We start from the raw sequence: 57,671 nt of genomic DNA on the forward strand, positions 1-57,671 counted from the left end.
TGTGGGACCACCTCTATCGATGGTTTTCCATTTAGTACCATGCAATGGATCCGCAGCCAAAGCTAAGCTAGACACCAGTGACAAACCGATTAGGCTAAGAGTTGTTTTTATCATTTTAGAACCTCTATTGAACATAGTAAGAGATGTGCATTCCTGATCTTCCAAAAGGTGGATACACAAGACTTGGAAAATTACAAAGCATCAGCCTTGCTGTCTTCAAAGGCTATATTCACAAAAAAATAAGTATATATTGTGGATTTTATATACTGATTTTGAATATCTAGAATCTGGATCGTGTAGAAAAATAGAATAAATGTTGAGCTTTGTTTATAACATTTGGGGTTTGTATCACTTTTATAAATATCAAACGCAGTTTGAATTAAAAGAATGGGAGCTACAATCCGTAAAAAAGTAGGAGCTAATAGGCTCATTTAAGCTTTCATTTTTTATTGTAATCATGGTGAATTAGATTAATTTGATTTGAAGAAATACCGCTTAAGAGCTATGTATAGTATTCATATTTTAGAATTAAATAAAATCATTTCATTCATAGATTAGAACTCGTTAAGCTTGTGCTATGAATAATACGAAAATGCGGCTTGATCACTGAAATTGATTAAGTGTGTATAGGAATAACGATGAAAAATTTTAACAACAAAGTCGCAGCCATTACTGGAGCAGGTTCAGGTATTGGGCAGCAGTTAGCCATTCAACTGGCTCAATCAGGTGCGAATCTAGCATTAAGTGATCGGAACCTTGACGGTCTTGCACAAACGTCTGAAATGATTAAGCACACCGGTGTGAAAATAACTCAGACCCAGTTAGATGTATCTGATCGTGCCGCTGTCGAGCAATGGGCGACTGCAACCCAAGCTGAATTTGGTCAGGTCAATTTGATCTTTAATAATGCGGGTGTCGCGCTAGCCAGTACAGTAGAAGGTATGCATTATGATGAAATTGAGTGGATTATGAATATCAATTTCTGGGGGGTGGTATATGGGACAAAAGCATTTTTACCGTATTTAAAACAAAGTGGTGATGGACATATTGTGAATATTTCCAGCTTATTTGGTTTGACAGCTCAACCGACTCAAAGTGCCTATAATGCAACTAAGTTTGCAGTCCGTGGTTTTACAGAATCTTTACGTCAAGAATTAGATTTGGAAAATGTCGGAGTGAGCGCTACCTGCGTGCATCCGGGTGGAATTCGAACCAATATTGCAAATAGCGCACGTATGAGTGACAGTATTCGCGCGTTGGGTATGAATCCAGATAGAGCCACGAAAGCCTTTAATAAAGTGCTGAAAACACCGCCTGAAGTTGCAGCAAAAGTGATTTTAGATGCAGTGAAACAGAATAAACGTCGTGTTTTAATCGGCAATGACGCCAAAATCATTGATTTAATTCAGCGGATTGCACCTACACGCTATGCCCAAGCCATAGATCTGCTCAGTGGTAAGAAAAAACGTAAATAATTCAAAGATAAGTAAAAAAGGGATGATGCAACATGATCCTTTTTTTTGATTCTGTATTGTCAAAATATTTATTTGAAAATGTATTTCTAATATGAATTTAGCAGTATTAAAGAAGATGCACTTTTGAAATCACAAAAATTTAGCATGAGTTCAATTGATTAAAAATTTTGAACTATTTAGAAGTAAAATATGAGAAAAAATGATATTTAAATAAAAAATGAACACTTCACCACAAAATATAAGACTATTTTAGCTTGCTAACGGAATTGTATTAAAAACGTCCTAAGGATTGGACTACACAGGTGACTTAAATGGAATTAAGACATTTAAAATATTTTGTCATGGTTGCACAAGAACTTAATTTTAGCCAAGCGGCCTTAAAACTTTATACGGCTCAGCCTTCTCTTAGCCAACAAATCAAAGACCTCGAAGAGTTTATTGGCGTACAGTTATTTATTCGCTCTAAACGTAAAGTTGAACTGACCGATGAAGGAATTGTTTTTTTGGAACATGCCAAAAATATTTTGGAATGTGCCGATAAAGCAGTAGCGATGACGCGCCAAGTCAAAAAAGCCAAAGACCAAAAAATCACCATAGGCTTTGTACCAGTTGCAGAAATGAAAATTTTCCCTTTTATTATTCCGAAACTCACAGAGATGTTTCCTGACTTAAAGGTTGAACTTTTAAGCTTAAATGACACTCAAATCATCAGTGATTTACATAATGGACGTATTGATATCGCCATTTCTAGGGCAGATGTTAATAACCATGAAATTTCGAGCCAGTTGATATTTGAAGAGCCTTTGATTTTCTTGATGAATAATCAGCATCCATTTGCAAATCAAAATAAAATATCAGTCAAATCTTTAGAAGAAATAGATTTTATTATTCCGGCTGAGGAAGTGTCGTCAGTTTTGCATCATAAGATTTTAAAATTTGCAGAAGACAAAAAGATCAACTTAAAAATCATCCAACGCGCCAGTAATATTTTATTCAACATTAATTCAATCAATATCACACAGTCGTGTACGATTTTACCGAGTTATATTGCAGATATTGCTTATGAAAATATTATTGTCAAAAAGTTAGATACGGATCTTCCAACAATCAACTTATATATGAGTAAGCGCAGTACAAATACATCACCTAGTGTGCAAGCATTTATAAATTTAATTAACGATTTTTTTCATTTGAAGTTTGATTGAAGTATATCATTTAGTTAATTGATTCTGTTTAATAAATGATCTTCTTAGGGGGGTAAAAACCTTTAGATTTACGCTGATGATAAAGTTTATGTTGGTTCAAATTAGATGGTTTTTTTAAACTAAGGCTAGGTGGCGATTACTTCATCATAAAAATTGAATCTGTGCGTTGCTATGCTTATTTGCCTAAAGGGTTCACTGGATTGCCAAAGTTGCAGAGCTTTTATTGACTGCTGTGGGATTAGATGCGCAAGAAGCTTTTGAAATCGCTCATCGAGAGTTGCCTGAATTAATCTACAACTAAATGAAAGCATTTAGTTGTAGATTAAACAAAGAAGATGTAACTTTCCATCTTCTTTGTAGTAGTAATGCTTTTGGATATTATGAACTTTTAGAATCTTGAGCCGTTGTCATCGGCGCTTGTGTAGTTACACGTTTGGTCAAAATGACATGTGCCGCGACACCGATACAAATCCCCCAAAATACTGAGCTTAGCCCTAAAAAATGCATACCTGAGGCTGTCGCTAAAAAAGTGATCAGCGCTGCATCACGGTTGGCCTCATTTTTCATCGCAACCGACATATTTGTCCCAATCGCACCTAATAACGCTAAACCTGCAAGTGCAGCGACCAACTCTTTAGGTAATAGGCTAAATAACATGACAATGCTGCCTGCAAATAAGCCGCCTAAAATATAAAAAATACCATTGGCAATACCGGCTATATAGCGTTTTTCTTTAAGTTCATGTGCATCTTTGCCCATACACATGGCTGCGGTGATAGACGCTAAAACAATAGTAATGCCTCCGACACATGCGACAACGAGCGAGGCAATACTGGTCGCTGTGATAATGGGTTTAGCTGGTGTGTCATATCCACTGAGTTTCATGATCGCCATCCCCGGAAGGAATTGACCACTCAGACTGACTAAGATTAAGGGAATCGCCAAATTTAAAGTTGAGTTCCAAGTCCAAATTGGGGCAATAAACTGTGGTATAGCGAGTTGAAAATTCACATCAACAGGATTAATTTTTCCTAATGAAAAACTCAAAACGACTCCAGTCAGTAAGACCCAAATCATCGCGTAGCGTGGCGATAGTCTTTTCGAAAAAAGAAAGACCAATAACATGCCAAAGACAATGATCGGCATACTATCTGTAGCAGTGAACAGTCCAAGCCCAAACTGAAATAAAATACCTGCCATCATTCCCGCAGCGACATCTTGAGGAATCCATTTTAGGAGTTTGTCAAAATAGCCGGTGATTCCAATCAAAAAAATAACAATAGCAGACGTGATATAAGCCGCTATGGCTTCATTTAGCGAAATATTCGGAAAGAGGGTGACTAAAAGAGCCGTACCGGGCGCTGACCACGCGGTAATCACCGGGGTTTTATATTTAATAGAGAGATAAATACCCGCCAGTGCTGCGCCAATAGAAATCCCCCAAATCCATGAAATCATCATGGCTGGGGAGACTTGGGCTTTTTGTGCGGCTTGGAAAAAAATAATCAGTGGACCTGAATAGGAGATCAGCACGGCTAAAAATCCTGCAACCGTCGCTGAGATCGACCAATCTTCTTTTAATGTTTTTAACAGGGGTGCCATCGCTTTTGCCTCCATGCGACTATGTCAATGAGCCTGTTGAATTTAACCAATGATTTTTAGAGATTAACCTTGATCTCCACCACCAACAGGGACGACTGTTCCTGTCATATAAGATGAATCATCGGATGCCAAAAATAAGATGGCATTGACTTGTTCCTGAATTGTGCCATAGCGGCCTAAGAATGTGCGGTCAATGGTTTGATCGACCACGTCTTGCATCCATTGTTTTTCATGATCTGACAATGGGTTGGCGTTTCTAGGTACTTTTCGTGGTGGTGCTTCTGTGCCACCTGTGGCTACGGCATTGACTCGAATACCATCTTTTGCATGCTCAAAAGCGAGTGCAGCGGTTAAGCCATTGACCCCACCTTTTGACGCTGAATATGGCACACGGTTAATACCACGGGTTGCAATAGAAGATACATTCACAATCGTCCCTTGCTGATTTTTAATCATTTCAGGTAACACGGCTCGGCAGCACCACATAGTTGGAAATAATGAACGATTAACTTCCTTAATGATTTCTTCTTCTGAAAACTCTTGGAAGGGCTTCATCCAAATCGCACCTCCGACGTTATTGATCAAGATATCAATTCGGCCATATTTTTTAATGGCTTGGGTAGCAACTAATTGAGCGCCTGAATATGTTTCAAGATTGGCTTTAATAATAATGGCATCGCCATTATGGGCTTGAATATCGTTCAGCGTATCTTCAACAAAATCTGAAAGATCTGCCAATACCACTTGAGCGCCTTCTCGGGCCACTTGTAGTGCGACTCCACGACCGATACCTTGAGCGGCACCGGTTACAATCACAACTTTATTGCTAAATCTGGCTTGTTCTGACATTAAACTATTCTCCCTTAATTCGCTGAGAATTTTTCAAACAAGAAGTTTGCAGGTTTAACGCCTTCTGTATCTAACCAGCCACGTACAGCTTCAACCATCGGCACAGGACCACAGAGATAAATATCTACATCGCCGTTGTTTAACCAATCTTTTTCAACATGACTGGTCACATAGCCTTTACGTTCATGCTGTGACTCAGGGTGAGCGACCACAGTACGGTATTCGAACCAAGGGAGTTTGCTTTGTAATTCATCGAGCTTGTCTTTTGCCACGATGTCAAAGTCATTGGTTACGCCAAATACAAGACGAACAGGTTGTTCAGAACCTTTTTCTTCAAGCACTTGTAACATGGACATAAACGGCGCAATACCTGTACCACCTGCAAGCATGACCACAGGGCGGACGACATTACGCAGATAAAAACTACCAAAAGGACCTTTGAAGGTCATTTTGTCGCCGGCTTTCGCATCGGCACTCAGGAAGGTACTCATTTTTCCTTCAGGGACATTACGAACCACGAAGCCTGTTAAACGATTGCCCGGCTTTGAACTAAACGAATACGAACGAGTTTCTTCAGTCCCCGGAATGCCGACATTGACGTATTGACCTGCCAAGAAGTTAATGTCAGGTTGATCTTCGTCCAGTTGAATATCAAAGGTAATCGTAGAATCCGACATATTTTCAACACGAGACAATGTGCCTTGAAACTCATGAATTTCAGTTTTACACACGTCAGATGATGCACTGATTTGGAAAACAGCATCTGAACTTGGACGACATTGGCAAGCTAAAATATAACCTTGCTCAGCTTCTTCGGGGGTTAAAGCGTCTTCGATATAAGATTCTTCAGGCATGTCGTAAGTTCCCGACTCACAAAATGCACGGCATGTCCCACATGCGCCATCACGGCAATCTAGAGGGATATTGATTTTTTGACGATAGGCTGCGTCGGATAGGGTTTCACCTTGAGCAACACTAATAAAACGAGTAACGCCATCTTCAAATTGAAGTGCAACATTATGGTTTGACATGGCTGAATATCCTTTTGAAAATCTGGTATAACGTGTCCTTTCAGCCAAATATCCTTCTGGCTGAAAGTAAAACCTTGCTTAGTGAAATAAGCTTTTAGAGGTGATAAATATCAATAACTTGGTTGATATAATCGTTTTTCAGAACAACATATTTGCTGAGGATTTTTGGCTGCTCACCTGAAAAATCAATTTCATAACGTGACATGCCAAAGTAGCTATAGTTGGTTTTGTAGCGGAAACTTAAGGTGTTCCAGTTAAAACGCACCGTCACTTTGTCGCCATCACGTTCAATAATCTCGACGTTATTAATGTTGTGGCTGGTTCGGGTATCTGGCATCGTGGCAGATGAACGCTCAGTTTTAATGCGGAAGACACGGTCTTCTAAACCTTGACGGTCTGGATAATAAATCAAAGAAATCTCAGACAGAGGATCTTCCGTTAGGCGGTCATCGTCATCCCAAGCAGGCATCCAAAATGATGCAGATGGGGCATAGCACGCTAGCCATTCATCCCACTTTTCATCATCTAAAAAACGCGCTTCGCGGTAGAGGAACTGAGATACAGCTTCAATGCTTACGCTGTCTAAATGTGCAGTTGCATTCATGCGACATCTCCTTGTTCATTTGCGACTTGTTCTGCCAATTCTTTTTCTTCAGCGATGGCATGTTTCATGGTTTTTAACCAATATTGATGCTGAGCAAGGTAAAGACCTTCATCTTCGGTTTTGATGCCACTTAATAGTGGTTTTAAACCAATTTCATTGGCTGCATCATCCGGTCCATGAATCCAGTGTTTTGAACCACGGCACATGTCGTTCCATTCCAGCTCAATCCCTGCATAACCTGCTTGGCAGGCACGGAATTCTTCTAAGTCGTCAGGTGTTGCCATGCCTGAAGCATTAAAGAAGTCTTCATATTGACGAATACGACGTGTACGTGCTTCTGGCTCTTCACCAACAGGGGCGATACAGTAAATGGTGACTTCAGTTTTATTGACAGAAATCGGGCGTAAAACTCGAATTTGTGAACCGAATTGATCCATTAAATAAACGTTTGGATAAAGACATAGGTTACGTGAACGTTCAATCATCCATTTCGACATCGGCGCGCCAAATTTTTCGGTATATTCATCGGCTTTGCTAAAGTTTGGACGATCTTCTGGGTTTGCCCATTGGGTCCATAACAACATGTGACCACTGTCAAAACCATAAGAACCACCACCTTGTTTGCCCCAAGAACCCGCACTCATGGCACGAATATTATCTGCCGCTTGTGCTTCTTTACGGTGCTGTGTGGTTGCTGCATAGTTCCAATGCACGGCTGAAACGTGATAGCCATCTGCGCCATTTTCAGCTGTCAGTTTCCAGTTACCTTCATAGGTATAGGTAGATGAACCACGTAAAACTTCCAAACCGTTTTCCGACTGACCTTCGATCATGTCGATAATTTTGGTGGTTTCACCTAAGAATTCTTCAAGGCTTGGCACATCAGGATTTAAGCTACCAAATAAAAAGCCTTTATAACTTTCAAAGCGCGCGACTTTTTTCAAGTCATGTGAACCATCTTGGTTAAAGCAATCTGAATAACCAGCTTCAGCAGGGTCTTTAACTTTGAGCAATTTACCTGAGTTATTAAAAGTCCAACCATGGAATGGACAGGTGTAGGTTGCTTTGTTGCCTTTTTTATAACGACATAACTGTGCGCCACGGTGTGAGCAGGCATTGATCATGGCATTCAGTTCACCATTACGGTTACGTGCAATGATGATCGGCTGGCGACCGATATGAGTCGTGTAATAATCATTGTTATTTGGAATTTGGCTTTCATGTGCCAAATACACCCAGTTACCTTCAAAAATGTATTTCATTTCAAGATCAAATAAAGCTTGATCAGTAAATACTGAGCGGTGCAGTTTAAATTCACCAGTGTCAAAATTATCGACAAGAAGTTCATCAATACGATCTAGATGGCTGGTGTTAATTACAGGAATACGTGGCATGTCCATTCTCCGACTGTCCAATGAGGGGATAGTCACCGAGTTGTCAAACTTGGATGAGACAGCTCGGCTTCCTTAGATTGAGTAATTAAGCGCTAGCGCGTCGACGATCTACTTCAGTATTTGGTGCAGCAGCTTGTTCTTTAACTAACTCAACATTAAAGCTAATGTGTTTAAACGGCTGGTTTAGACCACGACGTGCAATTTCAGCTTCGTCTGTGACATCAACAGCAGTTGCCACCAGACCATCACGAGTTGCAAAGGCAAAGTCGTCCCAAAGGTATTTATCACCTTCGATGTTGAATTGAGTGGTTAGCTTGCGGTAACCCGGTGCAGAGATAAAATAATGAACATGTGATGGACGGTTACCATGACGGCCTAATTTGTCTAAAACAAATTGAGTTGTGCCTTCTGGAGGACAGCCATAACCAACTGGCATCGTGGTTTGTGCAACATATTTACCGTCTTGGTCAGAAAGAATTGTACGGCGAAGGTTAAAGTCTGATTGAGACTTATCAAAGAAAGAATAGTTACCCAGGCTGTTGGCATGCCAAATTTCAACTTTAGCGCCTTCAATGATGTTGCCTTCGGTATCTGTCACTGTACCTTCAATAAACAGAGTTGGAATTTTATCGGTTTCCGTACCATCGTCCATACGAGCAAAGCCCACTGATTCAGGTGCGCCAGCCACATATAAAGGGCCTTCAATGGTACGTGGTGTACCACCTGTAATACCTGCTTTCGCATCAGCTTCATCCGCACGTAAATCAAGATAGTGCTCTAAACCTAAACCTGCGGCTAAAAGACCTAATTCGTTTGCTTGACCCGCGTCTGTAAAATATTCTAGACCTTTCCATAGTTCAGTTTGAGTAATATCCAGATCTTCAATCGCTTGGAATAAATCACCCAATAAACGTACCACAACTTGCTGTACACGTTGGTCAACAGGCCCTGTCGCTGTATCTACGTTCATTTGTTTAACCAGAACATCAATCTCTTGACGGTTCATACTATATCTCCTTAAGTATGCATTTAAGTATGGGTGGCTATCACTCGATAAAAGAGGTCTTTGGCTGCCACGTTCCTTGTTTGGTTGTCTAACAATACTTTTTAAGTTGTTTCGTGTAGCGGCTGAAGCTTCTTTCAGGGAATGCACTGCACGATGTTTTTGATCTGTTGGATGGGATTAAATTTGCTTAATCCTGTCTATGTGATATACCTTAAAAGAATAAAATCTTCACGTCGAAGATCAAATTTGCATTTTATTATACTTAATAGGTATCGATAACCATGGAACTAAGACACTTAAGATACTTTGTCGCGGTGGTTGAAGAGCAGAGTTTTACTAAAGCGGCAGAAAAACTATATATAGCTCAACCACCTTTGAGTCGGCAGATTCAAAATTTGGAACATGAGCTTGGAATTCAGTTATTTGAACGCGGTAGCCGTCCGCTTAAGACTACAGAAGCAGGTCAATTTTTTTATCATCATGCTTTAAAACTTTTGTCTAATGCAGAAGAAATTAAATCAATGACGAAACGAATCGGTTTGACAGAACGGACCGTGACAATCGGTTTTGTGAGCTCTTTATTGTTTGGTTTACTTTCGAATATTTTGTATTTATTTAAACAACAACATCCACATTTAAAAATAGAAATGGAGGAAATGGCCACCACAGAACAAATCAAAGCATTAAAAGAAGGCCGTATAGATGTCGGCTTTGGTCGATTGCGTATTTCAGACCCCGCGATCAAACGGGTTTTACTGCGCGAAGAACGTTTAGTGGTAGCCTTACATGCAAGTCATCCTTTCGCACAAAAAAAGGAAGGAGTCTATCTTGCAGATCTGATCGATCAGCAATTGATTTTTTATCCAAATCACAATAAACCGAATTTTTCGACCCAAGTGCGTGGCATATTTTCAGAGTATGGTTTGGAACCTAAAAAAGTACGTGAAGTTCGTGAATTACAACTGGCATTGGGCTTTGTTGCGGCGAACGAAGGGGTTTGTATCACCCCAATGAGTGCCCAAAGTGTGCAATTAACACATTTAACCTTTGTTCCTATCTTAGATGAAGCCGCGATTAGCCCTGTATTTATGGCTGTACGTAATATGGATGAGAGCGAAGATATTCGTGGTTTATTTGATAGCGTTTATCAAGTATATGATTTAGAAGCGATTCCATATGATCGTGCTGTGTTTTGAGTATTGTGTTGATAGACGTTCAGATGAACTGCAGTTATGAAATGATCTATTTAAATAAAGCGGAATCAAGGGATTAATTTGTATTCAACTTTTTAGGTATACAAACATGCCTAATCGGTTTTGGACATTAAGCACCGACTTATTCATTGTGAAAAGCGAATTTTACAAGCTTCACAATTAGGAGGTGGGCTATGCAAAACCAGAAAATTAATATTAATACCTTGGTTGATGAAGCCAAATTTACGCCATTTCATTGGGGTGTTTTGATTTGGTGTCTTTTGATTATTATTTTTGACGGTTATGACTTGGTGATCTATGGCGTTGCCTTACCGTTGTTGATGCAAGAATGGTCATTATCTGCGGTACAAGCCGGCTTATTGGCAAGTACGGCTTTATTTGGCATGATGTTTGGTGCCATGTGTTTTGGCACACTGTCCGATAAAATTGGTCGTAAAAAAACCATTATGATCTGCGTCGGTATTTTTAGTGGTTTTACCTTCTGCGGCGCTTTTGCAAGTACTCCAGTTGAGTTTGGTATTTTACGCTTTCTTGCCGGTCTAGGCATCGGTGGCGTTATGCCGAACGTTGTGGCATTAATGACAGAATACGCGCCAAAACGTATACGCAGCACCTTGGTTGCACTAATGTTTAGTGGTTATGCCATTGGTGGTATGGCTTCAGCATTATTGGGAGCTTGGTTAGTGCCAGTATATGGCTGGAAAATCATGTTTTATATTGCGATTATTCCATGTCTTGCACTGCCTTTAATTTGGAAATTCCTCCCTGAGTCATTGATGTATTTAACCTCGAAGCATCAAACAGATACGACTCGAACGATTGTCTCAAAAATTGCCCCTGAACATGTCCTCACAACGGATACTCAATTTGTACTCAATGAAATTTCTGAAGAAGATAACGCTCCGTTAAAAGCATTATTTCAACAAGGCCGTAGTTTCTGTACGTTTATGTTCTGGATTGCATTTTTCATGTGCTTACTGATGGTTTATGCACTTGGAAGTTGGTTACCAAAATTGATGATCCAAGCTGGCTATTCGCTTGGTGCAAGTATGATTTTCCTCTTTGCACTGAATATTGGTGGAATGGTAGGTGCTATTGGTGGTGGTGCTTTGGCAGACCGATTCCATATCAAAAAAGTTCTGAGCATCATGTTCATGTGTGGCGCATTGGCTTTAATCTTACTGGGCTTTAACAGTCCGCAAATGGTTCTGTATACCTTAATTGCTGTTGCAGGTGCAGCTACCATCGGTTCACAAATCTTACTTTATACCTTTGTCGCACAATACTACCCAACCACGGTACGTTCTACAGGTATGGGCTGGGCATCGGGCATTGGACGAATTGGTGCAATCATTGGACCGGTACTTACTGGTGCGCTGTTAACCATGAATTTGCCGCATCAAATGAACTTCTTGGTGATAGCCATTCCCGGTGTCATTGCTTCTTTAGCAATATTTATGGTGAATTTGCAAGCGTCTGTAGAGGCATCTACTCAAGGTCAATCGCCAAAACCCAATACGCAAGCTATCAAAAATCCAGCGAATTAAGCCGATATTTAAAGATTTAACATTACCCCAAAATTTTAAGTTTCTAGGCCCTGATGCACAGCATGAGGGCTAGTGGGAAATTGTGACAAAAAATAAGGAAAGGGCATCGCCCAAATCGAGGTCAGGATGAAAACTCAAAAGCTAAATTTAGTCAAAAAAACCTTTAAAATTAAACTTATGATACTAGCTTGTGCAGCCGCGTTCCCCATGTGGACACATGCGGCAGTCAGCGAGGCTGAAGTTGAACAGTTGCGTGAAGAAGTCAAAGCGTTAAAAGCCATGATGCAGCAATATGTTCAACAGCAAAACACTTTGTCGAGTGAAATCAAAGATGTAAAACAACGACCTGTAGTTGCTGCACAGACTCAAACACCGAGCCTGAGTTTAAATACCAAATCGGGCGCTGAGTTTAGCTTGTATGGCAATGTGCGTGCAGATGCATCTTATCAGGCAGAAGGCGGCAGCTTATCTCGCCTGTATAACCAAATGAATAGTGTTCCGCTAGAAGGGAATGCTGAAAGTTCAGATCGTTTAAAAGCAACACTTGCTGCCACACGTTTAGGACTAGACTTTAAAACGCCGACTCAAGTGGGAGATGTAGGCGGTAAAATTGAAGTCGACTTTTTGGGCGCAAATGATGGACTGCGGATTCGTCATGCCTATTTGACCTATGGTGATTGGTTGGTGGGGCAAACATGGTCTAACTTTGCTGTACCTGATTATATGCCTGAAACCATTGATGCATTGGGCTATGTCGGTGGTGCTGTTAAGCGTACACCGCAAGTTCGCTATAGTCACAAATTTAGTCCTGAGACAAATCTAGTATTTGCCGCAGAAGATTCTAAGGATGACAGCTCAAATATGCGTTTGCCTGCATTAACAGCGCGGTTAAACCATAAAATGACAGATACACTCATGTTGAGCACACGTGCGATGGGTGCTGAAAAGAAAACGGATACGGATACAGAAACTGCATGGGGGCTTGGTCTAGGCGCAAAACTAGATTTGACGGATAAAACAGTGCTCAAAGCGGATTATTACCATGTCAAAGGCGACAGTAGTTTTGTGTCATGGACCAACCAAGGTTTTGTGACCAATGCAGATAAAGACATCATCGCCACCAATGAATTTGACTCGATTACAGTAGGTTTAACTCAACAAATTTCAGCACAATGGCGCGGAACATTGGGCTATGGTTATATGAAAGCAGATAACAATGCAGATTATGTCAACTCATTAGTCGATAAAACCAAGGCCAATAAAAACTTGTGGCAAGCATGGGCAAATGTATTTTACAGCCCTGTTAAGCCGATTAGTTTAGGTCTGGAATATGTCTATGGTGAACGTGAAGCTTTTGGCGCTGCACCAAATGGCAGTACTAAAGGTGAAGATAATCGAATCAATGCAGTCGCGATGTACAACTTCTAATGCTGTTACAGAGAATTGTTTAATTTAAATTGCCTTAGAAATTTCAATATCAATTTAACGAGAGCGTGATTGAAAGTATGTTCAGGATTTGGCATCTAACTTTCCGACAATCTTTCAATGCGTACTCTCAATCCATACACGCCCTTGATCTTTATCGATTGAGGGCTTTTATCTTATTTAGAAAATTTTATTTTTTGACTAAAAAATATAATTATCTGTTTTATTTCATTTAACAAATCATTTGAATATAAAAATACGAAGAAGAATATTGATAAAAATCATGAATTTTGAAATATTTTGATACATACATGATGATAAAACACACTACAATCCTTGCCGTCAAATTCGTTTCACTTAGAAGACGCAATCATGGATGTCCCTCAATTTTCCAAATATAGCAACACGTCACTTAAGCTTTTAAGCCTGATGATGCTTACTGCAATGGCACAATATAGTGTTGCAGATAGCAATGTATTACCTGAAATCACCATTAACGTTGAACAAAGTTCAATGGATGATCAAATAAAAAAAGCACTGACTAAAGTAAATGGTGCAACCAATGCGATCGTTGCAGCAGACATTCAAGATGTACCCAAGCGAACAAATGCTGATTTATTTAAAAATCAACCGGGGATTTACGCAGCATCTTCAGGAAATGAAGGGGTAAAACTGTCGATACGTGGCTCGGGGATCAATCGTGCACCGGGGGCGCATGCTTCAGGGTTGTATGTAACCTTAGATGATTTGCCATTTACAGGGCCAGGAGGAACACCTTATGAACTGCTTGAGCCGCTGTGGGTAGACCATATAGAGGTTTTACGAGGGGCGAATGGTTTAACACGTGGTGCATTAAGCTTGGGTGGTCTAATTAACTATGCTAGCCCAACTGGAAAAAATGCAGCAAAACTGTCAGTGCATCACGAAATCGGCAGCCACGGTTATCAAAAAAGTGAAATCAGCTCAGGACAACAAATTGGCGACTTAGACTATTATCTTTCCTTAACGCAAAGTGATGATGACGGTTTTCAAGATCATGCTTCAAGCCAGAGCAAAGGTTTATCGGCCAATGTGGGATATAAAATAAACCCTAACCTAGATACACGTTTTTATCTGCGTTACCGAGAGACTGAACACCAAACACCGGGACGACTAACCCAACAACAGATTGAACAAGATCCAAAACAAGCAGTAGCCCTAAATATCTCGCTAAATAACAATCGCCCGCAGCCGGGAAGTCTTTGGTTGGCGAATAAAACCAATATGACTTTGGACTCGGGCGATCGTTTACAGTTGGGTCTGGCCTATCATCATTATCCGATGGATTTGCAAGAAGGTTTGTATAGTACCGATGTTGACTATGACGATATCATTACCTTATTTAACTACCAATTTGACCGAACGCTATGGGGGCATGAAAGCCAAAATACTTTAGGTTTTCGTAGTACCACGCATTTGCCAGATGGTCAGGTCGTTGAACGCTTGCGTGTAGCGCAAGGCGCCTATGCTGCGGGTACAGAAACGCGGCATTATACCTACCAAGGTGGTGACTATGTTTTACATTATGCCAATGCCTTGGCACTACACCCACAGTTTTGGCTCGATAGTCGAATTGCATTGGCGTACACCCATCGTGAAAGTGAAGTGACATGGCCTGTGCAAAGTCATAAAGAAAATATTCGTGAATGGAATGTCCTGCCATCGCTAGGTTTTCGATATCAAATCCAACCTGAAACACAGCTCTTTGCCAATGTCAGTCGAAGCTTAGAATCACCACATCCTTGGGCTTTAATTTGGGGTTCGGATCAAAAGTTCCCCGACGAAAGTGGCGCAGCGACGGGACGCCAAAATGCTCCGATTCATTTGAATAGTCAGACAGCGAATACTCTTGAACTAGGTGGGCGTGGTCAACATGCACTGGGTGAGTGGAATATTGCATATTACTATTCACAGGTTAAAAATGAACTGTTGGCTGTTGAAATCCAACCAGAGCCTAAAAAGATTATTGCCGAATCGAATGCTTCAGACACCATCCATCAAGGGATTGAAGTCGGTTTAAACAGTTCACTTTGGCAAAATGATACATATGGACAGGTTCAACTAAAACAAGCCTATACCTTGAATGATTTTCACTATAAAAATGATGCGGTATTTGGAAAAAATGAGCTTGCAGGTATACCAAAACACATCTATCAGGCTGAACTCAAATACGAACATCCTTTAGGCTTTTATGCTGCGGTGAATACACTTTATGCCGCAAAGGTCGCAACCGACTATGCCAATAGTTTCTACGCAAAAGATTGGCAAATTTGGGGAGCATCGTTCGGCTATATACAACCGCAAAAACAGTATATGGCTTGGTTGGATTTCAGAAATATAGCCAATAAAAAATATGCATCTACCATCACACCGGGCTATAACGATGCCGGCAAAGATCCTGCTCGTTTAACACCGGGTGAAGGTCGGGCGGTATATGCAGGACTGACGTATCATTTTAATTAAGCATCTTATATTCAAATACAGCGAACAATTGAAAAGCCTTATGCTGCGGATTTGAAAATAAAAAAGGGAGCCAATCAGCTCCCTTTTTTTAAATCTTTGATTGAGTTGTTAAGCAGTACGAGGCATATCTTGAATACGTCGCCATGGCTGAGCTTCTTCAATTTCATATGCCAGTTCGATCAAGGTTTTTTCATCACCGACATCGGCTGATATTTGCATACTGATCGGTAGTCCGTCGTTTTGCGTTTCTCCCATAGGAATCGACATACCCGGCGCACCCACCACATTTTGGATAGGGGTAAAAGTCACATAGTTCTGTATACGCTCAAATAATTGGTCAAACGGTAATTGAGGTGACAAATAGCCGATTTTAGGTGTGGTATGTGCAAGTACAGGCGATAGCAACACATCGTAATGCTTAAAGATTTCACGATATTGCTGCTGCATTTTCTTTAATCGATACAGAAATAGCGGGGTTTTATAAAAGTTCTTTTTATACAACTTCGATAAACCAACAGTTAAGTGATCTAACTCTTTTGGATTAAAGTCAGCGCCAAAAATTTTCTTACCAAAGGTACTCAGTAAAAAGGACAACATCCCCCAATATTCACTGAAATCTTCAACAAAGCTTAAGGAAAAAGGTAACTGAAGTTCTTCAACAGGATGGCCTAATTTTTCCAATAGTGCTGCGCTATGCATTAACGTTGCAGTTGTTTCGTTATCTATTTGCCCTGTAATCGATTGCGGGACTAAGCCTATGCGTAGTCGACGTTTAGAAGGGCCATGAATCATGCCTATTCGTGGCAGCTTTTTATTGTAATAACTTGACTCCATTCCTGCATAGAAATGCGCAGTATCTCGTATGCTACGGGTTAAGACACCTTCACTGATGATATTAATCGGAAGAGAGCCTGCTGCTTCACTGTCATAAGTACGACCACGACTAGGCTTTAATCCAATCAAACCGCAGCATGCAGCAGGGATACGAATCGAACCACCGCCATCATTGGCATGGGCAATCGGCACTACACCGGCTGCAACGAGTGCTGCAGAACCGCCAGAAGACGCGCCGCAGGAATAACTTAGATTCCAAGGGTTATAGGTGGCTGAGCCATCTTTATATTCGGTACTGGCATTTAGACCAAATTCAGGGAGCTTAGATTTTCCTAATACGACAAAACCTTGATCTAAGATTTGTTGGCTAATTTGAGGATTACGATCGGCTGGTTTTAAACCTATGGCCTTTGAACCATGGCGTGAGGGCAATCCTTGATAATCTAGATTATCTTTAAAGAAAAAAGGGACACCCGCAAAAAGACCATGTTCAACATATTGATTTTGCTCTAAAGCACGTTGAAAACAGTCCAGTTCAATGGCATTTAGATGCGGGTTCACTTGTTCCGCACGTGCAATGGCCGCTTGAGTTATTTCTTGCACGGAGGCTTCTTTAGATTTGATGAGCTGTGCAATCCCCACAGCATCCAGATCTGTGAGTACATCCGAACTAAAGGCATGTATGCGTTGACTGTGTTTTTGATCTTCCATGAACGAACCTATTTGTTTTTTGAATTTTGGGAAATATTGAATGAATTCATTGTGATCTCAACAACAAATATATGTATTTGAACAATATCTGTTTGAGCATAATAATGACAATAAAAATTGTCAAATATTCGTCTGATCTGAGGAAAGTGCAGAGATTGTACTAAGGAGGGCATTTAAAGCCTGTTGAATCTCATCCTTCCATGCAAAGGAACAATTTAAACGGATATATTGAGTTTTGGCTTCTGATACGTTAAATAAACGGCCTGGAGCAACACCGATCTGCTGTTGAATTAAGGCTTCATAGACCGCCATGCTTTCAATATTTTCTGGTAGTTTTAACCAAAGAAAATAACCACTTGGATGATATTGTAATTTGCATCCAGTCGGTAGGCGGCTTTCTAAATAACGGTAAAACTGTAATTTATGTTGCTGTAGACTTTTTCTTAAGACCCGTAAATGTTTTTCATAATGATAATTTGAAATAAATTCCACCAAGGCATTTTGCAATAAGGTATTGACGGAAATAGTACTCATGAGTTGTAAGTGTTGAATCGCTTGAGAGTATTTACCGGCGTGCACCCAACCGACCCGAAATGCAGCGCCCAACGTTTTAGAAAAAGAAGAGCAATGTAAGACCATATTATTTTGATCAAAGTATTTCATTGAAACAGGTTTCTTAGACGCATAATGCATTTCTTCATACACATCGTCCTCAATTAAATGCACATGATATTGGTGTAAGAGCACGGCAATTTTTTGCTTGATTTCATCACTCACTGTGAAGCCCACAGGATTATGTGAATTCAGCATCAACCAACAGATCTTGACGGGATAAGTTTTTAAAATATGTTCAAACGCGGTTAAATCAAAACCGTCTTGTGGATGTTCAGGTAAGGTCACCACTTTAAGGCCTAAGCGCTCTGCAGCTTGCAAGGCGCCATAGAAAATATTTTGCTGTAACACAATATAATCACCCGGTGAGGCAATGGCTTGTAAGGAAAGATTTAGTGCATCCATACAGCCTGAGGTAATCACAATATCCTCTAGATCTGTGGCAATGCCTTGCATGCAATAACGCTGTGCAATCAACTTACGAAGGGCTAAATTACCGGGTGGAAGATTATCAATGGCATCGTAACTTTTGGGATTTCGGGAAATTTGCCCCATGATTTGGGTTAACTTTTTAGAAAAAACAATGTCTTGAGATGGAAAGGCTGAACCCAATGGAATGATTTTTTCATCTTGTATTGATTTTAAATACTTAAAGACCAGAGAGTTAATTTCAACCGGCGTGTTTAAGGACACGATTTGAGCGTGTTCAGCCTCTATTTCGACTAAGCCTTGCGCCACATAGTAGCCTGATTTTTCACGTGCATAGATTAAGCCACGCGATTCTAACTCCTGATAAGCATTCATGACCGTGATTAAACTAAAGCCGGACAACTGCACTTGTTCACGCAAAGACGGGAGCTTTTGGTGCGCTTTTAAAGTGCCATTTTCAATCAGTTGACGTAGGTGCTGAGCAAGCTGTTCCGATTTATACATAGTCATTAACAAGACAAGATTCTGTTATAAATATATCAGTAAAATTAGTTGTACATTATATTTTTATAACAGATGAGTCTGTACTGTTATAAGTTTTTTCAAAATCACTGTATCTAGTTTTAAGTTTGAATTTTTTATAAGGTGCATTGACCATAACACTTGTGGCGTCAAATGGTATGGAAGTTAGGGAGTTGAATATGTTTAAAGCCAGTGAATTAGAACTGTTACAACATTTACTGGTGGATGTTCCATTGACAGATTCAACGCTGCATCTGTTGCAACAACAACATACAAATTTAGAAGCGGTGCTGTTACGCAGTCGAATTTTGCGCCAAGTACAGCAAGTGGGCTATGTCAGTATTTGTCAGGAGCATATGCAAGCCAAGGCTGAAAATGCGGCTTTTTTATTTGCACCATTTATCCTGGCGAATTTGAATCAGAAGGTGATCTACGCTACACCGCAAAGCCCTGAAAATGTTGCAATATTAAACCGTTATTATCATGCTGAGGCTAAACTTAGCGCATTTAAAGTTGATGATGTTTTATCGAGACTCAATGTCTACATTGAGCTAAATAATGAACAACTATCGCCAGCAGAATACTTCTATTTTAGTTTGATCAATAGCTTATGTAATCCGAAAGTTTCCCAAATCATTTGTATTACACATCTATATATCGACTTAGAAAAATTAAAACAGCTCGCTGAATTTTTAGATGTTGAAATCCATGTCTTGGCGGATAAAACGGAAGAGATTGATTTTGATCTAAATAAAATCAATATGTTAAAGCTGCTATTTAAAGACAAAGATCAGCAATATATCGATTTATGCCAAAAGTTTTCGTTTATCAATGCGAAAATTTTACAACGATTAGGTTTATATGAATTTGACCGTGCACAAGTCTTGGTAGAAGACATGTTTTATTCAGAACACATCTTTGAAAAAATGTCGGTATACGGTGAATATATTCAAACACATCTACAGCACCAAGTGAAAAAGCAGAGTCCTGCATAAGCGATTCAGATGGGCAAGTAATTTTATAGCTGTAATTTGATCACTTTAAAAATGCAAAAAAGCTTGTAAATGTAGACTTACAAGCTTTTTTTAAACAAATTTAAGACCAAATTATTTGGCCTAATGATCAATTCAATATGATCTGATCACTAGCAAACATGAAATGTAAGATATACATGCAAAAGCGAGTTGCAATAAGCGAATAGATTATCGCTTAAGGTAGATAAGAATTATCTGCACCAACGACAAACGCTACACCAATACAGAATAAAAGCACATAGATTGAGAACCAAATAATGGCACGTTTAAAGGCCTTATCTGAAATTTCACTGTCTGCATATTTTTGCGGTTTTTTAGGCTCTTGATTGCTCATAAGATGTACTCTAAATCCCTAGTGGTTATAGGTGATTATTGGGGTATATCGCCTGAAAGCATAGATACAACATTCATCTAAATTTCTATAACAGTTATAGTTTGGAAGGTAGCTTCATTTCTTAATCCATTAATAAACTATGATATTGGTCAGTTCTTTTTCTCAAAAAGTCCCAAACAAGTTTAATGCGTGGCTCATGTTGTAAATCGACTAAGGTCAACATCCAAAAGGTATGTACAAAACGAACATCTTGCGCCAAAACTTGTTCTAATTCGGGTTTTTCCTCAGCCAAAAATTTGGGCAATATTGCCAATCCAGCACCCGCACTCACGGCAATTTGTTGCGCCAAAATACTACTACTTCTAAAGTTTGCATTGAGCTGAATAGGTAAACGTTCTAAACAATACAGTTCAGGGCTATAGACAAGATCATCTATATAGTTCACAAAAGTATGTGATTTTAAATCTTCTAATGTATGAATGGGTTGCGTGTTTTTTAAGTATTCTTTACTGCCATAAATCTTTAAACAATAGTCTGCCAATCGAGTAATGATATAGGGGCCTGATTTTGGTCGATCGATGGAAATAACAATATCTGCTTCACGATGTGAAAGCTTGATCATTTTCGGCACAGGAATAAGGTCGATTGTCAGCAAGGGGTATTTTTTGGACAATTCTGCCAAGAGCTGTGTCAAAAATGCTGTTCCAAACCCTTCGGGTGTGCCAATTCGCACACGACCTTGCATAGGTTGGTTAGGTTTTTCGATTTGTAAAAAAGCCTGTTCCATTTGTTCAACGCGAGGAACCAGTGCCAAACCGTCTAAAGTGAGCTCATAACCTGTGGCTTCACGTTTAAATAATGACGTGCCTAAAGCCAGTTCTAGCGCATGTATACGTCGAGAAACCGTACTGTGCTCAACACCGATAATACGGGCGGTATTGGTTAGGGTTTTCGCACGAGCCAAAACCAAAAAATACTGTAAATGATCCCAGTCTACTTTCATTGTTATTGTCATCCCTGTGCATATTTGCACATCAATCGTGCGTGAATCTCTATTGGTAGTCAAAATTTTCTTTGCTAGTTTGAAGTGAATTGGAAAATATAAATATAAGGCTTTTGGATATTTTCTAAGTCAGTACAAAACAATAAGTGCCTATGGAGAGGTCATGAACACAATGTCAAATATTCAGTCAGCGACGGCTAAATTATTAATTAACGGTAAATTTGTAGAGTCAAACACTACAGAGTGGCAAGACATTCTAAATCCTGCAACACAAGAGGTTTTGGGTCGTGTTCCAATGGCGACTATGGAAGAAGTGGATGCAGCGATTGCTTCAGCGCAAGAGGCTTTTAAAACTTGGCGCTTAACACCTGTGCAAGCACGTATGCGCATTATGCTGAAACTACAAGATCTGATCCGTAGCAATATGAAAGAGATTGCCCGTGTACTGACTGCTGAGCAAGGAAAGACGCTTGCAGATGCTGAAGGTGATATTCAACGTGGTTTAGAAGTCGTTGAGCATGCGTGTTCGGTTGGCACACTTCAAATGGGCGAATATATAGAAGGTGTGGCACGTGGTGTGGATACCTATACCTTGCAGCAACCTTTGGGTGTATGTGCAGGAATTACGCCATTTAACTTTCCTGCGATGATTCCACTGTGGATGTTCCCAATGGCCATCGTCAGTGGAAATACCTTTGTTCTAAAGCCATCTGAACAAGATCCATTGTCGACCATGATGCTTGTCGAACTTGCGATTGAAGCCGGTATTCCAGCAGGTGTATTAAACGTAGTGCATGGTGGTAAAGACGTTGTTGATCGTTTATGCACACATCAAGCTATTAAGGCCATTTCATTTGTAGGCTCTACAGCCGTTGGTACACATGTATATAACCTTGCAGGACAGCATGGAAAACGTGTGCAGTCGATGATGGGGGCCAAAAACCATGTGGTGGTAATGCCGGATGCCAATAAAGAACAAACTTTAAATGCCCTCGTTGGTGCAGCATTCGGTGCGGCAGGTCAGCGTTGTATGGCTTTGTCGGTTGCTGTCATGGTTGGTGAAAGTAAAGAATGGGTTAATGAACTGGTTGAAAAAGCCAAAACGCTGAAGGTCAATGCAGGGCATGAGCCGAATACCGATATTGGCCCAGTTATTTCACCTCGCGCAAAATCACGTGTACTGGATTTAATTCAAAGCGGTGTAGAGCAAGGTGCAGAGTTGCTGCTGGATGGTCGTGATGTTCAAGTCATTGGCTATGAGCAAGGAAACTTTGTCGGAGCAACGATTTTTAATCAAGTTTCAACTGATATGCGCATCTATACCGAAGAGATCTTTGGGCCCGTGTTAGCCATTATTCATGTCGATACTCTAGAGCAGGCGATTGAATTAATTAATGCCAATCCATTTGGCAACGGTGTTGGACTATTTACACAAAGCGGTGCAGTCGCTCGTACATTCCAAAGCGATATCGATATTGGTCAAGTGGGTATCAACATTCCAATTCCTGTACCTGTACCTTTCTTTAGCTTTACAGGATCGCGTGGTTCAAAACTGGGTGACTTAGGTCCATATGGTAAGCAAGCAGTTCAGTTCTATACACAAACCAAAACCATCACCAGTCGTTGGTTCGAAGATACACAAGAAAAAGGTGAAGTGAATACCACCATTAACCTACGTTAATTTAGGAGTTCAAGGATGAATATTGCCTTTATCGGTTTAGGAAACATGGGCGGAAAAATGGCCCAAAACCTACTCAAAGCAGGTTTTACGGTTTACGGTTTTGACTTAAGCGAAATTGCGATTCAGCATTTTACTGAAGCAGGTGGCATTGTTTGCCAAAGCCCACAAGATGCCGCGAAACAAGCAGATGTCGTGATTAGCATGTTGCCTGCTGCCAAGCATGTCAAAGAGGTGTACTTGGGAGAAAATGGTGTATTGGCGGTAATGAAAGCAGGAAGCTTATGTATCGATAGCAGTACCATTGATCCGCAAACCATTAAGGACATAGCCGAGGCAGGTGCTGCACATCAGATAAAAATCTGTGATGCACCTGTTTCAGGCGGAACTATTGGTGCTCAGGCAGGTACATTAACCTTTATGGTCGGTTCAGATGATCAAACCTTTGAAAGAACCAAAGCGGTATTGGGCCACATGGGTAAAAACATTGTGCATTGTGGTGATGTGGGTGCAGGTCAAATTGCGAAAATTTGCAATAACTTGATTCTTGGTATTTCCATGGCAGCCGTTGCTGAAGGTATGGCGCTCGGTGCGCGTCTAGGGATTGATCCTCAAGCCTTAGCAGGTGTGGTGAATAGTTCTAGCGGACGTTGCTGGAGTTCGGATGTATGTAATCCATGGCCAGGTATCTCAGCAAATGCACCTGCGGGACGTGGCTATACCGATGGTTTTGCAACTCAGTTGATGTTGAAAGATCTAGGATTGGCTGTAGAAGCCGCAGGACAAGTCAAACAGCCGATTATTTTAGGTGGACTGGTTCAGCAGATGTATCAACAGCTGTGTTTACAAGGTAATGCACACTTAGATTTTTCAAGCATCGTGCAGCAATATTTACCTAAGGATGCTGAATCACATTGAACACCAATCTAGCCTAGGGATGGCTAAAAATACTAACACTCGTGTCGGAATAACAATAAATTGAGACTGAGGTAGAGAAGATGTCGAATTATCAAGATGTTGCAAAGGCATTTGACTTAAATCATGCTGCCAAAGAAATGTTATCAGGCTCTTTAGAGCAATTAAATGCATGTTATGAATGCTGCGACCGTCATGCGATTGATCAAGATAAGGTTGCACTGTATTGGCAAGGCAAAGATGGGCGGAAAGAACAATATACCTTTGCAGAGCTGCAACAGTGGTCGAGCCAATTTGCCAATTTTTTAAAGTCACAGGGTGTGCAAAAAGGTGATCGTGTATCGGGTTTATTACCCCGTACAGTTGAATTACTTGTGGTGATTTTAGGGGCTTGGCGAATAGGTGCTGTATATCAACCGCTATTTACCGCCTTTGGCCCCAAAGCCATTGAACATCGTTTACACCTTGCACAAAGCAAATTGGTGATTAGCGATGTTGGTAATCGCAGTAAATTAGATGAAGTTGCACATAGTCCCCAAATCGTTACTGTTGCAGATCTAGCGGGTCAAGGGATTCAACAGGGAGATTTAAACTTTTGGGATGAAGTAAACGCACAGTCTACAGATTGTGAAATTGTCCTACAGAGCATCAATGATCCATTTCTTTTGATGTTTACTTCAGGTACTACAGGTCCTGCAAAGCCCTTAGAAGTCCCGCTCAAAGCCTTAATCGCTTTTGGTCAATATATGAAAAATGCGGTAGGGCTGCGTGAAGATGATTCGTTTTGGAATATTGCCGATCCGGGTTGGGCTTATGGTTTGTATTACGGAATCACTGGGCCACTTTTACTGGGACATGCAACACTCTTTTACGAAGGTGGTTTTAGCATTGATAGTTTGTGTCAGATCGTAGATGACTACAAGGTGACGAACCTTGCAGGCGCACCGACAGCGTATCGGATGATGATGGCAGCTGATCCTGAACAAATGGCACAACTCAAAGGGAAATTTCGAGTCGTCAGTAGCGCTGGTGAGCCGCTTAACCCTGAAGTGTTCCGCTGGTTTAAACAAGTTTTAGATGCACCGATCTTTGACCATTATGGTCAGACTGAAGTTGGTATGGTGGTGTGTAATCATCATGGCTTACAACATGATATTCGCGCAGGTGTCGCAGGTTATGCCAGTCCGGGATATCGCGTGGCGGTTGTTGATGAACAAGGGCAAGAGCTACCTGCAGGAACGCCAGGAGTACTGGCTGTCGATATTAGTCAATCACCGATGATGTGGTTTGGTGGCTATAAAGAAAGTCGTAAGTCACCCTTTGTAAAGCATTATTACCTCACGGGTGATACCGCAGAATTACACGCAGATGGCAGTATGAGCTTCGTTGGTCGTAATGATGATGTGATTACAACATCCGGTTACCGTATCGGGCCATTCGATGTAGAAAGCGCTTTACTTGAGCATGATGCAGTGATTGAAGCTGCGGTCATTGGTGTGCCTGATCCAGATCGGACAGAAATCGTAAAAGCTTTTGTGATTTTAGCTGAGCATGTCACAGCGTCAGAAGAATTAGCGGAGCAGCTGGGGCAATTTGTGAAAAAGCGCCTATCTGCACATGCTTATCCACGATTGGTGGAGTTCGTTCAAGAACTACCGAAAACTCCAAGCGGAAAAATTCAGCGCTTCTTATTAAGAAATCAAGAGATTGCAAAACAATCTACGCAGCATGCAAGTTAAAAGACGCAACGATTAACCCTTAATTAATGCCGAACAATCAGGATCAGGAATCAAGCTTTCATTCAGTTCCAATCATTTTCAAAGTGGATGAAAGCAATTGATTGATGTACAGGAAGATAAGATGCAATTTACCGAAGAACAATTATTAATTCAGGACATGGCACGCAGTTTCGCACAGGAACAAATTAAACCTCAAGCGGCTGAATGGGATAAAAACGGTACCTTTCCCAAAGCGGCATTAGCGCAGATGGGAGAACTGGGTTTATTGGGTATGTTGGTATCAGATGAATGGGGTGGTTCAGATACAGGTAATCTTGCCTATGTTATGGTTTTAGAAGAGATTGCAGCGGCAGATGGGGCAACCTCAACCATTATGAGTGTACATAACTCGGTAGGCTGTGTTCCTATTGCTAAATTTGGCACAGAAGAACAAAAGCAGAAATATTTAGTGCCTTTAGCACAAGGCAAAATGATCGGTGCATTTGCATTAACTGAGCCGCATACGGGTTCAGATGCTGCTGCCATTAAAACCCGTGCAGTCAAAGATGGCAATGAATGGGTGATTAATGGTGCTAAGCAGTTTATTACCTCGGGTCATAATGCAGGGGTCATTATTGTCTTTACTGTGACTGACCCAAGTGCAGGGAAAAAAGGCATGAGTGCTTTTATTGTCCCAAGAGAAACACCCGGTTATGAAGTGATTCGTACTGAAGAAAAGCTTGGATTACATGCCTCAGATACTTGTCAAATTGCACTCACAGACGTGCGTGTGCATGAAAGCCTAATGTTAGGAAAAGAAGGTGAAGGTTTGAAAATTGCCTTATCAAATCTAGAAGGCGGTCGTATTGGTATAGCGGCGCAAGCAGTTGGTCTTGCACGTGCAGCATTAGAAGAAGCAACCCGATATGCCAAAGAGCGTATTACTTTTGGAAAGCCGATCTTTGAACATCAGGCAGTTGCGTTCCGATTGGCAAGTATGGCAACAGAAATAGAGGCCGCACGCCAATTGGTCTATCACGCGGCACGTTTAAAAGAAGCAGGACAGCCTTGTTTAAATGAGGCGTCTATGGCCAAGCTTTTTTCGTCTGAAATGGCTGAGCGTGTTTGCTCCGCAGCATTACAAGTCTTTGGAGGCTATGGCTATCTCAAAGATTTCCCGATAGAGCGTATATATCGTGATGCACGTATTTGCCAAATCTATGAAGGCACAAGTGATATCCAACGTTTAGTAATTGCTCGCAGCTTATAACGTGGTCATTAAGACATTTAAAACGACAAGGCTTCAGACGAAGCCTACTTATAAATATTGAACATATATAGGGATATCACATGCAATTTGAAACGATTCTGCTCGAAAAAAACAATGGTGTTGGACTCATTACTTTAAATCGTCCTCAGGCCTTAAATGCGTTGAATAGCACATTAATTCAAGACCTTAATTTGGCGTTGGATGATTTAGATCGAGATCCTGCCATCGGTTGTATGGTTATTACAGGTTCAGAAAAAGCCTTTGCCGCTGGTGCAGATATTAAAGAAATGGCTGAACTGAGTTTTCCGAATATTTATTTGGATGATTTTTTTCATCTGGCAGATCGAATTGCTCAGCGCCGTAAACCTCTAATCGCAGCTGTCAGTGGTTATGCGTTAGGTGGAGGCTGTGAGTTAGCACTCATGTGCGACTTTATTTACTGTGCCGACAATGCAAAATTCGGTTTACCAGAAGTGACATTGGGAGTAATCCCAGGGATAGGTGGGACACAGCGCTTAACGCTTGCTATAGGTAAGGCCAAAGCCATGGAAATGTGTCTGACTGCGAGACAAATGGGCGCAGCAGAAGCAGAGCAGAGTGGTTTAGTTGCTCAGGTCTTCCCTAAAGAGGAGTTAGTCGAAAAGACCTTAAAAGCTGCTGAAAAAATAGCGGAAAAATCTGTGGTGGCAACCATGATGATCAAAGAGTCAATTAACCGTGCATTTGAAGTCAGTTTGCAAGAAGGTTTGCGTTTTGAACGCAGAACATTCCATTCGATTTTTGCAACTCAAGACCAAAAAGAAGGCATGCAAGCATTTGTTGAAAAGCGCCAAGCCAATTTTAAAGACAATTAAAAATAAAAAAGGATTATATGGATATGAGTACAAATAACTTAATGATTGAAGAACATGGACATTTAGGCCAAATCAGTTTAGATCGCGTGGCAAGTTTAAATGCCTTGTCTTTGAATATGATCCAAGGGATTCAACAGCAATTAGCACTATGGGCTGATCAAACCAATATTCATGCCGTACTTATTCGCTCAAATAGTCCCAAAGCATTTTGTGCAGGTGGAGATATTCGCTATCTCTATGATAGTTATATGAATGGTAGAGAAGATCATCAAGCTTATTTTCAAGCTGAATATGAAATGCTGAATAGCATTCGTGCGTATGAAAAACCCATTGTTGTCATACTCGATGGCTATGTACTTGGCGGTGGATTTGGCTTAGCCCAAGCATGTCATGTGCTTGTCAGCAGCGAAAAATCTAAATTTGCCATGCCTGAAACTGCCATTGGATTTTTCCCAGATGTGGCTGCGACACACTTTTTATCACGTTTAGATGATATTGGTGTGTACATGGCAACTACGGGCGATCAAATCAGTGCCAGCGATGCGTTATACCTAGATTTGATTGACTACCATGTTCCGAGTGAGCAACTTGTTCAATTAGAAGAAGATTTAAGAAATTCTAAGCAACTAAGCAAGGAAAATATTGAACAATTGATTGCGAAATATATTACTCGACCAGCGGAAAGTGAACTCAGTCAAAATGCAGATTTAATTCGTAAGCATTTTGGTTTTGAGAGCATTGATGCCATTGAAAATAGTCTTGAAAATGAACAGCATAATGATGCTCAAGCGTGGGCGTTAAAAATACGCAATACCTTGGAACAACGGTCTCCAATCGCAAAAAGGATCAGTTTACAGCTCCAACATTTAGGTCGAGGTCTTTCACTGAAGCAATGCATGCAAATTGAACGACATTTACAAGACGTTTGGTTTCAACATGGCGATATTGTCGAAGGTGTGCGCGCATTAATTGTGGATAAAGACAAGCAGCCAAAGTGGCAACAGTCTAGTCCGACTTTAGACAAAATATTGGAGGAAATATCTATTTAATCAGTGATTTAAAAAACTTTTCACGGTTCAAACCCTTGGTCAATATTCATACTTAATTTCTTATTCGATATGAATAAGTGACTCAGCGTAAATTAAACACATATAAGATCTAAAAATATTGATTTTCATGAAGAAAATCATCACAAAAATCAAGCATCGTGAAAATGCAACATAGAAATATCTTGCAGAATAAGGAAGATAACAATGCAAAATGTACAGGGAAACACAGCTCCACCAGCTAAGTCCTCGCATCGTTTAGCGGGTATTTCCAGCATGGTGGGTACAACCATCGAATGGTATGACTTTTTTATCTATGGTGCTGCCGCAGCACTCATTTTCAATCGACTTTTTTTCCCAAATCTTGATCCATTAACTGGCGTATTGGCAGCATTTGCCACTTATGCTGTAGGCTTTATTGGTCGACCACTTGGTGGCATTGGTTTTGGTCATTTTGGCGATAAAATCGGTCGTAAATCAATGTTATTGGTCACATTAATGTTGATGGGTATTCCAACGGTGATGATTGGGTTGTTACCGACATTTGAAACCATTGGTTATTGGGCAACGGTCTGTTTAATTATTTTAAGATTTATACAGGGCATGGCCATGGGTGGAGAATGGGGCGGAGCAGTTCTCATGGCTGTAGAACATGCGCCAGCGGGTAAAAAAGGATTTGGGGAAGTTTACCGCAAGCCAGTACAGGTGGTGGTTTATTGCTCGCTTCCGTGGCTTTAGGTCTAGTCTCAATGTTGCCTGAAGAAGCGTTATTTAGCTGGGGTTGGCGTCTACCATTTTTAGCCAGCATTATTTTACTGGCTGTAGGTTGGTATATTCGTGTGAAAGTGCCTGAGTCGCCAGACTTTGAAAAAGTTAAAGCGCAAACCGAAACAATTAAAGTTCCAGCAAAACAGGTATTTAAGAATCATCCTAAGCAGTTGATTACGATTATTTTATCTCGAGCTGCTGAAAATGCTTGGTTCTATTTGGCATCGACATTTGCTTTAGCCTATACCACCACACAGCTAAATATTCCTAGGCAAGATATCTTGTTTGCAACGATTTGTGGTGCTGCAGTCATCATGGTTATTACGCCAATTTTTGGACATTTGTCTGATAAAGTTGGGCAAAAAAACATGTTTAGATTTGGTTTATGCGTACTGGCTTTATACAGCTATCCATTTTTTGCGATGTTAAATACTAAAGATCCAGTATTGGTTTGGATGGCCATTGTGATTGGTATTGGTGTGGTTTTTCCTTTGATGTATGCGCCGCAGTCACAGTTATTTTCGCGCCAATTTCCAGCAGAAATACGTTATAGCGGTATTTCAATCTCAGTTCAATTTGCAGGCGTGCTAGGTGGTGATTTAGCACCATTAATCGCGACGAAATTGCTGAGTATTGGTGATGGAAGCCCTAATTTAATTATTGCCTATATTTCAGGCTTTGCAGTGATTGCGATTATTGCATCATCATTCTTAAAGCCGGACCAAATAGAGCGAAAGGCAAATGCATTTAGCAGTGAGGAAATCAAATCTTCCTAAATCAACAATCAGGAAAACAATTGATTGATTTAAAATATAGAATTTCAATATAGAAATACATATGAAAAAGCCATAGCAACAGTTGTTATGGCTTTTTTCTTGTCTGAGGATTGTGGTAGGACAAATTTATTTTAGCGAAGCTTAGGAACTTAGCAATTTGAATACAGTTGATGTGCAAGAGCTGTGAATTATCATCTTTGTAAATAAAGCTGAAGCATTTCGTATAATGTATATTATGTTAAATAAAGTATTATGCAAACCTAAACATGATACTGACCTATTGTCTGGCTTACGTAATTCTCTGATTCTTTAATTAGCACAAAAACTATTCTTATTTTCTCACATTGATCACTTGTTTAATGCTTTGATTCCAAAAAATTGTCACATGACGTTTTTCTTAGGATTTAAAACAGAACATCGAAAAATGACCCTATTTTCCTAGAGTCATCTTGTTATGCGTCATATTAACGCCAAGCAATTCTCCCAGCATATTTGAAAAATTTGATAACATTTTAAAATATGCTTTGACACATATTTGGCATCTTGATCAATTCCTAAGAAACAAGCAGAACCCCATGTATATAACCATGGCAAACCAATGATGCTTACATCATAATCGATAGTAATACCACGATCGTGTTTCGGATAGCCATTGGCGTCAAAGATATCCAAATCAATCCAGCTATAATTTGGTCTAAAACCAATATGCCAAATGATCGAGGTAATATAAGTTGCAGAAGCACTGTCTAAGTTTTACTGTAACATCGACTGAAAAGTAAATAATAGCCATATTTAAAATCACCAAAAAGTCCAAGCAACTATATGCTTTTTAAAGCAAATTAACGTAAGTCCATATCACATCATGACTATGTAAAGTCGCAATCTTCTCGTACGAAATTCCGTCTTGGGCTTGAAATTATAAAATTTTGGGCGCTGTAGAGCAGTTAAAATCGCAACAGGTATTTTGTTTATAGATAATCACAATGCTGATCTTGCTACGCGGTGTAAGCATACTTTTGAACCGCTAAATTGAGCCATTAATCATCATAGTATCTCCTTGTACTGAGCCCCTTGTGATCACTCGGACCTGCCCCCACCTTTACATGCAACCGACATCCCTCCTTTCCATTTCAGTCCGTTGCACTGCAATTCACTTGATAATTCCACTGCTGACATGTTGTTTAAACTCGTATAGTGTTGTTGAAAAAGTTACACTTATTTTCTCTATAAATTATTAAACGTGTATTGTGTGATGCATCTTCATGCTGACTTTCAAAACTAATTATCATCACTCCGCAAAATTACCAAAGGGTTAAGTCTCCAGGTGGTGAAGTCAATCGTATGATGCTTGACCGAATTGGTGCAGAAAAGGCATGTGCCACGAGTATTGTAGTGTTTGCTGCAAAATCTCAATTTCCTGAACATTCGCATCCACTTTGTGAAGAGGTTTTGGTCTTAATTGGAACATTTACTGAAAATGAGGATCAACACTATCTTGCAGGATGGTAAATGCGTAATCCACATCAATCTAGCCGTCGGGTATCGAGTGAAATGGGTTGCCAAATTTTTGTCAAACTCACGCAAATGACAGAACATGAAGTGACTCCAACACGCATCAATACTCATGGTCCAAAGCATTGGCGCATTCAGCAAGGCCGAGAAATCTGCTCCTTATTTAAATCAAATGTTGAACAGACTTTTTTGGAAAAATTAAAACCCAATCAATGCATGGCTGAAAGTGCTGAACATGGCATTGAAATTTTTATCCTTACAGGTGTGCTTAGCTCAGCACACCATGTATATCCTATGGGAACAACCTGGATGCGCTTCCCTTCAGATTATGATATTGATCTAAACGCTACCGAATTAGGTGCAACGCTGTATATCAAAAGCGGACATTTGCAACATGCTAGAGACGTTTGGACACATTAATTTAATATGTAAATAGCTTACATATCTTGCTTTAAGACATGATCTGCCTGAAAAATTTGATAAGTTAAACGTTCCGCTGTGTCATGGGGTAAAGGTTCTACCACTTGCAGACTGTTGAGACAACGCTTGGTTAACTCAATGTACTGCGCCGTACCATGACGTTTCCAAGCAATTTCTTGATCGGTTAAGGCTCTCACCACCCGTGCAGGACTGCCCAATACCAGCATATTATTAGGAATCTCTGCTTTTGCCTTAACTGTACTGTTCGCACCTACAATCACATTATCCCCAATCACAGCTTCATCGAGAATTACGCTATTCATGCCAATGAGGGCATTCTTGCGTACCACACAGCCATGCAAAATAGCACCATGCCCCACATGACCATACTCTTCCACTAAAGTCACACTGTTTGGAAACCCATGAATGGTACAAGAGTCTTGAACATTGGCATTTTTTTGAATATGAATACGGCCAAAGTCAGCACGTAAGGCAGCAAAAGGTCCAATATAAACCCCTGCCTCAATAATCACATCGCCAATCAACACGGCGTTTGGGTGTACATAAGCCTGAGGATCGACCACAGGAATCACGCCATCAATGGCATAGCACGGCATTGCTCTATCCTTGTTGTTAATTTTTATAAATTAGACGCTAACTTAATAGCTCAAATCTGGCTGTTTTAAACCACCAAAACGTTTATAAAACTGTGGGTGTGCAGGCGGCATACTGCCTTCAGCCGTACGTGCAACATTTAAGAAAAACTCATCGCCTGCCATAAATACCGCTTGATACAAATTGGTACTTAAATTACGTGCAATTAACGACAGCCAGTCCGTCGGTAACAACTCAAATGGTAAATTTGGATCTTTAAGTAAAATACGACGGAACTGATGAATCAATAAGATACGAATTTGAAAGGCTTGGACGGCATCTATTTCTTCATCTTGCTCGACAAAATAGAAAAACTCACGAAAATCACTAATGAATTTTTCATAGCGTTGATGTAATTCTTGAATGGGCCAATTCACAACCACCATACGTTTAATCGTAGGATAAGATTCTTGCCAAAGTTCTAGGGTTTCGGCACGAAACACCACCACTTGATCGGTCATTTGATGACTAAGTAATAAATTTTGCAGCTTTTGTTGATCACAGCCCGGATACGCCATGACATTGGTCGCGATATTGGCAAACCCTAACCACTCAAGCTCTTTCTTTAAGACCAATTTATTTTCAAGTTCAACTGAGCTAAGGAGCACTAAGTCCCACTTTTTATCCCAATCTTTATGACTAAAGCCATAAATTTTCTGATCAGCCATGATAAAACGCTGACGACTACTTTCCGTAATACGGTAATAACTGGTGCGCCCAATTTTCTCTGAACTGAGCCAGCCATTTTGTACCAAACGAAAGACCGCAGTACGCACTGAACGTTCATTCAAGCCAAATACGTCCATTAGCTGAATTAAGCTCGCAAGACTGATGACACCTCCACGGTGATAAATGCTATCACCAAAAATGGTCATGACCAATGAAGTCCCACTGAGCGCTTCACGTTGAATAAACTCATCAATAATTTGTTTTAATTTAGGATTCATTGCGTTTTCATTTACCTATTGAATTGCCTGACGACCTTTATCGTCAGGCATGTTCATTTAAGCGGATTGTCGAATATCAAAAACGCGCTGCGCTTTGCCTTCAGAGCGAGGTAAACTCCCTTCATTCAGCACTTCAACACTCACACTAATCCCCACCATGGTTTTAATCTGTGATTTTAATTGGTTTGCAAGCTGCATCGCCAATTGAGGACTGCTATCTTGACGCATTTCAGTGCGAATATGCAATGTATCCAAGTGTCCTTGCTTACAAATATGAATCTGATAATTGGCAATTAATTGTGGAATTTGCAAAATTTGCTCTTCAATTTGCGATGGGAACACATTCACACCACGAATAATCATCATGTCATCACTGCGACCGACAATTTTATCCATACGACGCATGGTACGTGCTGTGCCTGGCAGTAAACGTGTCAAGTCACGGGTACGATAACGAATCACCGGCATGCCTTCTTTGGTGATGGTAGTAAAGACCAATTCACCCAGTTCACCATCTTGCACCACTTCACCCGTTTCAGGATTGATAATTTCTGGATAGAAATGATCTTCCCAAATGGTTGGGCCATCTTTGGACTCTAAACATTCCATTGCCACCCCAGGACCCATGACCTCAGATAAGCCATAAATATCTAAGGCATCAATACCTAAACGCGTTTCAATTTCTTTACGCATTTCATTGGTCCACGGTTCAGCACCAAATACACCAGTTTTAATAGAACAGTCTTTGGCTGAACCAAACTTTTTCTCAAGGGCTTCAATGATATTCAAGCAATACGATGGTGTCACCATGAGTGCTGTTGGTTTAAAATCGTGAATTAACTGCGCTTGTTTGTCTGTTTGCCCGCCTGACATTGGAATGACAGTAGCACCCAAACGCTCTACGCCATAATGTGCACCTAAGCCACCGGTAAATAAACCATAACCATACGACACTTGAATGGTGTCTTTACTGCTTAGCCCTGCAGCACGCAGCGATCGTGCGACTACGTCCGACCAGATATTGATGTCATGTTCGGTATAGCCAACCACCGTCGGTTGACCTGTGGTGCCCGATGAAGCATGTACGCGCACAATTTGCTCTTGAGGCACCGCAAACATGCCAAATGGATAATTGTCACGTAAATCTTTTTTGGTGGTAAAAGGAAATTTTGCTAAATCCTCAAGATGTTTAAAATCATCCGGATGTACACCTGCTTCATCAAACTTTTGCTTATACACCGTGCTGTTATGATAAGCATGATTGAGCGTCTTTTTTAAACGCTCAACTTGCAATTGACGTAATTCATCTACAGATGCGGTTTCGATGTGTTCCATTGCATTTTTATTCATTGTCTTACTCCTTACGCGGTCATCGCGACAGCTTGTTTTATGTCAATCAATTACGTCCTGAATTGATATTTTCGAGTATTAAGGCAACACCTTGCCCAACACCGACACACATGGTGCACAGCGCATATTTTCCTTGTTGAATTTTCAGTTGATGCATTGCGGTAAGGACTAAACGTGTACCACTCATGCCAAGTGGATGGCCCAAAGCAATGGCACCACCATTTGGATTGATACGTGCATCATCATCCGCTAAACCCAGTTCACGAATCACAGCTAAAGCTTGTGCTGCAAAGGCTTCATTGAGTTCAATCACATCCATTTGCTCTAAAGTTAAGCCCGTTTGTGCTAAAACTTTACGCACTGCAGGTACAGGCCCAATACCCATATAACGTGCTTCTACGCCTGCACTTGCAATCCCTAAAACTTTCACTTGGGGAGTTAAACCATGCTGTTCAGCAAAAGTGCGATTACCTAAGAGTAAACATGCCGCACCATCATTAACACCTGACGCATTGCCTGCTGTGACCGAACCGCCTTCTTTACGAAATGGTGCTTTAAGCGCATTTAAAGCCTCTAGTGTGGTTTCTGCACGTGGATGTTCATCTAGAGCAACACGCACTACACCTTTTTTGCTTTTAATCTCAACTGGTAGAATCTCACGCTCAAAGCGACCTTCAGCCTGTGCTTTTGCTACTTTTTGCTGACTGTTGTAGGCAAATTGGTCTTGATCGGCACGGCTGATATTGTATTTTTCTGCCACGTTTTCAGCAGTTTCTGGCATGCTGTCGACGCCAAAATTGGCTTTAAATGCAGGATTGATAAAACGCCAACCAATCGTGGTATCAAAAATTTCAGGTGTACGGCTAAATGCAGCAGTCGGTTTAGACTGAACAAATGGCGCACGAGACATGCTTTCAATTCCACCTGCCAATACAAACTGCGCTTCACCCGATTTAATCGCACGTGAAGCAAGCCCCACTGCATCAAGACCTGAAGCACATAAACGATTGACTGTAATGGCGGGTACACTTTCAGGCAAGCCTGCAAGTAATGTTGCCATACGTGCCACATTACGATTGTCTTCACCGGCTTGATTGGCACAACCCAAAATCACTTCATCAACGTTTGACCAAGGCAAGTCTGGGTGTCGCTGTTTTAAATACTGAATTGGTAATGCCGCCAAATCATCAGCACGAAGACCACTTAAACCACCGGCATAGCGCCCAATTGGGGTACGAATCCCATCAAAAATAAATACGTCTTGCATCATTTTATCCTTAACTGGCAGCGCGTAATGGCTGCTGCGTTGACACATGTCCTTGTGCCGCTTTTTTTAATAAATATAGATTAGGACGATAACGCTCTTCACCATAAATACGATACAGATTTTGCAAAGTCTGTAAAATAATGTTGTATCCTAATTCTTGTGCCCATTGGAATGGTCCTTTAGGATAATTCACAGCAAATTTCATGGCTGCATCAATGTCTTGTTCAGACGCAATTTGATGTAAAACGGCCTCGCATCCTTCATTGACCAACATGGCAATAGTGCGCAGTACATATAATCCTGGATGATCCTGAGACCAAATCGGAATAATATTTAGACCGATAAACAACTGTTCAATCGTTTTTTGATCTATCTCAGTACACGCTGGTGAAGCTGTAACTGCAATGGCTTTGGCTTGTGACCAATCGCCATGCCAATCCATCAACACCACTTTTTGTGATGCATAATCAATTTCGGCAGATTGCCCCATTGATAAACGTAAAGACACATCACCAATGAGAATTTCAGCCGTAGGCGCCGCTTCAATACGCAGATGAATATGTTTAGATTGTTGCAACAGCGCAATCAAACCCTGTGAATGTGACCAATCACCTTTGACCACCACCTCAATTTTTTCAGGTGATTTACTGTAAATCACAGGGAGTTGATACACTTTTTTAGAATGTTCTGTTCGATAGTCATAAAAACCCTGTTGAGTTTTTCGACCGAAACAGCCTGCATCGACTAATTCTTTTTGAATTAAGGATGGACGATAACGCGGTTCATCAAAAAAGGCATCATAGACACTCTGCGTGACAGAAAAATTAATGTCTTGGCCAATTAAATCGGTCAGCTCACACGGCCCCATCGAAAAACGTCCACATTCACGCATGATAAAATCAAGCTGCGCAGGTGTGGTGGCATTTTCCTGCAGGGCACGAAATCCTTCCGCATAATAAGGACGTGCAATACGATTGACGATAAACCCTGGGGTGGATTTGGCACGTACTGGCACTTTTTTCCATGATGTCATCAAGCTGACTAAAGCATCAGAAATTGCTGGGTCTGTTTTTAAGCCTGCAATCACTTCCACTAACTTCATCACTGGTGCTGGGTTAAAGAAATGCAAACCGACCACGCGTTCTGGATGTGGAATATTGGCAGCCATCGCAGTAATCGAGATTGAAGATGTATTGGATGCAAAGATCGTCTCAGGCGAGCAGATATCAGCAAGCTGTTGAAATAGCTTTTGTTTAACGTCTTTGTTTTCTACAATCGCTTCTACAATCAGTTGGCTGTCTGCTAATTCGTGTAAATCCGCTGCCACGTTTAAATTGGACAAGGTCAGTTGCAAGAGATCAGCCGCCATTTTTCCGGCATCTACACGTTTTTGTAATTGCTGTTTTAGTGCAGCAAAAGCACTTTCTACACGTTGTGGATCGACATCATACACATGGGTCGGATGGCCATGCATGGCCGCCAATTGTGCAATGCCGATGCCCATGGTACCGGCACCAATCACTGCCACAGGGGCATGCTGTAAGTGAAGTTCTGCCATGATTTAGCATCCTGTATATTGTGGTGTACGTTTTTGCATAAAGGCTTGTACGCCTTCACGATAGTCACTGCTACGCCCTGCTAAACGCTGTAAATCACGTTCTAAAATCAATTGCTCATCGAGGCTATTAGCTGCTGCAGCATGAATGGCTTTTTTAATCAATGACAAACCATAAGTGGGTTGTGTCGCTAAATGTTCTGCCAATTTGCTGGCTTCGGCTTTCAGTTTTTCGTCTTCAACCACTTGCCAAATCATGCCCAATTGTTGTGCTTGCTCAGCAGGAATCTTATCGCCAAGCATAGCCAAAGCCATTGCTTGTGCACGACCAACCAAACGTGGCAAAAACCATGTTCCACCCGAATCTGGAACTAAACCTAAACGACAAAAGGCTTGAATAAAGGATGCTGATTTTGCAGCCAGTACAATGTCACACGCCAAAGCAATGTTGGCACCTGCACCCGCTGCTACACCATTCACTGCACACAGCACTGGTTTCGGCATTTCAGTAATCAGTTTGATCAGTGGGTTATAATACATTTCAATCGAGCGGCCTAAATCAGGTGCATCGGCATTCGGATCAACCACGCGGTCGCTTAAATCTTGTCCTGCACAAAAACCTCGACCTTCCGCAGAAATCACCACTGCACGAATCTCAGCATTTTTTGCCCATGCTTTGAGAACTCCTGAGACTTCTTTGTGCATAGTTTCATTAAAGCTATTGAGTTGCTTTGGACGATTAAACGTTAAATAACCGACTGCATTTTTTTCTTCGACAATAATTGTTTGGTAATCCATTACACACCTCTAAATGCGGGTTGTCTTTTTTCTAAGAAAGCTTGAATGCCTTCCTTACGATCTTGGGTTGCTGCCAACCACACAAAATGTTGACGCTCGAGTTTTAAACCCTGGCTTAGGGTCACTTCATGAATACTTTTTAGCGACTGTTTAATCACACGAATCGCTAGGGGTGCTTGCTTGGCAATTTTTTCTGCCAATTCAACGGCATATTGCACCGTTAAAGCTGTTGGGCAAATTTGACTGCTGATCCCGTGTTGTAATGCGGTCTGGGCGCTGATCATTTCACCTGTCATTGCCCAACGCATACACAGTTGCTGACCGACGAGACGTGCCAAACGCTGTGTTCCACCTGCCCCGGGCAACATGCCTAAACCAATTTCTGGTAAAGCAAATTGTGCATTTTCACCACTCAACACAATGTCACCATGCAATGCCAATTCAAAACCTGCACCTAAGGCATAACCGTTGACAGCCACAATTAAAGGCTTGGAAAATTCATCAATGCGCTTCCACAACTGTGGTCGTTGATCTTGCTGAATATTCACTACATCAAGCTGTGCCAATTCATTTAAGTCTGCGCCTGCAGCAAAGCATTGTGAATGACCTGTAATCACGACTGCACGCACTTCACGGTCTTTATCTAAGGTTGTTAAATAATCCGCGAGCTCTTGCAATGTGGCATTGTTTAAGGCATTACGTTTTTCAGGGCGATTCAGTTCAATGAGCACCACACCGGTTTTTGGAGAACTACTTTTTAGATATTGCATGTCCATACTTTCATTCCACACGGCGTTATTCATCAAAACTTAAGCGTACATTGGCAGTGGTTGGACGGGCTTGGCAGCTCAAGACATAACCTCTTGCAACTTCATCCTCTTCAAGGCTGTAGTTGATGGCCATCTCGACTTCACCTTCAAGCACCTTACACTTACAGGTGGCACACACCCCACCTTTACAGGCATAAGGTAAATCTGCACCTGCACGTAATGCGGCATCGAGGATGCTGTCATCTTGTTTTGATACCTCAATGATCAACTCACGACCATCTAAAATAATGTTGACCTTTTCTTCACTACGTTGCGCAACTTGTTGTGCTGATGCTTTTGTAGTCGTACCTGTATTAAAACGTTCTGTATGAATCTTGCTGCGCTCAATCCCTAGCGTCGGCAAAATTTCCTCAACGGCCGTCATCATCTCTTCTGGACCACAGGCGAAACAGTGATCTGTATCTGTACGAATCAAACCGGCTTTGGCCAACTGCTGGAGCTTTTCAGCATCAATACGACCGTTAAAGATCTCGCTGTCATTCAATTCACGTGAAAAAATATTCACCAATTGCAAACGCTGATGAAAGCGATCTTTAAGATCCATGATTTGTTCAGCAAACATGGTTTGTTTCCATGAACGATTGCCATAAACCAGTGTAAATGTGGCATCTTGCTGACGATTCAGCACTGATTTCACGATGGATAAAATTGGCGTAATTCCACTGCCTGCAGCAAAGCCTAAATAATGTTGTCCACCGACTTTTGCTGCTTTTTGGAAAAAAACCCCTTGAGGTGGCATCACCTCTAACACATCCCCTGCTTTGAGGTTTTCATTTGCCCATGTTGAAAATTGACCTTGATCAATTTTTTTAATAGCAATACTCATATCTTCTTGCACATCGCTACAAATCGAATAGCAACGACGAATTTCACCTTGCTCTGTGAGATGGCGAATAGTCAGGTGTTGACCTGGTTGATATTGAAACGCTGAGGTTTGTTCATCTTGCACAGCAAAAGAAATACAAATGGCATTTTCCGTTTGCGGCTGGATTGATTTAATGGTTAAGGGGATAAATTGACTCATTGTTAAAATCCTTCTTTTATTTTATTGCTGTGCTGTTCAGCGCACATCGATGTCCATTAGATTAAATACATTTAAAGTAATCAAAGGGCTCTAAGCAGTCTTGGCAGCGGTATAAGGCTTTACATGCAGTAGAACTAAACTCGCTTAAGAGCTGTGTATGTGCACTGCCACAATGTGGGCAAGCCACTCCATCCGTCAGCGCCACATGCGTACCACACTGATGAGATGAACCTTGTGGTGGTGCAATGCCGTATTCGCGTAGCTTTTCTTTACCTGATTCACTCATCCAATCCGTGGTCCATGCCTCAGATAAATCCACCACTACTTTGACAGGGTGAATGTCATGCGCCAACAACGCTGTTTTGATTTCGTCTTTGAGTAAATCAGTGGCAGGACAACCGCTATAGGTTGGTGTCAAACGCACCACAATCTCTTGGCTTGCATTGATTTCTACACCACGAATCATGCCCAAATCCAAGACCGATAACACCGGAATTTCTGGGTCAGACACCTGTTGTAAAATCTCCCAACATTGCTGCTCAACGTGTTGAATTCGGTTCATGTCACTCACTCCCTGTGAACGCTGTGATTACCACACCATCTCTGGATAGCTGCGTTGTAAATATTGCAACTCGGCAAGGACATAACCTAAATGTTCAGTATGCAAACCTTGCTTGGCACCGCTACGGTAGGCTCCCTCTTGTGGTAGTTGAAGCTCGAAACGCGTTAATTCCGATTGAATAAGTTCTAACCATTTCGCAGGTAATATTGTTAAGTCAGGAACAATGCCGGCTTCTACCAATTGTTTTTCATCGTTAGTCAGTGCAAATAGCTCTTCGGTGAAACGCCACAATTGATTTAAACCATGTTGCACCTTGTCATGTGCTTCTTGCGTACCCAGACTTAAGCGCTCCATCCAAGCTGTTGAAAAACGTTGGTGATATTTCACTTCTTTGAGAGACTTAATCGCAAAGGCAGACAGTTCGGCGTTGTTGCTATTGCTTAACGCGGCAAATAACAAGGCATGATAATGATCCATTAACCATTGACGTACGATGGTCTGTGCAAAGTCGCCATTGGGTTGTTCACAGAGCAGTAAATTGCGATATTCACGCTCAGTTCGAAAGTACGCTAAACGATCTTCATCACGTCCTAAACCTTCAATACTCCCTGCCAGTGAAAGCGCAGTACGTGCCTGACCTAATAAGTCCAAGCCAATATTCGCAAGTGCAATATCAAGCTCAAGTTCAGGTGCATGGCCACACCATTCCGCTAAACGATGTGACAAAATCAGTTGGCTGTCACCAATGTGTAATAGAAATTCGGATAAAACTTTATTGGTCATGCTGTGATCCTCCAATTACATATGCTCAATGCCGTGTGGAATGTTGTAAAAGGTTGGATGACGGTAAACCTTATCCAAATGTGGTTCAAAAAACTCCCCTTTTTCATCTGGTTGTGAACAAGTAATTAACTCAGATTTGACCACCCAAATACTGATACCTTCGTTGCGACGGGTATACACATCACGCGCATTTTGTAAGGCTATTTCATCATCAGGTGCGCGTAAGCTACCCACATGTCGATGGCTTAAACCTTGTTTGCTACGTACGAAGACTTCGTATAAAGACCAATTGTTTTTGTTATCCATGATTAAACTTCCTGTATGTCATTGATGACTTAAATGCTTATGCAATTTTGCGCGTATCATTGAATTGCTGTTGTTTTTTGGCATAGCTTGCTGCTGCATCACGAACCCATTTGCCGCCCTCCCATGCTTTACGACGTGCTTCAATACGTTCATGGTTGCATGGACCTTTACCTGCGATCACATTAAAGAATTCAGTCCAATTCACTTCACCAAACTCATAATGACCGGTCTCTTCATTCCACTTCAGGTCTGGATCTGGCACAGTTAAACCAAGCTGTAAAACTTGTGGCACGGTGTTATCCACGAATTTTTGACGTAAGGCATCATTACTAAACAGCTTAATTTTCCAATTCATGCTTTGTTCACTGTTCGGTGAATTGTCATCACTTGGACCAAACATCATGAGTGCAGGCCACCAAAAACGATTGACTGCATCTTGCGCCATTTGTTTTTGTTCAGGTGTGCCTTCTGCTAAACGCATCATGGCTTCAAAGCCTTGACGTTGATGGAAACTTTCTTCTTTACAAATACGCACCATGGCACGTGCATAAGGACCATACGAGGTACGGCATAAAGCAACCTGATTGACAATCGCCGCGCCATCGACCAACCAACCAATGGCTGCGACATCTGCCCAACTTAAGGTTGGATAATTAAAGATTGATGAATACTTCATGCGACCTGCAATCAGTTTATCCATCATATCGTCACGATCTGCGCCTAAGGTCTCAGCTGCGCTATAGAGATATAACGCGTGACCTGCTTCGTCTTGTACTTTGGCAAGTAATACCGCTTTACGTTTTAAGGTGGGCGCACGGGTAATCCAATTGCCTTCTGGCAACATACCAATCACTTCAGAATGTGCATGTTGTCCAATTTGGCGAATTAAAGTTTTACGATAAGCGTCTGGCATCCAATCCTTTGGCTCAATCGATACATTATTGACAATGTTGTCATCAAATCTTTGTTGTTGCGTGTTCATGTTGTCTCACTTATCCCAAGTGTCGTTAGATTTAAATTAATACGATACAAAAAATAATTCAATTGCTTTTTATTGGTATCATATAAATATTTTTAACATCTATTAATAAGATATTGTTTTTATTTAATTAATATTTTTTTCATACTAAAAAATAATTTTTTTAACAGGGAATTTGATTGACAATCTGTTTTTTTGAATGCAATTTATGAAACACATATTATAAATTTAATATTAACAACGTATCATAAATGGAGTTATATCGATGTTGGATCTTGAGCAAAATTCACAAGACAATACCATTTCAGTGGATGGTAAATATGAGCCATCGGAATCTTTACTGCGCTTAAGTTCATTGGTTCTTGGACAAGAACACGTTGCATCAGCAGACTTACGTACAGTATTTCACGCCATTTCAGGTCAAGCCATTTACCAAGTCAGTAGTCATGGCATTGACACTCAAGCCGTGGTGCAATATGCCAAAACGCATGGTTCAAGTGTTGCCAATTGGACCTTTCATCAACGTGCCAATGCATTAAAGCAAATTGCACAGTACTTATTGGAACGTAAAGAAGACTACTATGCCCTTGCCGCAGCAACGGGCTGTACACGTAAAGATGCGTGGATTGATATCGAAGGTGGTATCGGTACATTATTTGCCTACTCAAGTTTAGTCCGCCGTGAGCTGAGCGATGAAAAAGTTTGGATTGAAGATGATTTTATTCAACTGTCTAAACATGGTTCATTTGGTGCCAAGCATTTACTGAGTCCCAAAGCCGGCGTAGCAGTACATATCAATGCCTTTAACTTCCCGATTTGGGGCATGTTGGAAAAAATTGCACCGACATTATTGGCGGGTGTGCCGTGTATTGTAAAACCTGCAACAGAAGGTGCTCAGTTGACCCATGCAGTGGTGAAGGCCATTCATGAAAGTGGTTTCTTGCCTGAAGGTGCATTACAGCTGATCTGCGGTCAAACCTACGATCTCTTTGAACATTTAAATGAACAGGACACCGTGACATTTACTGGTTCTGCCTCAACGGGACAAAAATTACGTGCACATCCGCATTTAAATGCCTATTCCATTCCATTTAGTATGGAAGCCGATTCAGTCAACAGTGCCATCCTGACAACCCAAGCCTCAGATGAAAGCATTGATTTGTTTGTCCGTGAAATTTTCCGTGAAATGACCACCAAAGCCGGACAAAAATGTACCGCGATTCGCCGGGCATTTGTCCCTACGGCTTTATTAGAGACGGTGCAACAGCGTTTGATTGAGAAGCTGAAAAAAGTCGTGTTGGGTGATCCAAGCCAAGAAGGTGTGACGATGGGTGCTTTGGCGAGCTATAAACAAAAGCTCGATGTTGCAGAAAAAGTCGAAATATTGGCACAAGATGCTGACATTATTTTTGGCAGTCATTTACGCCGAGATATCACTACAAATGGTTCATATTCTGAAAAATCAGCCTTATATCCACCTGCAGTTTTGCTTTGCCGTCAACCGCTTGATGCACAGTACGTCCATCAGGTTGAAGCGTTTGGCCCGGTGGTGACACTGATGCCGTATAGCACAGAAAGAGAGTTGGCAACCTTAGTCGCAAAAGGTGAAGGCAGTCTTGTGGCGTCCATTGTACGCAATGCGGATGAAAATATTGAAAGCTTAGTCGCAAAAATTGCACCATGGCACGGTCGCCTGCATATTCTAGATACCGAAAGTTCACGTGAAAGTACAGGTCATGGTTCACCCCTACCACTTTTAGTCCATGGTGGACCTGGGCGTGCGGGTGGTGGTGAAGAATTAGGAGGCTTACGTGCAGTCAAACATTATATGCAACGTACAGCATTACAAGGCTCACCAAATGTGTTAACCCAAATTGGTCATCGCTGGACAGCAGGTGCACAAGTCTTTGAAGATCGCGTGCATCCATTTAAAAAGTCATTTGATGAACTGCGTATTGGTGAGCGTTTACTAACAGCACGACGCACCATTACCGAAGCAGATATCGTTAATTTTGGTGGTTTGAGTGGCGACTATTTCTATGCACATATGGATAAAATTGCCGCTGCAGAATCATTATTTGGTGAACGCGTTGCGCATGGTTACTTTATTGTGTCTGCCGCAGCGGGTCTCTTTGTCGATGCTGCAGCAGGCCCAGTCATTGCCAACTATGGTATGGATAATTTACGTTTTGTTGAGCCGGTCAAAATTGGTGACACCATTCAAGTGGAACTGACCTGCAAGCAAAAAACACCAAAAACCTTGCGTGATCCTGAACAAAAACCACACGGCGTGGTGGTTTGGGACATTAAAGTGAAAAACCAACGCGGTGAATTGGTGGCAACCTATGACATCTTAACGCTTGTCGAGCGTGATGTATAATTTCGACTCAACCAAAAAAGGAATCAATATGATTCCTTTTTTTTATTTCATAGATATATCTGTATCTTTTTTTGTAAATAGCATTGACGAATAATGAATTTCAACCTAAATTCGATTAATGATACTTTTTAAAATTAAAATAAATAATAAATGTATCAAATATATTTCAATAATAGCTTTGCACAGGAAGTTGCAAAATGAATGACAAAACAATGGTTATAGAAACAGTTGGTTGCATCAAGCAACCTGCCATTTTAATCAAAGTAGGTAGTTTTATGGACATGAATAAAAGGAATTTCGCATGAATAATTCGCAAATAGAAATGAATACACCAGAACTTGCAATGGATATCCCCGAACAATCGAGGACACAGAAAATTGCTTTAGCAACCATCGTTGGTACCACCATCGAGTGGTATGATTATTTTATTTATGCTGCTGTTGCAGGTTTAGTTTTTAACCAACTTTTTTTTTACACCTGCCGGACCTGCTTTCGGAACCCTATTAGTCTTCGCCTCGATTGGTATTAGTTTTATTTTCAGACCCTTTGGTGCCTTTATTGCAGGTTACTTTGGCGATAAATTAGGACGTAAAGCTGTACTCGCTATGACTTTGCTTTTGATGGGTGGGACAACGACCATGATTGGTTTACTTCCAACCTATGAGAATATTGGTATTGCAGCTCCGATCATTTTAATTTTATTACGTATTTTACAAGGTATTTCTGCAGGTGGTGAATGGGGTGGAGCTGTATTAATGGCTGTTGAACACGCTCCTACCAAAAAACGTGGCTTATTTAGTTCATTTCCACAGTTAGGTGTACCACTAGGTTTGTTACTTGCATCCTTTGTTCTGGTGATTATGACCGCTTATGTTTCTCCTGGTGATGCATTTTTAGAATGGGGATGGCGCGTACCATTTTTACTCAGTATTATTTTATTTGGTTTAGGCTATTGGATTCGTCGCTCAGTTGAAGAAAGTCCAGTGTTCGAACAATTAAAAGAGCGTAAAGGCACAGCAAAAAAACCAATACGGGAACTATTTTCTGAGTATAAAAAACTTATTTTAACAGCTTCCCTTCTTACTGCTGGTACAACTTCACTTGGTTATATGACAGCAGGCGGTTTCATTCAAAGTTTTACTACTAATCCAAATGGCATGGCATTAGATCGACCAACAATTTTGAGTTTAGTCTGTACTTCTGCAGTCATTTGGACATTCTTTACTTGGCTTTCAGCAGTCATGTCCGATAAATTTGGTCGAAAACCTATTTATATTTTAGGTTCAATCATCCAAATTTTAACTGCACTATTCTTATTCCCATTGGTTAGCACTGGTGAATATGTATATATTATGCTTGGTTTAGCAATACTCGCTATGGGAATTGGAATCACCTATGGTGTGCAAGCTGTTTATTATTCTGAACTCTTTCCTGCATCTATTCGATTCTCTGGTATTTCAATTACTTATGCAATCGGATCAATCATTGGTGGTGCATTCGCACCCCTGATTGCTGCAGCTTTAATCACTAAAGCTAACGGCATTTTCTTGGTAAGCACCTATCTGACGGTTATGGCTGTTATTGCTTTCATTGCAATCTGTGTACTTAAAGACCGCACAGGTATTACACTGGAACCAACCGATGAAGCTGAGAATGCACAAAAGAAATCGCCATTTGTTTGGAAATAATCTTAGCGTTTAGATTTTTAAAATGACTTGCACATGATGTCATTAAAAATAAGACTTGACTCGGACTTTTCAATCCGAGTTTTTTCTTGACTGATGCTTATAAATTTCTGCATATACTAACAGTCAAAAGAAGTATAGGCTGACTAACTAAAAATGAATTGTTTAAATTAATTATTTTATGAATGTTAATTCTTCTTTTATTAATTTTACGCTTATAAATCTCATACCCAAGATCTTATCTAGAGTGTTTCTTTGTTTTTAAGAAATTTTAGTCTTGCAAAATGGCTTAGGAAATATGTTAAATATTGAATATGAATCACATTTCAGTTCAAGCTCCCACTTTTTTCAACTCGCTCAGGTTATAATGATCGTCTCCCAAAATACGATTGATCTAATATGAGCACCTCCAATGACCCTTTACACGGCAAAAAACTTGCTGACATCTTGGATGAATTATTAGATTACTACGATGGTTTTGAAGGCTTAAGCCGTAAAATTGAAATTAGATGTTTTTGCATAGATCCAAGCGTTAAATCATCACTACGATTCCTACGTACTACACCTTGGGCACGTGAAAAAGTAGAAAGCTTATATTTGTATGTCTTACGCCAAAAAGCCAAACAGAAAGCATAACGATTAATACCTAAGCTCAAATAATCTTGTATAGCAGTTTGTGTTTTAAGATAAAATGAAACTGCTGAATCCTTCTAGCTATTCCTTGCACGCAGTATTTTCGCCTCAGATTTAATTCGATCCCTATTATGAGCAATCCTTTTTCCCAGCATCCTCAAATTGGTGTAGTTACTACATTTTCTGAATTGATTCACAGTCATTTCGAAGGTCAAATGAATGCGCTTTGCTGGCAACGTAGCTTACAAGGTGACTTTAAAGAAGTAGTCAAAAAACTCGAACTGATTGAAAATATTACTGAAGTTTCTATAGATGATCTGATGGAATTAAAGCTTTCAGCGCAAGGTCATTTAGCAAGAGAAATCATTTTAAATGACATGCAACAATTAACAGCATTTGGTGCATCACCCTCGCTGAATTTGCTTAAATGTTATGAACGCGATGATGAATTCGATTTCATCTCAACCGATGTTTATTCTTTTCATGTTGATCGATCACCCATCGCTACCGATACCTTTTTATGTACGTATTATGGTGCTTCTAGTGATATTGTGCCAAATGATCAAGTCACACAAAAAATCTTAATTCCTGAAATACGAGATCAACTCAAAGCTTTATACGATGGCCCTGACTCAGAGTTTGATGACTTTTTAAAGGAATATTTTTTTGATTTACATTATCAACTCAAAGACAATGCTGTGCCTGTAAATTTAGGCAATGGTCATCTATGGCGTTTAGCGGTGGATCATCCTACACAGCCAGTTTTACCTTGTGTGCACCGCGCACCTGTTGAAAATGCAGGTGAATATCGGCTTATGCTGATTTGCTGATTTGCTGATTTGCTGATTTGCTGATTTTAAATATTGATAAATCCTGAGTCCATACGATCCATTCTGTCTAATGAATGAACCGTAATTGAGATCGAGCTGAATTAAGGCAGCGGTAAAGCACTGGCAGTAGCCAAATATCTGTTTGTGCTTGATCGTATTGTACCTTGGCAAATGCAGATTCGAAATTGCTGACATTTTTAGCAAAAGTACTTTGTAATGCCGTCGAAATACCAACAGCTAAGCCTAGGCGTATAAACGCAGTAGAATATAAAGACATGATTTTTCCCACTCATTTATTAAAAAAAAGTGGCGGGAATGTTTTAGGCTATCCCGCCATTAGCGGGGCATAAACAGGAGGAGGTGTTTGCAGTAAGAGATCAGGCGCTTGATAAAGATTCGTCCAAACAAATTTTGGCAAATATTCAAAGGCCGGATGCGCAATAAAAAGAATCGATTGTTGATTTTGTACAATCTAATGCGTCATAGACGGCAAATACTGTTGATAATCTTCACCGAGTTGCAGATCACTTGCGATATTTTTGTCTAGTTTGCTACTTGATTCAGATGCTTGATGCAACGAATGCTGCGGATTGGTTTCACTGCTGACGCATAAGGTATTTTGATGATGACCAAAATGATAGCTTTGAACAACTTGGGTTTGCTCTTCATGCACACAGAAAGCGGCTGCCACGTTCCAAAGGCTTTGGAACATGAACAATCCGACTAAGACTGTTATCCATGTCGCAGAACGCATATTGCATCAATCAAGAAAATTTGAATGATGATAAAGCTTGGAGTCGGTCGAAGGTCAAGTGAATCTTTGAATTTGTCTTAAAAATGGATTGCCATAGAGATATAACGTAACGCATTCGCTTTAATCCCCTGACACGGCACATTCTAAAGACAATCCATTGGTTCATGATTACGATTTTTATCAGCGAAACTTTTTTAATTTAGTTCTGAATCATTCTTCAACTTAGCTTTTCTTGTCACAACTAAGCCGCAGAGCACCACCAATGTCGTAACACCTAAAGATAATGAAGTTTCATAACTGTAGGCTGGAGATAAAAACATATAGATCAGCACACTTAAGATCACCAAAATGACTGCCCATGTCAGCCATGGAAATAGCCACATTTTAAACGCAACCTCAGTTCCATTTTTTTCGATTTGTGTTCTCAATTTAAGCTGTGAAAATGCAATCACTAAATAAACCAATAAGGCAATTGAACCTGTTGTAGACAGTAAAAATCCAAATACTTGGCCTGGAAATAAATAATTGACTGCACAGCAAATTAAGCCCACTACAGACGATGCCAATACTGCAATTGCAGGCACACCAGAGGCATTAATTGATGTGACCCATTGAGGTGCTTCTTTGCGTGTCCCCAATGAAAATAGCATCCTTGATGAACTATAAAGTGCAGCATTCATACAACTTGCAACCGCAATAAAGACTACACTATCAATAATCAATTTTGATTGAGGGACATTTAAACTTACCAAGACATATTGGAAAGTGCCTAATTGTTGTAATTGTGGTGAACGCCAATCGACCAGTGCAACCGTTATAAAAATTGAAACCACAAAAAATAAGATGACCCGATACAGTACTAAATTGGTTGCACGTTTAATTTTTTGTTCAGGATCTTTTGATTCTGCTGCAGCGATAGACAGTATTTCTACACCAAAGAATGAAAATGCTGAAATCAATATTGCTGAAAGTACACCACCCAGGCCATTTGGCATAAATCCATCATTTTTAAACAGATTTTCTACACCACTTACATTAGGTGCTAAGGGCCAAAACCCCAATATGGCGGTGAGTCCAATGGCGATAAAAATTACAATAGCCAAGACTTTTATCAGAGAAAACCAAAATTCAAACTCACCAAAACTCCGAGTACTAAAAAAGTTCGCTAAACTGAGAAGCACAATAAAGAATGTCGCAAATACAGCACTGGATATTGAAGGAAACCATGCATGCAGAATTTCTGCACCAGCGATTGCTTCAATTGGAATAACCAAAACCCAAAACCACCAATATAGCCATCCGATGGTAAAGCCAGCCCAAGGCCCAATGGCTTTTCTTGCATAGGTTGAAAATGAGCCGGTGTCAGGTTGAGCTACAGCCATTTCTCCCAACATTCGCATGATTAAAAAAACCAAAATACTGGTAGTAATATAAGCAAGAACGGCGGCAGGCCCTGCTTTTGCAATCGCAGCAGATGATCCAACAAACAGTCCAGCACCAATTACACCACCAATACTGATCATTGTAATATGCCGATTAGATAGCCCTGCACCCAGTTTTGCAGTTGAATTATGTGTGGCTAAGCTATCATCATGCATCGATTAGATTCCCTGTCTGCACGGTCAGTCGTACAAATCATTATTTCCAAGATCATTAGGAATAAAAAAGGGAAAACGCTGTGTTCTCCCTTGTTTTGTAACAATTTAATCTAGAAAATGAGTTTTTCATAGTTCTAATCAAAACTTTAAGATGCAGCTTAATACCATTTTTTCATCTAATTCACTGTTATTACTTATATAATTTATATTTATTTAAAAACTTATTTGACCATTTTCTAAATACAAAATATGGGCTTTTAAATAATCTAACTCATCGCCATGATGCGTAACATATATCATCGGCAGCGCCAACTGTTCTTTCACCGTGTTTAAAAATGGCAATATTTGATCTTTCAGCCTGCGGTCCAGTCCTGTCAGCGGTTCATCTAACAGCAGTAAGTCAGGCTGTGACAGCAATGCGCGTCCTATGGAAACGCGCTGCGCCTCACCGCCAGAAAGTTCATGCGCCCGCCGTTTGAGCAGTGGCTGTAACTCAAGCAGATTAGTCACTTGCTCAAATTTAAATTTCGCATTTTCCTGAGCGCCTAAGTTCTCCGCATATTGCAGATTTTGCTGCACATTCATATGCGGAAAAAGCCATGCTTTTTGAAAAATCAGCGCAATACTGCGTTGATGCATCGGCACGTTAATCTTCTGCGCCGTATCGAACACATCACGCTGATTCAGCAATATATAACCTTGCTGCGGCTGCAGCAAACCAACCAAATTTTTCAGCAGCGTAGACTTGCCGCTGCCTGATGGCCCCATAATGCCAAGCAGCTGTTCTTGCATCTGCAGCCGAGCCTGCAATTGAAAATCTGCATATTGAAACTGAAAATCACACTGAAGCATGGCAGGCTCCGAGTTTTCGCTGATAGCGCTGTAAAATATAATAATTGGCAATCAATGCGCCAAAAGCCGCCAGCAGTGAAAGGATCACTAAACGCATTGCGGATTCTTCGCCATTGGGCTGCTGTATCAGCGAATAGATAGCAATTGGAATGGTTCGGGTTTCATCAGGAATATTACCCACAAAGGTAATGGTTGCGCCAAATTCGCCTAAACTTCGGCTAAATCCTAAAATGCTCCCGATTAAAATGCCCGGCAATGCCAGCGGCAGGCTAATTGATGCAAATACCCGTAACGGATGCGCGCCTAGTGAGCTTGCAACCTGCTCCAGCTGCTGATTAATCATTTGAAAAGACAAACGGATCGGCTGCACAATCAGCGGAAATGACACAATCATGGATGCTAAAACGGCGCCTTTCCAATTAAAAGCCAGTTGAATGCCCCATTCATTGAGCAGCTTGCCGATCCAGCCATTTGAACCAAACAGCACCAATAGCAGATAACCTAAAACCACCGGCGGCAGCACCATCGGCATTTGTAACAGCGCTTCGACTAAAAATTTCAAATGAAACTCATAGCGCGCCAGCACCCAAGCCAGCCCAATAGCAAATGGCAAGCAAAATACAGTGGCGCAAACGGCAACCTTAGCCGACAGAAACAAGGCGCTCCACTCTTCTGGGCTGAGCATGCTTTAGCCTTTCACACCAAAGCCATAATGCTTAAAAAGCATTTTGCTTTGCGCATGGTCTTTAAGATAACGGTAAAACTTCACGGCCTCAGGTTTAGCTGCGCCTTGATGTGTTAAAGCCAATGGATGAATGATAGGTTGATGAGTATGATTTGGAAAAATCCCGGCTATTTTAACTTTAGAACTGATCAGCGCATCGGTACGGTAAACAATCCCCGCTTGGCACTCACCGCGTTCAACAAAAGCCAAAGCCGATCGTACATCATCTGTCCCGACAATCCTTCCATTCAAACTTGATAGCCAGCCCAACTTGGTTAGGCTTTGTTTGGCATATTTTCCAGCAGGTACAGACTCCATTTGTCCTGTACATAAGTGACCTTTGAATGCCTTGGCAAAATTAAACTGCGGCGCGGCTTTAAATTGCATATTCACCGCTTTAGGCGTAATCAGCACCAAATCATTGCTTAGCATGTTGAATACTTGCTTTGCAGGTATTTTCTGTTTTTGCACCAAATAATTCATCCAATCCACATCTGCTGAAAAATACAAATCACTTGGCGCACCGGCTTCAATCTGTTTGGCTAAAGCAGATGACGCGCCAAATACCGGTACAATTTTGATGTCTGGATTCTGTGCCTGATATTGCTTTGCAATATCGCTGATAGCATTGCTTAAACTGGCTGCAGCATAAATTTTGACTGTTTCCGCCTGAGATGCGCCAGCAATGAAGCTCAGTCCTACTGCTAAAATAAATTTGAATCGCATAGCAAACTCCTAATGCTGAATAAATACGCCTTGAAGAATTTGTCCTGCTTGCACAGACTGCCCTGCAGGAATCCGAACAATGCAATTGGCTTGCATTAAATTGCTCAACATATGCGACTGCTGTTTAGACAGGCTGGTTAGTTGAAGCTTGCCTTGCTTATCAAAGTGCGCCGACATTCTTAAAAACCGCTCACGTGCATCTGCTTTTAGGTCATGTGTCATGACTGCGCTGAACCAGTCCAGCGCAGGTGTTTGACCTTGTAGGGCTTTCAATAATCTATCTGTATAAATTTGCATGCCGACATAGACTGCAGCGGGGTTGCCCGGCAGTCCGAGTAAATAACAGGAACTGCTGTCAGGACGTCGATATTGTGCAAACAGCATCGGTTTGCCGGGTTTTTGTTTCACTTTCCAGAAAATTTGCTGAAAACCGATGTCCAAGGCTGCCGGCCGAACAAAATCATAATCACCGACAGATACGCCGCCAGTCGTTAAAATTAAATCAAAGCTGTCTTTTAAACAGTTGAATAAATCTAAAACCGCCTGTTTTTCATCTGCAATATGAATCACTTCAACTTGGACGTGATGCGACTGAAACCATACTAAAATCAGCGGCGCATTGGCATCAAATATTTTACCAGCACGGTAATCTTCTATATTTTGCGCAACTTCATCACCTGTAATTACGACCGCAATTTTCGGATAGGCAAAAACTTCGCAGTGTGAAATACCAGCCATACTGAGCGCTGCAATTGATCCAACCGTCAGCTTTTGACCACGCGCTGCTAAACATTGTCCAAATGAAATTTCCTCACCTGCATCTCGAATATCTGCATGCGGGCTTAAGACTGCAGTCAGTTCAATCTGCTGTCTATCCGCCTTTACAATTTCTTGCCGCGCTACAGTTGCCGTGCCTTCAGGTATCGGCGCGCCAGTAAATATGCGGACAGCTTGCCCTGCTTTTAAGCTTATTTCAGCCGTTTGCCCTGCGCGGATTTCTCCAATGAGCTCAAATTGCGTGCCTGCTTTAATTTCACCCGCTGCGCAAATGGCATAACCGTCTACAGCACTCTGAGCAAATAAAGGCAGCTGAATTTGTGAATGCACATCTGCCGCCAAATAACGGCCTAAAGCGCGCTGAAGCGCCAAAGTTTCATGCGCTAAACTTTGCGTATGTGTCTGAATCAGCGCAAGTGCTTCGTCCACTGAAATCAGCCCTGCTTCAGCACCGCAGCCTGTATGCAATACGGCTTGGTTCATTGGTAACCTCCTGCATGCGGAATATTCTTCTGCACATCAAATAGATGCACCAAGGCAGGTAAAATGGCAACCAGTGATTCTTTTGCGCCTTGTCTGCTGCCCGGCAGTGTAATGACTAAACTGTCATCAATATAGCCAGCAACACCGCGGCTGAGCGCTGCATAAGGCGTGCGTTTCTGCCCAAAACTGCGGGATGCTTCCATTAGCCCAGGAATTTCCCGTTTTAACAGCGGCTGAATGGTTTCAACGGTTAAATCTTTCTGGCCTAGACCTGTACCGCCCACGGTCAAAATCAGCGGATATTGCGTCTTATGCTGTTCAACAAGAGCCAAAAGCTGTTCAGGACTGTCCGGTATCACTTGATAGCTGATGTTGCTGAAATTCGCTTCTTCTAAAATTTCGAGGACATTTTGCCCTGCAGTATCTGATTTTTTACCGGCAGCAACCGTATCTGAAAGCACAATAATCGACGCCGATAAGCTTTCTTTCAATACACGGGTAAAATGTGATTTACCGCCTTTTTTCTTTTGCAGTTTCACCTGATCTAGGCATAAATCTTCAGGCTCACAGTGCGGTTTCAGCATGTCATACAGCGTTAAACCGGCAAGACTGACCGCAGTTAATGCTTCCATTTCCACACCCGTTGGGCCAATGGTTTCGACCACAGCACTGATTTCGACATGCGCCTCAAATAATTCATATTCGACATCTGCACGGTAGATCGGCAGCGGATGACACAGCGGAATGAGTTCATCCGTGCGTTTTGCGCCCAATATACCTGCAATCCGTGCGGTTTTCAGCGCATCGCCTTTTTCTGTATTGCCATTACGCAGCAGTTCAATGCAATGTGGCGGCGCATGCAGAATTCCAGTTGCAATGGCTGTACGGTAACTTTCCGCTTTCATGCCCACATTTTTCATTGCTTTGTCCTTATCTTATTCATTTGCGTCTGCAGTATTAAATTTGGAGTTTTATAGGTGCCATTGGTAAATATTGGCGTTCAAATGCATGGTCTGATGGCTGTTTTGATGTGCATGTTCACATGACTCGCCATGAATATGAGCATGCTGCGCTGCATGACTTGTCGCCTTGGGCACATGATCTTTACGAATACAGCAGCCCTCTACATATTGGCTGCTGCCGTCCATATAAAACTCTTCTTTCCAGACCGGAACTTCATGCTTAACCCGCTCAACCGCTTCTTCGCAGGCAGCAAAAGCCTCACGTCGGTGCGGCGCATAGGCCATGGCGATAATAGCGGTATCACCGACCTGCAGCGCGCCAATACGGTGTACAACCCGTACATATGACACGCCGTATTTGGCTTGAATTTCCTGTTCAATTTGCTGGATCATTTTTTCAGCCACAGGCGCATAAGCGGTATATTTCAAAGCTTTTACCGCTTTGCCTTCATGGTGATTACGCACCGCGCCTATAAATACACCTATACCGCCGCATTCAGGAAATGCCTTAATGCTGTCAAAATCGGCTTGGCTGAATACCGTGTCTTGTATGCGTGAAATATACTTGAGCTCCATATTCAGCCTCCCGCCACAGGTGACAACAGCACAACGGTACTGTCCTGCATCAATGCGGTTTGCCTTGGCACAATGTCATCTCCCATAGCGCAGGCGCAGCGTTCAAGCATGCTGAACGACTCCGGAAATTGATCTGTAACTTGCTGCAAAACCTCTGCAATCGACTGCTGTGCGAAGCAAGTCAGACTCAAATTCTCTGGCAGCAGGCGTTCAATAGCGCCAAAAGATTCTATTTTGATGGTGATATGAGTCATCTTTAACCTCCAATCATATGCATGCTGATTTTTCTAGATGGACTGGATTGAGCTGTTGTGGCATGAAAGCCTTGCTCCTTCTGCCAAATATAACTGCCTAATTTTTGCTGCAAAGCCATTGCATCGAGCGGCATTAACTCAGTTGTTTTACTGCTTTTCAGCTGTTGAATTTCATGGCTGAGATTTAAACCTTTTCGGGCAAACAGGCAGTTAAAAAACTCGCCTTGCGCATTCAGTCTTAGACGGTCGCAGCTGCCGCAAAAAGAATTGCTGATGGTTGAAATAATACCTAGAGGCAAGCCGTTGATTAAGTAAGATCTGGCTGGTGACGCACCTTGACCGTGCACCGTTTGCACTTCAAAAACAGTATTGAGTTTATCCAGTATGTCTTGTTCGGTAATGACCGCAGCTTTAGACCAGTTTTGATCACCATCCAGCGGCATAAACTCGATAAACCGCAGTTCGAAACCTTGTTGCAGCGCCCATTTTGTTAATGGAATGATTTGCTGTTCATTTAGACCTTTCATTAACACAGCATTGATTTTTATTTCAAAGCCAGCTTGCTGAGCAGCTTCAATCCCGTCTAATACAGGCTGTAATTGTTTTTGTGTCAGCTGGAAAAATTGCGCTTCATCCAAACTGTCCAAGCTGATATTTATGCCATCTAGGCCAGCTTGTTTTAGGGCCTGTGCATATTGCTTCAGATAATGCGCATTGGTGGTCATGGAAATACGTTTAAGGCCTAGCTTTCTCAACTGCTGCAGCTGTTGAATAAAATGCACAACGCCTTGACGCATGAGCGGTTCGCCGCCCGTGATCCGGATCTGATCAATCCCGCGCAGCACCATAAATTCACAAAAATTGTAAAGGGATTCAAAACTGAGAAGATTGTGCTTTTTCATCCATTCAGGATGTTCAGGCATGCAATAGACACATTTAAAATTACAGCGGTCTGTCACTGAAATGCGCAACTTGCGTTTTTCACGGCCAAACTGATCCTTAAAAATGGTCACTGGCTGTAATTGTGTCATGCTGTTCATGTTTATCTTCCATGGCGCTGTCATTTGCCCTGTCTTAGCTCAGTACAAATTT

The 57,671-nt window shown here is 41.2% G+C and carries 51 protein-coding genes and 3 pseudogenes; 20 read left to right on the top strand and 34 right to left on the bottom strand.

Annotation, left to right across the window (positions count from 1 at the left end; translation table 11 throughout):
• The first annotated feature begins 638 nt into the window (after window positions 1-638).
• Together AVJ20_RS06600 and hcaR are read left to right on the top strand one after the other, a co-directional pair.
• Complete coding sequence (locus tag AVJ20_RS06600; RefSeq protein WP_111884638.1) at window positions 639-1,475, top strand: SDR family NAD(P)-dependent oxidoreductase; 837 nt, start codon at window positions 639-641, stop codon at window positions 1,473-1,475.
• 311 nt (window positions 1,476-1,786) lie between these two features.
• Window positions 1,787-2,680 carry a DNA-binding transcriptional regulator HcaR gene (hcaR, locus tag AVJ20_RS06605; RefSeq protein WP_111884639.1) on the top strand — a complete coding sequence of 298 codons (894 nt, stop codon included), beginning with the start codon at window positions 1,787-1,789 and terminating at the stop codon, window positions 2,678-2,680.
• Window positions 2,681-3,058: 378 nt separating this feature from the next.
• On the opposite strand, the gene benE is transcribed toward hcaR, so the two are convergent.
• The 6 genes from benE to catA form a co-directional block, all read right to left on the bottom strand.
• Window positions 3,059-4,282, bottom strand: a complete 1,224-nt coding sequence (gene benE, locus AVJ20_RS06610; protein ID WP_111884701.1) for a benzoate/H(+) symporter BenE — start codon at window positions 4,280-4,282, stop codon at window positions 3,059-3,061.
• 63 nt (window positions 4,283-4,345) lie between these two features.
• Entirely contained in the window at window positions 4,346-5,131 is a 786-nt protein-coding gene (gene benD / locus AVJ20_RS06615) for a benzoate diol dehydrogenase BenD (protein WP_111884640.1), read from the bottom strand.
• Between the two features lie 14 nt (window positions 5,132-5,145).
• Window positions 5,146-6,162, bottom strand: a complete 1,017-nt coding sequence (benC, locus tag AVJ20_RS06620; RefSeq protein WP_111884641.1) for a benzoate 1,2-dioxygenase electron transfer component BenC — start codon at window positions 6,160-6,162, stop codon at window positions 5,146-5,148.
• 94 nt (window positions 6,163-6,256) lie between these two features.
• Entirely contained in the window at window positions 6,257-6,766 is a 510-nt protein-coding gene (gene benB, locus AVJ20_RS06625; protein ID WP_111884642.1) for a benzoate 1,2-dioxygenase small subunit, read from the bottom strand.
• Window positions 6,763-8,160: a benzoate 1,2-dioxygenase large subunit gene (gene benA, locus AVJ20_RS06630; RefSeq protein WP_078190863.1), complete on the bottom strand. Its 1,398-nt coding sequence runs from the start codon at window positions 8,158-8,160 to the stop codon at window positions 6,763-6,765. Before benA ends, benB begins: the two co-directional genes overlap by 4 nt.
• Window positions 8,161-8,245: 85 nt before the next feature.
• Window positions 8,246-9,166: a catechol 1,2-dioxygenase gene (catA, locus tag AVJ20_RS06635; protein ID WP_111884643.1), complete on the bottom strand. Its 921-nt coding sequence runs from the start codon at window positions 9,164-9,166 to the stop codon at window positions 8,246-8,248.
• Between the two features lie 281 nt (window positions 9,167-9,447).
• Between catA and AVJ20_RS06640 the strand changes: the two genes are divergently transcribed.
• The 4 genes from AVJ20_RS06640 to AVJ20_RS06655 all read left to right on the top strand — a co-directional run bounded on the left by AVJ20_RS06640 (window position 9,448) and on the right by AVJ20_RS06655 (window position 15,854).
• A complete protein-coding gene (locus tag AVJ20_RS06640; RefSeq protein ID WP_111884644.1) occupies window positions 9,448-10,362 on the top strand; it encodes a LysR family transcriptional regulator in 915 nt (304 codons plus the stop codon).
• Between the two features lie 191 nt (window positions 10,363-10,553).
• On the top strand, window positions 10,554-11,927 hold the full coding sequence (locus AVJ20_RS06645) for an aromatic acid/H+ symport family MFS transporter (protein WP_111884645.1): 1,374 nt from the start codon (window positions 10,554-10,556) through the stop codon (window positions 11,925-11,927).
• A gap of 207 nt (window positions 11,928-12,134) precedes the next feature.
• Entirely contained in the window at window positions 12,135-13,355 is a 1,221-nt protein-coding gene (locus tag AVJ20_RS06650) for a DcaP family trimeric outer membrane transporter (RefSeq protein WP_228157170.1), read from the top strand.
• A 369-nt stretch (window positions 13,356-13,724) separates the two neighbouring features.
• Window positions 13,725-15,854 (top strand): TonB-dependent receptor family protein, encoded by a 2,130-nt coding sequence (locus AVJ20_RS06655; RefSeq protein WP_171319233.1) that lies wholly within the window; start codon window positions 13,725-13,727, stop codon window positions 15,852-15,854.
• 108 nt (window positions 15,855-15,962) lie between these two features.
• Here AVJ20_RS06655 and AVJ20_RS06660 read toward each other — a convergent pair whose 3' ends face one another.
• Window positions 15,963-17,399 carry an amidase gene (locus AVJ20_RS06660; RefSeq protein WP_111884647.1) on the bottom strand — a complete coding sequence of 479 codons (1,437 nt, stop codon included), beginning with the start codon at window positions 17,397-17,399 and terminating at the stop codon, window positions 15,963-15,965.
• 120 nt (window positions 17,400-17,519) lie between these two features.
• Window positions 17,520-18,944: a PLP-dependent aminotransferase family protein gene (locus AVJ20_RS06665; protein ID WP_111884648.1), complete on the bottom strand. Its 1,425-nt coding sequence runs from the start codon at window positions 18,942-18,944 to the stop codon at window positions 17,520-17,522.
• Between the two features lie 197 nt (window positions 18,945-19,141).
• On the opposite strand from AVJ20_RS06665, the gene AVJ20_RS06670 reads away from it, so the two are divergent.
• On the top strand, window positions 19,142-19,957 hold the full coding sequence (locus AVJ20_RS06670) for a hypothetical protein (protein ID WP_111884649.1): 816 nt from the start codon (window positions 19,142-19,144) through the stop codon (window positions 19,955-19,957).
• A gap of 214 nt (window positions 19,958-20,171) precedes the next feature.
• On the opposite strand, the gene AVJ20_RS18425 is transcribed toward AVJ20_RS06670, so the two are convergent.
• Both AVJ20_RS18425 and AVJ20_RS06675 read right to left on the bottom strand, forming a co-directional pair.
• On the bottom strand, window positions 20,172-20,330 hold the full coding sequence (locus AVJ20_RS18425; RefSeq protein ID WP_168379604.1) for a hypothetical protein: 159 nt from the start codon (window positions 20,328-20,330) through the stop codon (window positions 20,172-20,174).
• Window positions 20,331-20,451: 121 nt separating this feature from the next.
• Complete coding sequence (locus AVJ20_RS06675) at window positions 20,452-21,333, bottom strand: LysR family transcriptional regulator (protein ID WP_111884650.1); 882 nt, start codon at window positions 21,331-21,333, stop codon at window positions 20,452-20,454.
• A gap of 163 nt (window positions 21,334-21,496) precedes the next feature.
• On the opposite strand from AVJ20_RS06675, the gene AVJ20_RS06680 reads away from it, so the two are divergent.
• From AVJ20_RS06680 to AVJ20_RS06710, 7 genes and pseudogenes are all read left to right on the top strand, one after another.
• Window positions 21,497-23,014, top strand: a complete 1,518-nt coding sequence (locus AVJ20_RS06680) for a CoA-acylating methylmalonate-semialdehyde dehydrogenase (RefSeq protein ID WP_111884651.1) — start codon at window positions 21,497-21,499, stop codon at window positions 23,012-23,014.
• 15 nt (window positions 23,015-23,029) lie between these two features.
• The gene (gene mmsB / locus AVJ20_RS06685) at window positions 23,030-23,929 is read left to right on the top strand and encodes a 3-hydroxyisobutyrate dehydrogenase (protein ID WP_078190719.1); all 900 of its coding nucleotides are present in this window, start codon (window positions 23,030-23,032) and stop codon (window positions 23,927-23,929) included.
• A gap of 80 nt (window positions 23,930-24,009) precedes the next feature.
• Window positions 24,010-25,665: an AMP-binding protein gene (locus AVJ20_RS06690; protein ID WP_111884652.1), complete on the top strand. Its 1,656-nt coding sequence runs from the start codon at window positions 24,010-24,012 to the stop codon at window positions 25,663-25,665.
• 121 nt (window positions 25,666-25,786) lie between these two features.
• Window positions 25,787-26,914: an acyl-CoA dehydrogenase family protein gene (locus tag AVJ20_RS06695; RefSeq protein ID WP_111884653.1), complete on the top strand. Its 1,128-nt coding sequence runs from the start codon at window positions 25,787-25,789 to the stop codon at window positions 26,912-26,914.
• Between the two features lie 80 nt (window positions 26,915-26,994).
• The gene (locus AVJ20_RS06700; protein ID WP_111884654.1) at window positions 26,995-27,768 is read left to right on the top strand and encodes an enoyl-CoA hydratase; all 774 of its coding nucleotides are present in this window, start codon (window positions 26,995-26,997) and stop codon (window positions 27,766-27,768) included.
• A gap of 23 nt (window positions 27,769-27,791) precedes the next feature.
• Entirely contained in the window at window positions 27,792-28,817 is a 1,026-nt protein-coding gene (locus AVJ20_RS06705; protein WP_111884703.1) for an enoyl-CoA hydratase/isomerase family protein, read from the top strand.
• A 204-nt stretch (window positions 28,818-29,021) separates the two neighbouring features.
• Window positions 29,022-30,358 (top strand): annotated as a pseudogene (locus tag AVJ20_RS06710) (MFS transporter).
• 459 nt (window positions 30,359-30,817) lie between these two features.
• Here AVJ20_RS06710 and AVJ20_RS18640 read toward each other — a convergent pair.
• Window positions 30,818-31,084, bottom strand: a pseudogene (locus AVJ20_RS18640) (hypothetical protein); the annotation flags it as partial.
• Between the two features lie 615 nt (window positions 31,085-31,699).
• On the opposite strand from AVJ20_RS18640, the gene AVJ20_RS18645 reads away from it, so the two are divergent.
• Both AVJ20_RS18645 and AVJ20_RS06720 read left to right on the top strand, forming a co-directional pair.
• On the top strand, window positions 31,700-31,867 hold the full coding sequence (locus tag AVJ20_RS18645) for a cupin domain-containing protein (RefSeq protein WP_265735975.1): 168 nt from the start codon (window positions 31,700-31,702) through the stop codon (window positions 31,865-31,867).
• A complete protein-coding gene (locus tag AVJ20_RS06720; protein ID WP_228157172.1) occupies window positions 31,868-32,290 on the top strand; it encodes a cupin domain-containing protein in 423 nt (140 codons plus the stop codon).
• A gap of 17 nt (window positions 32,291-32,307) precedes the next feature.
• On the opposite strand, the gene AVJ20_RS06725 is transcribed toward AVJ20_RS06720, so the two are convergent.
• The 12 genes from AVJ20_RS06725 to paaA form a co-directional block, all read right to left on the bottom strand.
• Entirely contained in the window at window positions 32,308-32,907 is a 600-nt protein-coding gene (locus tag AVJ20_RS06725) for a gamma carbonic anhydrase family protein (protein WP_111884655.1), read from the bottom strand.
• Window positions 32,908-32,949: 42 nt separating this feature from the next.
• The gene (locus AVJ20_RS06730; protein WP_111884656.1) at window positions 32,950-33,891 is read right to left on the bottom strand and encodes a PaaX family transcriptional regulator C-terminal domain-containing protein; all 942 of its coding nucleotides are present in this window, start codon (window positions 33,889-33,891) and stop codon (window positions 32,950-32,952) included.
• Between the two features lie 57 nt (window positions 33,892-33,948).
• Window positions 33,949-35,241 (bottom strand): phenylacetate--CoA ligase PaaK, encoded by a 1,293-nt coding sequence (gene paaK / locus AVJ20_RS06735; RefSeq protein ID WP_111884657.1) that lies wholly within the window; start codon window positions 35,239-35,241, stop codon window positions 33,949-33,951.
• 46 nt (window positions 35,242-35,287) lie between these two features.
• Window positions 35,288-36,508, bottom strand: a complete 1,221-nt coding sequence (gene pcaF, locus AVJ20_RS06740) for a 3-oxoadipyl-CoA thiolase (protein ID WP_111884658.1) — start codon at window positions 36,506-36,508, stop codon at window positions 35,288-35,290.
• 10 nt (window positions 36,509-36,518) lie between these two features.
• On the bottom strand, window positions 36,519-38,066 hold the full coding sequence (locus AVJ20_RS06745) for a 3-hydroxyacyl-CoA dehydrogenase (protein WP_111884659.1): 1,548 nt from the start codon (window positions 38,064-38,066) through the stop codon (window positions 36,519-36,521).
• 3 nt (window positions 38,067-38,069) lie between these two features.
• Window positions 38,070-38,861: a 2-(1,2-epoxy-1,2-dihydrophenyl)acetyl-CoA isomerase PaaG gene (gene paaG, locus AVJ20_RS06750; protein ID WP_078193733.1), complete on the bottom strand. Its 792-nt coding sequence runs from the start codon at window positions 38,859-38,861 to the stop codon at window positions 38,070-38,072.
• The gene (locus AVJ20_RS06755) at window positions 38,861-39,631 is read right to left on the bottom strand and encodes an enoyl-CoA hydratase-related protein (protein WP_111884704.1); all 771 of its coding nucleotides are present in this window, start codon (window positions 39,629-39,631) and stop codon (window positions 38,861-38,863) included. The genes paaG and AVJ20_RS06755 overlap by 1 nt, the downstream gene beginning before the upstream one ends.
• Window positions 39,632-39,656: 25 nt before the next feature.
• Window positions 39,657-40,715, bottom strand: a complete 1,059-nt coding sequence (gene paaE, locus AVJ20_RS06760; RefSeq protein ID WP_111884660.1) for a 1,2-phenylacetyl-CoA epoxidase subunit PaaE — start codon at window positions 40,713-40,715, stop codon at window positions 39,657-39,659.
• Window positions 40,716-40,776: 61 nt separating this feature from the next.
• Complete coding sequence (gene paaD, locus AVJ20_RS06765; protein ID WP_111884661.1) at window positions 40,777-41,277, bottom strand: 1,2-phenylacetyl-CoA epoxidase subunit PaaD; 501 nt, start codon at window positions 41,275-41,277, stop codon at window positions 40,777-40,779.
• A gap of 27 nt (window positions 41,278-41,304) precedes the next feature.
• Window positions 41,305-42,060: a 1,2-phenylacetyl-CoA epoxidase subunit PaaC gene (gene paaC / locus AVJ20_RS06770; RefSeq protein WP_078193736.1), complete on the bottom strand. Its 756-nt coding sequence runs from the start codon at window positions 42,058-42,060 to the stop codon at window positions 41,305-41,307.
• 15 nt (window positions 42,061-42,075) lie between these two features.
• Complete coding sequence (gene paaB / locus AVJ20_RS06775; protein ID WP_111884662.1) at window positions 42,076-42,366, bottom strand: 1,2-phenylacetyl-CoA epoxidase subunit PaaB; 291 nt, start codon at window positions 42,364-42,366, stop codon at window positions 42,076-42,078.
• Window positions 42,367-42,403: 37 nt separating this feature from the next.
• Window positions 42,404-43,348 (bottom strand): 1,2-phenylacetyl-CoA epoxidase subunit PaaA, encoded by a 945-nt coding sequence (gene paaA, locus AVJ20_RS06780; RefSeq protein WP_111884663.1) that lies wholly within the window; start codon window positions 43,346-43,348, stop codon window positions 42,404-42,406.
• A 262-nt stretch (window positions 43,349-43,610) separates the two neighbouring features.
• Here paaA and paaZ point away from each other — a divergent pair, with 262 nt between their 5' ends.
• The 4 genes and pseudogenes from paaZ to AVJ20_RS06800 all read left to right on the top strand — a co-directional run bounded on the left by paaZ (window position 43,611) and on the right by AVJ20_RS06800 (window position 48,873).
• Window positions 43,611-45,725 (top strand): phenylacetic acid degradation bifunctional protein PaaZ, encoded by a 2,115-nt coding sequence (gene paaZ / locus AVJ20_RS06785; RefSeq protein ID WP_111884664.1) that lies wholly within the window; start codon window positions 43,611-43,613, stop codon window positions 45,723-45,725.
• A 301-nt stretch (window positions 45,726-46,026) separates the two neighbouring features.
• Window positions 46,027-47,413, top strand: a pseudogene (locus AVJ20_RS06790) (MFS transporter).
• 396 nt (window positions 47,414-47,809) lie between these two features.
• Window positions 47,810-48,046 carry a VF530 family DNA-binding protein gene (locus AVJ20_RS06795; protein ID WP_111884665.1) on the top strand — a complete coding sequence of 79 codons (237 nt, stop codon included), beginning with the start codon at window positions 47,810-47,812 and terminating at the stop codon, window positions 48,044-48,046.
• A gap of 128 nt (window positions 48,047-48,174) precedes the next feature.
• A complete protein-coding gene (locus AVJ20_RS06800) occupies window positions 48,175-48,873 on the top strand; it encodes a DUF1826 domain-containing protein (RefSeq protein ID WP_111884666.1) in 699 nt (232 codons plus the stop codon).
• 67 nt (window positions 48,874-48,940) lie between these two features.
• Here the strand turns inward: AVJ20_RS06800 and AVJ20_RS06805 are convergent, their stop codons facing one another.
• The 11 genes from AVJ20_RS06805 to moaA all read right to left on the bottom strand — a co-directional run bounded on the left by AVJ20_RS06805 (window position 48,941) and on the right by moaA (window position 57,619).
• Complete coding sequence (locus tag AVJ20_RS06805) at window positions 48,941-49,150, bottom strand: hypothetical protein (RefSeq protein WP_111884667.1); 210 nt, start codon at window positions 49,148-49,150, stop codon at window positions 48,941-48,943.
• Between the two features lie 195 nt (window positions 49,151-49,345).
• Window positions 49,346-49,627 carry a cation efflux protein, CzcI-like gene (locus tag AVJ20_RS06810; protein ID WP_228157173.1) on the bottom strand — a complete coding sequence of 94 codons (282 nt, stop codon included), beginning with the start codon at window positions 49,625-49,627 and terminating at the stop codon, window positions 49,346-49,348.
• A gap of 194 nt (window positions 49,628-49,821) precedes the next feature.
• Complete coding sequence (locus tag AVJ20_RS06815) at window positions 49,822-51,225, bottom strand: amino acid permease (protein ID WP_111884668.1); 1,404 nt, start codon at window positions 51,223-51,225, stop codon at window positions 49,822-49,824.
• A 213-nt stretch (window positions 51,226-51,438) separates the two neighbouring features.
• Complete coding sequence (locus AVJ20_RS06820) at window positions 51,439-52,077, bottom strand: ATP-binding cassette domain-containing protein (protein WP_111884669.1); 639 nt, start codon at window positions 52,075-52,077, stop codon at window positions 51,439-51,441.
• Entirely contained in the window at window positions 52,064-52,762 is a 699-nt protein-coding gene (gene modB / locus AVJ20_RS06825; protein ID WP_111884670.1) for a molybdate ABC transporter permease subunit, read from the bottom strand. The genes AVJ20_RS06820 and modB overlap by 14 nt, the downstream gene beginning before the upstream one ends.
• A 3-nt stretch (window positions 52,763-52,765) precedes the next feature.
• The gene (gene modA, locus AVJ20_RS06830; protein ID WP_111884671.1) at window positions 52,766-53,527 is read right to left on the bottom strand and encodes a molybdate ABC transporter substrate-binding protein; all 762 of its coding nucleotides are present in this window, start codon (window positions 53,525-53,527) and stop codon (window positions 52,766-52,768) included.
• 9 nt (window positions 53,528-53,536) lie between these two features.
• Window positions 53,537-54,787 carry a molybdopterin molybdotransferase MoeA gene (locus AVJ20_RS06835; protein WP_111884672.1) on the bottom strand — a complete coding sequence of 417 codons (1,251 nt, stop codon included), beginning with the start codon at window positions 54,785-54,787 and terminating at the stop codon, window positions 53,537-53,539.
• Entirely contained in the window at window positions 54,784-55,707 is a 924-nt protein-coding gene (gene moaCB, locus AVJ20_RS06840) for a bifunctional molybdenum cofactor biosynthesis protein MoaC/MoaB (RefSeq protein ID WP_111884673.1), read from the bottom strand. Before moaCB ends, AVJ20_RS06835 begins: the two co-directional genes overlap by 4 nt.
• 51 nt (window positions 55,708-55,758) lie before the next feature.
• A complete protein-coding gene (locus AVJ20_RS06845; RefSeq protein ID WP_111884674.1) occupies window positions 55,759-56,325 on the bottom strand; it encodes a molybdenum cofactor biosynthesis protein MoaE in 567 nt (188 codons plus the stop codon).
• 2 nt (window positions 56,326-56,327) lie between these two features.
• Entirely contained in the window at window positions 56,328-56,579 is a 252-nt protein-coding gene (locus tag AVJ20_RS06850; RefSeq protein WP_111884675.1) for a MoaD/ThiS family protein, read from the bottom strand.
• 2 nt (window positions 56,580-56,581) lie between these two features.
• Window positions 56,582-57,619 (bottom strand): GTP 3',8-cyclase MoaA, encoded by a 1,038-nt coding sequence (gene moaA, locus AVJ20_RS06855; RefSeq protein WP_111884676.1) that lies wholly within the window; start codon window positions 57,617-57,619, stop codon window positions 56,582-56,584.
• Between the last annotated feature and the right edge of the window lie 52 nt (window positions 57,620-57,671).

The organism is Acinetobacter sp. CFCC 11171 (assembly GCF_003268405.1).
Taxonomy (GTDB): Bacteria; Pseudomonadota; Gammaproteobacteria; order Pseudomonadales; family Moraxellaceae; genus Acinetobacter; species Acinetobacter amyesii.

Bases quoted from the DNA above. Each gene is read 5' to 3' on its own strand.
- AVJ20_RS06600 (WP_111884638.1), top strand. From the start codon at position 639: ATGAAAAATTTTAACAACAAAGTCGCAGCCATTACTGGAGCAGGTTCA.
- hcaR (WP_111884639.1), top strand. From the start codon at position 1,787: ATGGAATTAAGACATTTAAAATATTTTGTCATGGTTGCACAAGAACTT.
- benE (WP_111884701.1), bottom strand. From the start codon at position 4,282: ATGGCACCCCTGTTAAAAACATTAAAAGAAGATTGGTCGATCTCAGCG.
- benD (WP_111884640.1), bottom strand. From the start codon at position 5,131: ATGTCAGAACAAGCCAGATTTAGCAATAAAGTTGTGATTGTAACCGGT.
- benC (WP_111884641.1), bottom strand. From the start codon at position 6,162: ATGTCAAACCATAATGTTGCACTTCAATTTGAAGATGGCGTTACTCGT.
- benB (WP_111884642.1), bottom strand. From the start codon at position 6,766: ATGAATGCAACTGCACATTTAGACAGCGTAAGCATTGAAGCTGTATCT.
- benA (WP_078190863.1), bottom strand. From the start codon at position 8,160: ATGCCACGTATTCCTGTAATTAACACCAGCCATCTAGATCGTATTGAT.
- catA (WP_111884643.1), bottom strand. From the start codon at position 9,166: ATGAACCGTCAAGAGATTGATGTTCTGGTTAAACAAATGAACGTAGAT.
- AVJ20_RS06640 (WP_111884644.1), top strand. From the start codon at position 9,448: ATGGAACTAAGACACTTAAGATACTTTGTCGCGGTGGTTGAAGAGCAG.
- AVJ20_RS06645 (WP_111884645.1), top strand. From the start codon at position 10,554: ATGCAAAACCAGAAAATTAATATTAATACCTTGGTTGATGAAGCCAAA.
- AVJ20_RS06650 (WP_228157170.1), top strand. From the start codon at position 12,135: ATGTGGACACATGCGGCAGTCAGCGAGGCTGAAGTTGAACAGTTGCGT.
- AVJ20_RS06655 (WP_171319233.1), top strand. From the start codon at position 13,725: ATGGATGTCCCTCAATTTTCCAAATATAGCAACACGTCACTTAAGCTT.
- AVJ20_RS06660 (WP_111884647.1), bottom strand. From the start codon at position 17,399: ATGGAAGATCAAAAACACAGTCAACGCATACATGCCTTTAGTTCGGAT.
- AVJ20_RS06665 (WP_111884648.1), bottom strand. From the start codon at position 18,944: ATGTATAAATCGGAACAGCTTGCTCAGCACCTACGTCAACTGATTGAA.
- AVJ20_RS06670 (WP_111884649.1), top strand. From the start codon at position 19,142: ATGTTTAAAGCCAGTGAATTAGAACTGTTACAACATTTACTGGTGGAT.
- AVJ20_RS18425 (WP_168379604.1), bottom strand. From the start codon at position 20,330: ATGAGCAATCAAGAGCCTAAAAAACCGCAAAAATATGCAGACAGTGAA.
- AVJ20_RS06675 (WP_111884650.1), bottom strand. From the start codon at position 21,333: ATGAAAGTAGACTGGGATCATTTACAGTATTTTTTGGTTTTGGCTCGT.
- AVJ20_RS06680 (WP_111884651.1), top strand. From the start codon at position 21,497: ATGAACACAATGTCAAATATTCAGTCAGCGACGGCTAAATTATTAATT.
- mmsB (WP_078190719.1), top strand. From the start codon at position 23,030: ATGAATATTGCCTTTATCGGTTTAGGAAACATGGGCGGAAAAATGGCC.
- AVJ20_RS06690 (WP_111884652.1), top strand. From the start codon at position 24,010: ATGTCGAATTATCAAGATGTTGCAAAGGCATTTGACTTAAATCATGCT.
- AVJ20_RS06695 (WP_111884653.1), top strand. From the start codon at position 25,787: ATGCAATTTACCGAAGAACAATTATTAATTCAGGACATGGCACGCAGT.
- AVJ20_RS06700 (WP_111884654.1), top strand. From the start codon at position 26,995: ATGCAATTTGAAACGATTCTGCTCGAAAAAAACAATGGTGTTGGACTC.
- AVJ20_RS06705 (WP_111884703.1), top strand. From the start codon at position 27,792: ATGAGTACAAATAACTTAATGATTGAAGAACATGGACATTTAGGCCAA.
- AVJ20_RS18645 (WP_265735975.1), top strand. From the start codon at position 31,700: ATGATGCTTGACCGAATTGGTGCAGAAAAGGCATGTGCCACGAGTATT.
- AVJ20_RS06720 (WP_228157172.1), top strand. From the start codon at position 31,868: ATGCGTAATCCACATCAATCTAGCCGTCGGGTATCGAGTGAAATGGGT.
- AVJ20_RS06725 (WP_111884655.1), bottom strand. From the start codon at position 32,907: ATGCCGTGCTATGCCATTGATGGCGTGATTCCTGTGGTCGATCCTCAG.
- AVJ20_RS06730 (WP_111884656.1), bottom strand. From the start codon at position 33,891: ATGAATCCTAAATTAAAACAAATTATTGATGAGTTTATTCAACGTGAA.
- paaK (WP_111884657.1), bottom strand. From the start codon at position 35,241: ATGAATAAAAATGCAATGGAACACATCGAAACCGCATCTGTAGATGAA.
- pcaF (WP_111884658.1), bottom strand. From the start codon at position 36,508: ATGCAAGACGTATTTATTTTTGATGGGATTCGTACCCCAATTGGGCGC.
- AVJ20_RS06745 (WP_111884659.1), bottom strand. From the start codon at position 38,066: ATGGCAGAACTTCACTTACAGCATGCCCCTGTGGCAGTGATTGGTGCC.
- paaG (WP_078193733.1), bottom strand. From the start codon at position 38,861: ATGGATTACCAAACAATTATTGTCGAAGAAAAAAATGCAGTCGGTTAT.
- AVJ20_RS06755 (WP_111884704.1), bottom strand. From the start codon at position 39,631: ATGCAATATCTAAAAAGTAGTTCTCCAAAAACCGGTGTGGTGCTCATT.
- paaE (WP_111884660.1), bottom strand. From the start codon at position 40,715: ATGAGTCAATTTATCCCCTTAACCATTAAATCAATCCAGCCGCAAACG.
- paaD (WP_111884661.1), bottom strand. From the start codon at position 41,277: ATGAACCGAATTCAACACGTTGAGCAGCAATGTTGGGAGATTTTACAA.
- paaC (WP_078193736.1), bottom strand. From the start codon at position 42,060: ATGACCAATAAAGTTTTATCCGAATTTCTATTACACATTGGTGACAGC.
- paaB (WP_111884662.1), bottom strand. From the start codon at position 42,366: ATGGATAACAAAAACAATTGGTCTTTATACGAAGTCTTCGTACGTAGC.
- paaA (WP_111884663.1), bottom strand. From the start codon at position 43,348: ATGAACACGCAACAACAAAGATTTGATGACAACATTGTCAATAATGTA.
- paaZ (WP_111884664.1), top strand. From the start codon at position 43,611: ATGTTGGATCTTGAGCAAAATTCACAAGACAATACCATTTCAGTGGAT.
- AVJ20_RS06795 (WP_111884665.1), top strand. From the start codon at position 47,810: ATGAGCACCTCCAATGACCCTTTACACGGCAAAAAACTTGCTGACATC.
- AVJ20_RS06800 (WP_111884666.1), top strand. From the start codon at position 48,175: ATGAGCAATCCTTTTTCCCAGCATCCTCAAATTGGTGTAGTTACTACA.
- AVJ20_RS06805 (WP_111884667.1), bottom strand. From the start codon at position 49,150: ATGTCTTTATATTCTACTGCGTTTATACGCCTAGGCTTAGCTGTTGGT.
- AVJ20_RS06810 (WP_228157173.1), bottom strand. From the start codon at position 49,627: ATGCGTTCTGCGACATGGATAACAGTCTTAGTCGGATTGTTCATGTTC.
- AVJ20_RS06815 (WP_111884668.1), bottom strand. From the start codon at position 51,225: ATGCATGATGATAGCTTAGCCACACATAATTCAACTGCAAAACTGGGT.
- AVJ20_RS06820 (WP_111884669.1), bottom strand. From the start codon at position 52,077: ATGCTTCAGTGTGATTTTCAGTTTCAATATGCAGATTTTCAATTGCAG.
- modB (WP_111884670.1), bottom strand. From the start codon at position 52,762: ATGCTCAGCCCAGAAGAGTGGAGCGCCTTGTTTCTGTCGGCTAAGGTT.
- modA (WP_111884671.1), bottom strand. From the start codon at position 53,527: ATGCGATTCAAATTTATTTTAGCAGTAGGACTGAGCTTCATTGCTGGC.
- AVJ20_RS06835 (WP_111884672.1), bottom strand. From the start codon at position 54,787: ATGAACCAAGCCGTATTGCATACAGGCTGCGGTGCTGAAGCAGGGCTG.
- moaCB (WP_111884673.1), bottom strand. From the start codon at position 55,707: ATGAAAAATGTGGGCATGAAAGCGGAAAGTTACCGTACAGCCATTGCA.
- AVJ20_RS06845 (WP_111884674.1), bottom strand. From the start codon at position 56,325: ATGGAGCTCAAGTATATTTCACGCATACAAGACACGGTATTCAGCCAA.
- AVJ20_RS06850 (WP_111884675.1), bottom strand. From the start codon at position 56,579: ATGACTCATATCACCATCAAAATAGAATCTTTTGGCGCTATTGAACGC.
- moaA (WP_111884676.1), bottom strand. From the start codon at position 57,619: ATGAACAGCATGACACAATTACAGCCAGTGACCATTTTTAAGGATCAG.